Raw genomic sequence first — 49089 nt, forward strand, 5'->3', positions numbered from 1 at the left:
TTTTGCTTGAATTCGAGCTCCAGACGCTCACGCTCGCCTTGCTGCATCTTGTCGCCACCCGCCATCAGACGGTCCTGAATGCCTTTGGCACTGCTTTCCAGTGTCTTGAGCTTGGTCAGCTGCGGGCCGAACTTCTTCTCGGCATCCACGGCGTATTTCTTGGCCGCGTCGGATTCCAGCAGAGCCATCTGATAGTTCAGAACGGCGATTTTCATATCGGCAAAAGCCGGACCCGCTACCAGTACGGTCGCCAGGAGAACCAATTGAGTCAACTTACGCACGATGCACTCCTACAAAATCCATTGTCGTTATCTTGGGTCAGACGCTTAGAACGTCTGGCCGAGGGAGAATTGGAACACTTGAGTTTCAGCCTGATCCGGTTTCTTGACCGGCATGGCCAACGCGAAACTCAGAGGCCCCAACGCGGTAACCCATGTCACACCCACACCGACAGAACTGGCCATGTTGCTCAGGCTGATGTCGTTGCACTTGGTATTGGACGATGAACCGTTCGCATTGGTGGTGTCTTTGCACTGCGAGTCAAATACGTTACCCACGTCCCAGAATACCGAGGTACGCAGGGAACGCTGATCCTTCACGAACGGCAGAGGGAACAGAACCTCGACACCGCCCTGGATCAGGACGTTACCACCAAACGGCAGCGGATCCTGGTCCGGGTCAAGCGCCGTACCCGGGTTGGTGCCACGACTCGGCGTACTGCGAGGACCCAGGGTGCTGTCCTTGAAGCCACGAACCGAGTTGAAACCACCAGCATAGTAGTTTTCATAGAACGGCAAGCCGTCGGTCGAACCGTAACCATCGCCATAACCGAGTTCGGTGTGCAGACGCATGGTGTAGTTTTCGCTCAGCGGCTGGAACAGCTGGCCACGGTAGTCGAGTTTGAAGAACGACAGGTCGCTGCCAGGGGTAGTGGTTTCCAGCACCAGGCTTTGGGAATGACCACGGGTCGCCAGCACGCCTTTGTTCAAGGTCGATTCGGACCAACCGGCCGACGCCTTGAAGTTCAGGTAGTTGTCGCCTTCCTTGTTAACGAAGTCGAAGATCTCGTCAACGGTGTACAGGCCAGTCTTGATCTTGTCCTGTTGTGCGGTCAGGCCGAAGGTCAGACGCGATGTTTCGCTGATCGGGTAACCGACGCTTACGCCAGCACCCAGGCTGTCCACGGCATAGCTGGCTACGTCGACGTCGAGGTCTTTGTAATCGGTGGTGCGATAGAACGCATTGTAACCCAGGCTCACACCGTCAGCGGTCCAGTAGGGGTCGACATAACCGAAGTTATAGCGGCTCTGGTATTCACTACGGGTCAAGCCGACGCTGACTTTGTTACCGGTACCCAGGAAGTTGTTCTGGGTGATCGAACCACCGAGGATCAGACCAGCGCTCTGTGCGAAGCCGACGCTGGCGGTAATCGAACCGGACGCTTGTTCTTCAACGGTGTAGTTCACGTCAACCTGGTCATCGACACCCGGAACGGCCGGGGTTTCGACGTTGACTTCCTTGAAGAAGCCCAGGCGCTCAAGACGGGTCTTGGACTGGTCGATCAGATAAGTCGAAGCCCAGCCACCTTCCATCTGACGCATTTCACGGCGCAGCACTTCGTCCTCGGACTTGGTGTTGCCGCGGAAGTTGATGCGGTTGACATAGGCACGCTTGCCCGGATCGACGGCGAAAGTGATGTCTACGGTGTGGTCTTCATCGTGAGGCTGAGGCACGCCGTTGACGTTGGCGAAGGTATAGCCCTCGTTACCCAGACGGCGGGTGATCAGTTCGGAGGTAGTGGTCATCAGCTTGCGCGAGAACACCTGACCTTTTTGCACCAACAGCAACGATTTGACCTGGTCTTCAGGGACTTTCAGGTCACCGCTGAGCTTGACGTCACGAACGGTGTATTTCTCCCCTTCGTTGACGTTGACGGTGATGTAGACGTGTTTCTTGTCCGGGGTGATGGACACCTGGGTCGACGCGATATCCATGTTGATATAGCCGCGGTCCAGGTAGTACGAACGCAGACGTTCCAGGTCACCGGACAGTTTTTCGCGAGCATACTTGTCGTCGTTCTTGAAGAACGACAACCAGTTGGTGGTCTTGAGTTCGAACAGGTCGATCAGGTCGTCATCAGGGAAGACGGTGTTACCCACCACGTTGATGTGCTGGATGGCCGCGACGGTGCCTTCATTGATGTTGACCTTGAGGCCAACGCGGTTGCGCGGCTGCGGCACCACTTCGGTATCGACGGTGGCCGAGTAGCGACCTTGGGCGACGTATTGGCGTTGCAGTTCGTTACGCACGCCTTCGAGGGTGGCGCGCTGGAAGATCTCGCCTTCGGCCAGACCGGATTGCTTGAGGCCTTTCATCAGGTCTTCAGTGGAGATCGCCTTGTTACCCTCGATCTCGATACTCGCGACTGACGGGCGTTCGACTACCGTGATGACCAGGACGTTGCCATCGCGGCCCAGCTGGATATCTTGAAAGAACCCGGTTTTGAACAGCGCACGAGTGGATTCCACCAGGCGACGATCATCCGCCTGTTCACCGACGTTCAACGGCAAGGCACCAAAGACGCTACCCGCGGAGACCCGCTGGAGGCCATTGACGCGAATATCAGAGATAGTGAAGGACTCGGCGTGAACTTCGGCGATCATCAATACGGTGAGAACCGCAGTTAGCAGCAGACGTTTCATGAAGTCCTTTCTTATTCCAACTGGCAATAAACAAACTGCCGCAAAATGCGGCAGATTCGCAATTCAGCGAAGTGTTACAGACGGCCCAAATCATTGACCAGAGCAAGCAACATCACCCCGACCACCAAACTGATGCCGATCTGTATCCCCCAACCCTGCACCCGATCTGACAAGGGACGACCACGCGCCCACTCGATCAGATAAAACAACAAATGCCCCCCATCCAGTACAGGAATGGGCAACAAATTCAGAACCCCCAGGCTAATACTCAGATAAGCAAGGAAATTCAGGAAATCAGCGACGCCCGACTGGGCAGAAGCGCCCGCCACTTTAGCAATGGTTATCGGTCCACTCAAGTTTTTTACCGAGAGCTCGCCGAACAACATTTTCTTGAGCGAATCGAGGGTCAGTACGCTCATGGTCCAGGTGCGTCGCGCCCCTTCGCCAATCGCTGCCAAAGGCCCGTAACTGACCTCGCGAACCATCTCGGGCGGCCAGTCGATCGGCTTCACCCCGGCGCCCAGATAACCACTGGGTGCCTTGCTTTCGCCGCGAGCGGCCAGGGTCACAGGGACGTCGATTTGAGCACCATCGCGCTCGACCCGCAGCAGAATTTTGGTATCCGGATGCATACGAACACTGTCGACGACCTGTTGCCAGTCATCGACCGCCTTGCCATCCAGCGCCAGCAAGCGGTCGCCAGTCTTCAGGCCGGCAGCCTGTGCCGGGCCTTTCGGATCGAGTTCAGCCAGGACCGGGGGCAATGCCGGACGCCATGGGCGAATACCCAGCGAACGGATCGGATCCGGCTCGTCGGCCCCCTTGAGCCATTTGTCCAGTACCAGCTCACGGGGCGAATCCGCCGCGGAACCTTGCTCACGGACCAGCACCTGAAGTGAACCGCTCTCACCGAGACGACGCACCAGCTGCAGATTCACCGCCCCCCAACCCGACGTCGGCTCGCCATCGATGGCGACAATTTCCTGGCCCGGGCTCAAACCGGCCTGCGCCGCGATGCTGCCGGATTCAACGGCACCAATGACCGGGCGCACCTGCTCGCTGCCGAGCATCGCGAGCACCCAGAAAAAAATCATCGCCAGTAAGAAGTTGGCAATCGGCCCAGCCGACACAATGGCAATGCGCTGGCGGACGGACTTGCGGTTGAACGACTGATCGAGCTGATCGACTGGAACTTCGCCTTCGCGCTCGTCGAGCATCTTCACGTAGCCGCCCAGGGGGATCGCGGCGACGACGAACTCAGTGCCTTTCTTGTCGTGCCAGCGCAGCAATGGCATGCCGAAGCCCACGGAGAAACGCAGCACTTTGACCCCACAGCGACGCGCGACCCAGAAATGGCCGAACTCGTGGAAGGTGACCAGCACGCCCAGGGCTACCAGGGTGCCGACAATCATATAGAGCGCGCTCATCTATTTTCTCCGCAATCCTATCCAGTGCTGCATGGGTCAACGTGTTTCAGCACTTACCGCCCGTGACGACTCAGCCATTGTTCGACCAGGACTCGCGCTTTCGCGTCAGCCGTGAACACCGCTTCGAGATCATCCACCGCAACCACAGGCTCGAGATTCAATACCTCTTCGATGATACTCGCGATTTCCAGATAGCGAACCCGCCCGTCGAGAAAGGCCGCGACCGCCACTTCATTCGCGGCATTCAGCATGGCTGGCGCACTGTTACCGGCCTCAGCGGCCTGACGCGCCAGGCGCAGGCACGGAAAACGCTCTTCATCGGGAGCCTGAAAATCCAGGCGGGCGATGGCGAACAGGTCCAGCGGTGCCACACCCGAATCGATGCGCTCAGGCCAGGCCAGGGCATTGGCGATCGGCGTGCGCATGTCGGGGTTGCCCAGTTGGGCCAGTACCGAACCGTCGATGTAGTCGACCAGCGAATGAATCACGCTTTGCGGGTGAATCACCACTTCAACCTGAGACGGCCTGGCATCGAACAGCCAGCAGGCCTCGATCAGTTCGAGCCCCTTGTTCATCATGCTTGCTGAATCCACCGAAATCTTGCGCCCCATGGACCAGGTCGGATGCGCACAGGCTTGATCAGGAGTCACATTGGCCAGTTCGGCCAGCGGTGTCTGTCGGAACGGACCACCAGAGGCTGTCAGCAGAATCCGACGCACCCCCACCACTCCGAGCCCACGGGAGAAATCTTGCGGCATGCACTGGAAAATCGCGTTGTGCTCGCTGTCGATCGGCAGCAAGACCGAACCGCTTTTACGCACCGCTTGCATGAACAGCGCGCCGGACATCACCAGCGCTTCTTTATTGGCCAGGAGGATTTTCTTGCCTGCCTCCACCGCCGCCAGCGTCGGACGCAAGCCCGCCGCTCCAACGATGGCCGCCATGACCGTGTCGACTTCAGGATCGGAAGCGACCTGACACAGACCATCCTCCCCGACCAGAACGCGAGTCGACAAACCGGCGGCACGCAAGTCGTCCTGCAACACTCGGGCAGCGCCCTGCTCCGGCACTACGGCGAACTTCGGCGAATAGCGGACGCAGAGCGCAAGCAACTCGCTCAAACGCGTGAAGCCGCTCAAGGCAAACACCTGATAACGCTCGGGATGACGGGCAATGACATCGAGCGTGCTCAGACCGATCGAACCGGTTGCCCCCAGAACGGTGATTTGCTGCGGGCGGCTCACGGTGCCGCCATCCACAACAGCACGGCGAATACAGGGATCGCGGCGGTCAGGCTGTCGATGCGATCCAGTACACCGCCGTGACCCGGCAGCAAATTACTGCTGTCCTTGATTCCGGACTGGCGCTTGAACATGCTTTCGGTGAGGTCGCCCACCACCGAGATGAAGACGATGATGGCCGCGCCGATCAAGCCCTTGAACAGCTCGGCAACCGTCCAGTCGCGAACCAGGCCGACGATGAGGGTGATCACGAGACTCAACGCCAGGCCGCCGTACACGCCTTCCCAGCTCTTGCCGGGACTGACCAGCGGCGCGAGCTTGCGCTTGCCGAATGCGCGACCGGAAAAATAGGCACCGATGTCAGCGCCCCAGACCAGCACCATCACCGCCATGATCAGCCAGTTGCCCAAGGGCTCCTGCTTGATCTGGACCAGACCTTGCCACGCGGGCAGCAGGATCAGCAGGCCGATCGCCAGCTTGCAGGCAGCACTGGACCAGAGTTCGCTGGAGCGCGGATAGGTCAGCACCAGGTACGTCGCCACGGCCCACCACAGCACCGAAGCGCCGAGCACCCAGGGCGCCAACCCCGGCAGGATGTACATGACGAACAACATCAACGCGACCACCGCTGCAAAGGCGACGCGAATCGATTGAGCTTCAAAACCGGCCAGTCGCGCCCATTCCCAGGCACCGAGGGTCACGACCAGCCCGATGAACAGCGCGAAGCCGGAGCCTTCGAGCAGGAAAAACCCGCACAAGGCGATCGGCAGCAGGATCAGCGCAGTGATGATTCGTTGTTTAAGCATTAAACCCGGGCTCCAGCCTCGACCTGCTCGCTCGTTTTACCGAAGCGGCGCTGGCGAGAAGCGAAATCGGCCAGCGCGGTGCGCATGGCGTCGTGTTTGAAGTCCGGCCAGAACAGGTCGGAGAAGTACAACTCGGCGTAGGCCAGTTGCCACAGCAGGAAGTTACTGATGCGGTGTTCGCCACCGGTACGAATGCACAGGTCCGGCAACGGCAGGTCGCCGGTGGCCAGACAGGTTTGCAACAGCTCCGGGGTAATGTCTTCCGGGCGCAGATGGCCGGCCTGGACTTCCCGCGCCAAACGCTGTGCGGCTTGCGCGATGTCCCACTGACCGCCGTAGTTGGCGGCGATCTGCAGGACGAAGCGATTCGCCCCCGCCGTCATTGCCTCGGCTTCACGCATGGCTGCCTGAAGCTCCGGGTGAAAGCGCGAACGATCGCCAATGATGCGCAGACTGATGTTGTTGTCGTTCAGGCGCTTGGCCTCGCGACGCAACGCCTTGAAGAAAAGGTCCATCAAGGCACTGACTTCATCGGCCGGGCGCTGCCAGTTCTCACTGGAAAAGGCAAACAGGGTCAATACCTCGACCTTGGCTTCGGCACACACTTCGATCACTGCACGAACCGCATCAACACCCGCTTTATGCCCGGCGACACCCGGCATAAAGCGTTTTTTCGCCCAGCGATTATTACCATCCATGATGATCGCGACATGGCGCGGCACCGAGGACGGCGCACCCTGCTTGGTCTTTTCCATGAAAATGCGACCCTTATACGGCCATCAGGTCTTTTTCTTTCTTCGCCAAATTCGCGTCGATTTCAGCCACGTATTTTTTGGTCAGGTCGTCAATTTCGCCGGTGGCGCGACGCTCTTCGTCTTCGCTGATTTCCTTTTCCTTGACCAGATCCTTGAGCTGGCTGTTCGCGTCACGACGAATGTTGCGCACGGCAACACGGGCGTCCTCGGCAACATCACGAGCCTGCTTGGTGAAGCCCTTGCGGGTTTCTTCGGTCAGGGCCGGCATGGAGATCAGCAGCAACTCACCCAGGTTGGTCGGGTTGAGGTTCAGACCCGCGCTACCGATGGCCTTGTCGACAGCACCGAGCATGTTGCGCTCAAAGGCAACCACTTGCAGGGTACGGGCATCTTTGACGGTGATGTTCGCCACTTGCTTGATCGGGGTGTCGGAACCGTAATACGGCACCATCACGCCTTCCAGAATGCTCGGATGCGCCTGGCCGGTACGAATGCGACCGAAGTTGTGCGCCAGGGATTCGACGGATTTCTGCATGCGCTCTTGAGCGTCTTTCTTGATTTCGTTGATCATTGTTGGCCTTCCTCGATCAGGGTCCCTTCAGCGCCGCCATGCACGATGTTCAGCAGGGCGCCGGGCTTGTTCATGTTAAATACGCGCAACGGCATCTTGTGGTCGCGGCACAGGCAAATGGCCGTCAGATCCATCACACCCAGCTTGCGATCCAGTACTTCATCGTAGGTCAGATGATCGAACTTCTCGGCATGCGGGTCCTTGAATGGATCGGCGGTGTAGACACCATCGACCTTGGTCGCTTTCAACACGACGTCGGCGTCGATTTCGATCGCACGCAAGCAGGCTGCCGAATCCGTGGTGAAGAACGGATTGCCGGTACCGGCCGCGAAGATCACGACTTCCTTGGCGTTCAGGTGGCGCATGGCTTTGCGGCGGTCGTAGTGGTCAGTCACGCCGACCATGGAAATGGCCGACATCACGATGGCCGAGATATTGGCACGTTCCAGCGCATCACGCATCGCGAGGGCGTTCATCACAGTGGCCAGCATGCCCATGTGGTCACCGGTAACCCGATCCATGCCGGCCGCGCTCAGCGCTGCACCGCGGAACAGGTTGCCGCCGCCAATCACCAGACCGACCTGGACACCGATACCGACCAACTGGCCGACTTCCAGTGCCATGCGATCCAGAACTTTCGGATCGATCCCGAACTCTTCCGAGCCCATCAGGGCCTCGCCGCTAAGCTTGAGTAGAATGCGTTTATAGCGAGCCTGATAACCACTGCCCTGCTGAGCCATTGCGAATCTCTCCTGCGGCGTATTTTAAAAATTCTTTGCGAGCTGTTTACAGCTGGCGTTCACTCTAGCTTGGCGCTGCTTCAGCGCCATCGGAACATGGCTTTGTAAGCCAGTTCCAAAGGGAAACCAATAAAAACTTGGTACCCCATCTGAAAAGAGGCTGCGCGCGTAAGCGGGCAGCCTCTTCAGGGCGACAGTTAAAAACCGTCTTATTGCTTGGCGGCAGCCAGCTGGGCAGCAACTTCTTCAGCGAAGTTGTCGACCGGCTTCTCGATGCCTTCGCCTACTTTGAAGTAGGTGAAGGAAACGATTTCAGCACCGGCTTTCTTGGCCAGTTCGCCAACCTTGATTTCAGGGTTCTTGACGAACGCCTGCTCAACCAGGCTCGCTTCAGCCAAGAACTTGCTGATACGGCCTTTGACCATGTTTTCAACAATGTTTTCTGGCTTGCCTTTGATTTTTTCTTCGTTCAGCTGCAGGAACACGGCTTTTTCGCGCTCGATCGCTTCAGCGGAAACTTCCGATGGCAGCAGGAACTCAGGGTTGCTGGCCGCTACGTGCATGGCGATGTCTTTGGCCAGCTCAACGTTGCCGCCCTTCAGAACAACCGCAACACCGATCTTGTTACCGTGCAGGTAACCACCAACCACATCACCCTCAACGCGGGTCAGGCGACGGATGTTGACGTTTTCGCCAACCTTGCCGACCAGCACCAGACGATCGGCTTCTTGAGCTTCGATCAGCGGAGCGACATCAGTCAGCTTGTCAGCGAATGCTTTTTCAACGCTGGAAGCCACGAATGCCTTGAAGTCGTCCTGAAGAGCCAGGAAGTCGGTCTGCGAGTTCACTTCCAGAAGAACGGCGGATTTACCGTCTTCCTTCAGCGCGATAGCGCCTTCAGCAGCGACGTTGCCTGCTTTCTTGGCAGCCTTGATGGCGCCCGAAGCACGCATGTCATCAATGGCTTTTTCGATGTCGCCGCCAGCCTTGGTCAAGGCCTTTTTGCAATCCATCATGCCTTCGCCAGTACGCTCGCGCAGTTCTTTGACCAACGCTGCAGTAATCTCTGCCATTTCAAAATTCCTCTTGGATAGGTTTTCAACCATTCCACCCGATCGAACGGGCGTTCAATTCTTCCCGAACCACCTTTGTTAGCCGCTGCACGTTACAGAAGCTGTAGCTGCGCTGCCGACAAATGGTTTTCGAGGTGGCAAAAAGGGGGCCAAGCCCCCTTTTTGCTTACTGAGTCAACGCCAAGGCGTCAATTACTCAGCTGCAGCTGCCGGAGCTTCTTCGACGAACTGCTCGGTGCCACCAGCAACGTGGTTGCGACCGCGGATAACAGCGTCAGCCATCGAACCCATGTACAGCTGGATAGCGCGGATTGCGTCATCGTTGCCTGGGATGATGTAGTCAACGCCTTCCGGGCTGCTGTTGGTATCGACTACGCCGATAACCGGGATGCCCAGCTTGTTGGCTTCGGTGATCGCGATGCGCTCGTGATCAACGTCGATAACGAACAGAGCGTCTGGCAGACCGCCCATGTCCTTGATACCACCCAGGGAACGATCGAGCTTCTCAAGATCGCGAGTGCGCATCAGCGCTTCTTTCTTGGTCAGCTTGGCGAAAGTACCGTCTTCAGCTTGCACTTCAAGGTCACGCAGACGCTTGATGGAAGCACGGATGGTTTTGAAGTTGGTCAGCATGCCGCCCAACCACCGGTGATCGACGTACGGCGAACCGCAACGTGCTGCTTCTTCAGCAACGATCTTGCCAGCGGAACGCTTGGTGCCGACGAACAGAATCTTGTTTTTGCCCTGGGCCAGGCGCTCTACGAAAGTCAGAGCTTCGTTGAACATTGGCAGGGTTTTTTCAAGGTTGATGATGTGGATCTTGTTACGCGCGCCGAAAATGTATTTACCCATTTTCGGGTTCCAGTAACGGGTCTGGTGACCGAAGTGCACACCGGCCTTCAGCATATCGCGCATGTTGACTTGGGACATGATAGTTCCTTAATAAGTCGGGTTTGGCCTCCACGTATCCCAATGACCAACCAGCAGCATCAGCTGAAGGCACCCAGGTCATCGTGTCGACACGTGTGTGGATTTAAGCCTTTCGGGGTATCCCCGGAAAGCGGCGCATTTTATATCACAGGGTAGGAAAAAACGGAACCCGGATTCTCGATTCCTGACGCGTGCCTTTATGTACGCCCTTGGAATCGCTCAAGAATGCACCTATCTATAGAGAGACCATAGAGAGAAGCGATGCACAGAGGCTCAGATTTGCGCTGATCGTCTGTTAGAATCGCGTTTTTCAGGGCGGCGACGAATTGATCGCAAACTGCCCATTCCGTGTTAGCAAGCGCCATCGAGCGCAAAGAGAGCCTGTATGACCGTCACCCTCAAAACCCCCGAGGACATCGCAAAAATGCGCGTCGCCGGCAAACTGGCCGCCGATGTGCTGGAAATGATTGCTGAACATGTCAAGCCGGGCATCACCACCGAAGAGCTGGACCGCATCTGTCACGACTACATCGTCAACGTGCAGCAGGCTATCCCCGCCCCGCTCAACTACAAAGGCTACCCGAAGTCGATCTGCACCTCGATCAACCACGTGGTCTGCCACGGCATTCCGAACGAGAAGCCGTTGAAGGATGGCGACACGCTGAACATCGACGTCACCGTCATTAAAGATGGCTACCACGGCGATACCAGCCGCATGTTCCACGTCGGCACCGTGCCGGTCTGGGCCGAGCGCCTGTCGCAAGTCACCCAGGAATGCATGTACAAGGCCATCGAGATCGTCAAACCCGGCTGCCGCCTGGGCGACATCGGTGAAGTGATTCAGAAGCATGCCGAAAAGAACGGTTTCTCAGTGGTCCGCGAGTTCTGCGGTCATGGCATCGGCAAGGTGTTCCACGAAGAGCCGCAGATTCTGCACTACGGCCGCGCTGGCACCGGCATGGAACTGCAGGCCGGCATGACCTTCACCATCGAGCCGATGATCAACCAGGGCAAGGCCGACACCAAGGTGTTGGGCGACGGCTGGACCGCCATCACCAAGGACCGCAAGCTGTCGGCCCAGTGGGAACACACCCTGGTGGTGACCGAGACTGGCTACGAGATTTTCACCCTGCGCAGCGATGACACCATCCCGCGCGTATCGGCCTGATCCAACCCGAGCAAATCCCAGCCTTATAGAAAGGAAAGCCAATCGATGCCGCAGGTGGATCCCGAACTCTTCGACCGTGGCCAGTTCCAGGCTGAACTGGCCCTGAAAGCCAGCCCGATCGCGGCTTTCAAGAAGGCGATCCGCCAGGCCCGCGAGGTGCTCGACGGGCGCTTTCGCAGCGGCCGGGAGATTCGCCGACTGATCGAGGATCGCGCCTGGTTCGTCGACAACATCCTGCAAAAGGCCTGGGAACAGTTCAACTGGAGTGAAGACGCCGACATCGCGCTGGTCGCGGTCGGCGGCTACGGGCGCGGCGAGTTGCACCCTTATTCCGACATCGACCTGCTGATTCTGCTGGACAGCGCCGACCACGAAGTTTTCCGCGATTCCATTGAGCGTTTTCTGACGCTGCTGTGGGACATTGGCCTGGAAGTCGGTCAGAGCGTTCGCTCCGTTGACGAATGTGCCGTGGAAGCCCGCGCCGACCTGACGGTGATCACCAACCTGATGGAAAGCCGCACCATCGCCGGCCCAGAGCGCCTGCGCCAGCGCATGCTGGACGTCACCAGCACCGCGCACATGTGGCCGAGCAAGGAGTTCTTCCTCGCCAAGCGTGCCGAGCAAAAGGCCCGCCACCACAAGTACAACGACACCGAATACAACCTGGAACCCAACGTCAAAGGCTCGCCCGGCGGACTGCGGGATATTCAGACCATTCTGTGGGTGGCCCGTCGCGAATACGGCACCCTGAACCTGCGGGCGCTGGCGGGCGAAGGTTTTCTGGTCGAAAGCGAAAACGCCTTGCTGGCCTCCTCCCAGGAATTCCTGTGGAAAGTGCGTTACGCGCTGCACATGCTTGCCGGGCGCGCCGAAGACCGCCTGCTGTTCGACCACCAGCGCTCGATCGCGGGCCTGCTGGGCTTCGAAGGCGATGACGCCAAGCAAGCCATCGAAAACTTCATGCAGCAGTATTACCGGGTGGTCATGAGCATCGCGCAGCTCAGCGACCTGATCATCCAGCACTTCGAAGAAGTGATTCTCGCGCCGGAAGATGAAGCGCCGCCGCAACCGATCAACTCGCGGTTCCAGCTGCACGACGGCTACATCGAGGCGCGCAACGACAACGTGTTCCGCCGTACGCCGTTCGCCATGCTCGAGATCTTCGTGTTGATGGCGCAGCAGCCGGAAATCAAGGGCGTGCGCGCCGATACCATTCGTCTGCTGCGGGAAAACCGTCACCTGATCGACGACGATTTCCGCAATGACATTCGCAACACCAGCCTGTTCATCGAGCTGTTCAAGTGCAAGATCGGCATCCACCGCAATCTGCGGCGGATGAACCGTTACGGCATCCTCGGGCGCTATCTGCCGGAGTTCGGTTTCATTGTCGGGCAGATGCAGCACGACCTGTTTCACATCTATACGGTCGATGCGCACACGCTGAACCTGATCAAGCACCTGCGTAAGTTGCAGTACACCCAGGTGTCGGAAAAATTCCCGCTGGCCAGCAAACTCATGGGCAAGCTGCCCAAGCCCGAACTGATCTACCTCGCCGGTCTGTACCACGACATCGGCAAGGGCCGGCACGGCGATCACTCGGAAATCGGCGCGGTGGACGCCGAGGCCTTTTGCCAGCGCCACCAACTGCCGGTATGGGACAGCCGCCTGATCGTCTGGCTGGTGCAGAACCATCTGGTGATGTCGACCACCGCCCAGCGCAAGGACTTGTCCGACCCGCAGGTGATCCACGACTTTGCGCAGATCGTCGTTGACGAAACGCGCCTCGACTACCTGTACGTGCTGACCGTCGCCGACATCAACGCGACCAACCCGACACTGTGGAATTCCTGGCGGGCCAGCCTGTTGCGTCAGCTCTACACCGAGACCAAGCGTGCCTTGCGCCGTGGCCTGGAAAACCCGGTGGACCGCGAAGAGCAGATCCGCCAGACCCAGAGCGCCGCCCTGGACATCCTGGTGCGCGGCGGCAACGATCCCGACGATGTCGAACAGCTCTGGGCGCAGTTGGGTGATGACTATTTCCTGCGTCATACCGCCGGCGACGTGGCCTGGCACACCGACGCGATCCTGCAGCAGCCCGCCGACGGCGGCCCACTGGTGCTGATCAAGGAAACCACCCAGCGCGAATTCGAGGGCGGTACGCAGATCTTCATCTATGCGCCGGACCAGCACGACTTCTTCGCCGTGACCGTGGCGGCGATGGACCAGTTGAACCTGAACATTCACGACGCCCGGGTCATCACTTCCAGCAGCCAGTTCACCCTCGACACCTACATCGTGCTGGACACTGACGGCGACTCGATCGGTGACAACCCGGCGCGGGTCAAACAGATCCGCGAAGGCCTGACGGAGGCCCTGCGCAACCCGGACGACTACCCGACGATCATCCAGCGTCGCGTGCCGCGCCAGCTCAAGCACTTTGCCTTCGCGCCCCAGGTGACGATCCACAACGACGCCCAGCGGCCGGTCACGGTACTGGAGCTCAGCGCCCCGGACCGCCCGGGCTTGCTGGCGCGGATCGGGACGATTTTCCTGGAGTTCGATTTGTCGCTGCAAAACGCCAAGATCGCGACCCTCGGCGAGCGCGTGGAAGACGTGTTCTTCATCACCGACGCCCACAACCAGCCGTTGTCCGACCCGTTGCTGTGCAGCCGCTTGCAGGATGCGATCGTCGAACAACTGAGCGTCAACCAGGAACCCGATATCAAACTGTCGCGCATCAGTATCTGAATCAACCAGCCCTCCCCCCTTGTAGGAGCGAGCTTGCTCGCGAAGGTGGCCCAGACGATACGGGTGATCTGATACCCCGCGTTATCGTTGACGACCATCGCGAGCAAGCTCGCTCCTAAAGAGGGGACACCGAACGAGATCTACCATGAACAACGCCTTGTCCCAGCTGCAGCCCTACCCGTTCGAAAAGCTCCGCGCCCTGCTCGGCAGCGTCACGCCAAACCCGGACAAACGCCCGATCGCCCTGTCCATCGGCGAGCCGAAGCACCGTTCGCCGAGCTTTGTCGCCGAAGCCCTGGCGAACAATCTGGATCAGATGGCCGTTTACCCGACCACCCTGGGTATCCCGGCCCTGCGTGAAGCCATCGCCGCCTGGTGCGAGCGCCGTTTCAACGTGCCCAATGGCTGGCTCGACCCGGCGCGCAACGTGCTCCCGGTCAACGGCACCCGCGAGGCGTTGTTCGCCTTTACCCAGACCGTGGTCAACCGCGGCGACGATGCGCTGGTGGTCAGCCCGAACCCGTTCTATCAGATCTATGAAGGCGCGGCGTTCCTTGCCGGTGCCCAGCCGCATTACCTGCCGTGCCTGGACGAGAACGGTTTCAATCCGGATTTCGATGCGGTGTCCCCGGACATCTGGAAACGCTGCCAGATTCTGTTCCTTTGCTCCCCAGGTAACCCGACCGGCGCGCTGATCCCGGTGGAAACCCTGAAGAAACTGATCGCCCTGGCCGATGAGTATGACTTCGTGATCGCGGCGGACGAGTGCTACAGCGAGCTGTACTTCGACGAACAGACGCCACCGGCCGGCCTGCTCAGTGCCTGCGTGGACCTGGGCCGCAAAGACTTCAAGCGTTGCGTGGTGTTCCACAGCCTGTCCAAGCGCTCCAATTTGCCGGGCTTGCGTTCGGGGTTTGTGGCCGGTGACGCCGACGTTCTCAAGGGCTTCCTGCTGTACCGCACTTACCACGGCTGCGCGATGCCGGTTCAGACCCAACTCGCGAGTGTCGCCGCGTGGAATGACGAAGTGCATGTACGCGCCAACCGTGCGCTGTACCGCGAGAAATACGACGCGGTGCTGGAAATCCTCAGCCCGGTGCTGGATGTGCAGCGTCCGGATGGCGGTTTCTACCTGTGGCCGAATGTTGAAGGCGATGACGAAGCGTTCTGCCGTGATCTGTTCGTTGAAGAACACGTGACCGTGGTGCCGGGTTCGTACCTGTCTCGCGAAGTCGACGGCAACAATCCCGGCGCCGGTCGAGTGCGTATGGCGCTGGTTGCGCCGCTGGCGGAATGTGTCGAAGCGGCTGAGCGGATTCGCGCCTTCATCCAGCGCCGCCAGTAAATACAATCCCCCTGTAGGAGCGAGCTTGCTCGCGATGGTCGTCAACGATCACGCAGGGCGCCTGACGCCCCGCGGTGTACCGTCGTTCACAGCGAGCAAGCTCGCTCCTACAGGTTTTATTTCACCGGGCCAAGATTGGCCTCGCTCAGATCCAGCTCCCCCAACACTTCTCGCAACACGTCATCACCAATCTGGTGATGGCGACTGAGGCTGTACAACTCCAGGCGCTGCGCCCGCAGCGCCTTCAAACGCAGACGCCGCTCCAGCAAATCCATCTGAAACGCCAGCGCCTGGGCTTCCGCCGAGTCGTTGAACACCTCCAGCTGATGCCGATATTCGGCCATGATCCGCGCCTTCAGTTCAATGGCCAGGGCGGCCTGGGCCGCGTCCTGCGGGTTGACCTCTTCGGCTTCCAGCGCATGAATCGCCGCTTCCGCGGTTTTGCGCCAGGCATCGCGCACTTCGCCGCGGCGCTTGTCGTCCGGGCTCTTTTCAATGCCGCGTAGCAACAGGGGCAACGCAATACAGGCGGCGATCAGCGACAGCAGGATGACCCCGGCCGCAATGAAAATCAGCAGGTCGCGTTCAGGAAACGCATCACCCGCCATCAACATCGGCACGGACAACACGCCCGCCAGCGTCACCGCCCCGCGCACCCCGCCGACCGTCAGCAGCCAGCACGAACGCGCGGTCGGCATCCGCACCATTTCGTCCTGACCACGCCAGCGGCGCAACAGACTCGACAAGCGCCAGATGCTCTGCACCCAGACAAACCGCAGCACCAGCAACACCAGGAAAATCGCCAGCACATCGAGGCCGCGATACAGGAGCGTCGGCCACAAGGAGGTTTCGTGGCTGGCCACCGCCTTGATGATGTCCGGCAGCTGCAGGCCCAGCAGCAGGAAGATCAGGCCGTTGAAGGCGAACTCCAACAATGACCAGACGCTGCGATTGAGCAAGCGGGTGCTGGTCTGGCGCGGCAGCAGGTCAAGCCAGCTCTGCATCATGCCCGCCGCCACCGCCGACAAGATGCCCGAGGCGCCCAGTCGTTCGGCCAGCACGTACGCGGCAAACGGCAGCAGCAACATGAACACGACGTGCGTTGCCGGGTCATCCCAGCCTCGCGCCACCATCCACGAGCGCAAGCGCCCGACCAGCCAGCTCAGGGCTACACCGACGGCGAGACCACCGACCGCGACCAACACGAAAGTCAAACTGGCGTTGGCCAGCGAAAACACGCCAGTCACCGCTGCGGCCAGGGCAAACTTGAACGTCACCAGGCCCGAGGCGTCGTTCATCAGCGCCTCGCCCTGCAGCATGTGCATCAATGGCGTCGGCAAGCGGTTCTGGGCAATCGCCGACACCGCCACGGCATCCGTCGGCGACAGCACCGCCGCCAAGGCAAAGGCCACCGGCAGCGGAATGGTCGGTATCAGCCAATGAATGAAATACCCGGCGCCGACCACGGTAAACAGCACCAAACCAACGGCGAGGGTCAGGATCGGCCCGCGCAAACGCCACAGTTCACGCTTGGGCATGCGCCAGCCGTCGGAAAACAGCAACGGCGGCAGGAACAGGAAAAGAAACAATTCCGGGTCCAGCGCCACGTGCAGGCCGAGCGTCGGCCAGGCCAGCAAGGCACCTGCCGCGATTTGCACCAACGGCAAAGGTAATGGAATCACCCGTCCGACCAGGCGCGAGACGCTGACCAGCATCAACATAATGAGGACGGTGTAGGCGGTTTGCATAAGGCGTGGTTCCCGGGCAATCGACAGCGTTGAAGTGCCATATTAGCCGCTTAGACTGCCGTATGACCGTTGCACCAATGTCGCATCACCGCAGAGCACCGCCCATTCCCTTGTGTGCGGGCTTGATCGCGAAGGCGGTGTATCAGGCACCGGCTCGCCGGGATGGCGGCTGCGTGACCATCACGCCATTGACACCACACGACACACTGTTGCCGATAACCGCGTGCACCGCTGCTCCCATTTGATACCGGACGACTACATCCCCATATTCCAAAGCATGGCCTCCATTGCGAAGCGGCGATTTACACGCGACTACTGCTGCAGGCCAATTGCCGCGGCACAACCAACTGATTGATGGACAGGGTTAAACGATAAGTGTGCTCGCCGGCACTTTAAATACGGGTTTGTTAATGGACTTTTACGAATTTACGATAATAGTCTAACGACTCATTCACCATGCTTTCATGGCAGTAATAGTTAGTGAGTGCCAAGCGCACTTTGCCGTCGGGTTGAGGCGGTTGGCCGGCATGAATTGTTGACGTATCAAAAAGTATAAGCGTCCCGGCCTTAACGGCGAATTTCTCAACTCTCCCGGGTGACAAAATATCAAACCTGTCGCCTGCGTCTTTCAGCCGGGTACAGGTTACGCCACTCACAACCCTGCTGGATATCCATCGGCCGACCTGGCGAGCATCCCGAAATATATTTGATAACCGATGTGACTTTGCAAGCACAGAAAAAGGCCCGTCTGCGTTTTCTACATCGGTCAAGTACAGCATTGCCTTCATTTGTCGCCTGAAACCGTCCCGGTGCCATTCCCCACCGCTGCCATAAGAGCCTGGTCCTTTGTAAAGCACTCTATTCGCCATACAAAATAGAAGGCGCTCATCGGAACGAGCATAATCAGACGATATTCCGCTAAGAAACGGATCATGTGCAAACTCGGCGGCAGTCGAAGAAGCCCTTTCAATACCGAAAACTCTATCGTCCTCAGCGGTATGAGTTGCCGTATCGTCATTACCCAGCGCCGCGATCAACTCGGAAGCCGCCAAATTGCACCAATCACGACTTTTATAATCAGGAATAGTTACATACCCGAGCTTGCTCAACTGGGATAGCAATTTCTCTTTTTCAGGGTCAGCTTTTGTTGTTCCCAACCAAAATCTCTTAGACCGAAGATCAAATATGATTCTTTGATTTAACAGCACATAGGCACTTTCGATGTAAAACGAAACTTTGCCAGGAATATGTTTTAGCGTACGCCTAAGAAACGACTTAACCACGTAGAACTCCCTTTCAGTTCGTTTTTAAATAATCGTACTGATAGCTACAGCATAGCTCGTCTTTTTTTGTGCATAACCAACGGCGGCGAGTGTTCATGCGGGGTCGGCCGCGCCATGCCGACCAGAGCGCGCAGCATCCCCGAACTTGATTTCTATTCCACTGACCGCGTCGGTAACGTGACCGGTGGTACTCGCTTCAAGAGTCATCACGCCAGAGTTCATATAGGCGTGGATGGAGAAAAGCGTCCCAGGCGTGAGTCCGGTCGCGGCACGTGAGACGTCAGCACCTGGAATGGCCTGAGCGAAGTCGTAGATAAAAAGCTGATTACCATTGAAAGGCGTTAGGACAACATTCCCTCCAACCTTTTTCAGGTGGCACTGACCCACCGGTGACCTGGCTCAAGTAGTCAAGCAATGCCGCGATAGCGTTCTGTCACAACACCTGGTGCATCATTGCCCGGGCGGCGGGGCAGACTAAAGCTGGCCAGCCGGTGGTGCTGGGCACCCCGAGCTCGGCTTTTTGCCGAGGCTCGGGACAAGGCCGGCACGAAGTTGGGGATAATTTTCGACCAGCAGCCTCCGTTCTTTCACGAATAGCGCTCGCTTGCCGCACATCTGCACGAGCTCGAAGGCCGCGATGCCCAGAAACTGCTCGCTCACCTTTCGGCCACAATGACCGATCTGTACCGCGACAGTCGAGGCGCTGAGTGGATCGACGTGGCATAATTGGCGGCTGAATTTTCGGGCGATATTGGGAAAGTTTTAGGGAGGAATTTATGCCCAATGAAATCAAGCATCTACAGCTCTTCGGCATCAAAGCCTGCGACACCATGAAAAAGGCGCGCACCTGGCTCGATGAACACGCTGTCAGCTATGACTTTCATGATTACAAGACGGCCGGAATCGACCGTGAACACCTGAGCCAGTGGTGCGACGAGCACGGCTGGCAAGTGGTGTTGAACCGTGCAGGCACGACCTTTCGCAAGCTCGACGACGAACGCAAAGCCGATCTCGACCAGTCGAAAGCCATCGAGCTGATGCTCGCCCAACCCTCGATGATCAAGCGCCCGGTGCTCGATCTCGGTGACCGAACCCTGATTGGCTTCAAGCCAGATATCTACGCGGCGGCGCTCAAGTAAGCCTGCCCGTTCAATTTTGTTAGAGGTATTTACATGTCCACTACCCCATTCAGCCTGGCCTTTGGTGTCGGCACCCAGAACCGTCAAGGCGCCTGGCTCGAAGTGTTTTACGCACTGCCATTGCTCACCCCGTCGGCGGACCTGATCGCGGCCATCGCGCCGGTCCTGGGTTACACCGAAGGCAATCAGGCCATCGCGTTCACCACCGCCCAGGCTTCGCAACTGGCTGAAGCGATCAAAGGCGTCGACGCCGCACAGGCTGCCCTGCTGACTCGTCTGGCCGAGAGCCACAAGCCGCTGGTCGCGACCATCCTGGCTGAAGACGCGCAGCTGACTTCCACGCCTGAGGCGTATCTCAAGCTGCACCTGCTGTCCCACCGTCTGGTCAAGCCACACGGCCTGAACCTGGCCGGTGTGTTCCCGCTGCTGCCGAACGTGGCATGGACCAGCCAGGGCGCGATCGACCTCGCCGAACTGGCTGAACACCAACTGGAAGCCCGCCTGCGCGGCGAGCTGCTGGAAGTGTTCTCGGTGGACAAGTTCCCGAAAATGACCGACTACGTAGTACCGGCCGGCGTTCGTATCGCTGATGCGGCACGTCTGCGCCTGGGTGCCTACGTGGGCGAAGGCACCACCGTGATGCACGAAGGTTTCATCAACTTCAACGCCGGCACCGAAGGCCCAGGCATGATCGAAGGCCGCGTTTCCGCAGGCGTGTTCGTCGGCAAGGGTTCGGACCTGGGCGGCGGCTGCTCGACCATGGGCACCCTGTCGGGCGGCGGCAACATCGTGATCAAGGTCGGCGAAGGCTGCCTGATCGGCGCCAACGCCGGTATCGGCATCCCGCTGGGTGACCGCAACACCGTTGAATCGGGCCTGTACGTGACCGCTGGCACCAAAGTGGCGCTGCTGGACGAGCACAACACACTGGTCAAAGTGGTCAAGGCTCGTGAACTGGCCGGTCAGCCTGATCTGCTGTTCCGTCGCAATTCGGAAACCGGTGCCGTGGAATGCAAAACCCACAAATCGGCGATCGAACTGAACGAAGCGCTGCACGCTCACAACTAAGCGTCAGTCGACACCTGTAGGAGCGAGCTTGCTCGCGAAAAACGCAAAGGCAACGCGGTTATTCAAGTGGCACGCGTTATCGTTGACGTCCATCGCGAGCAAGCTCGCTCCTACAGGGTCAGGCGTACAGGCGAACTAGATGATGATTCCCTCCCCCTGGCGCGCCGATTTTCCGGCCATCGCCGCCCTGCAACGGCAAGACCAGACCTACCTGGACAACGCCGCCACCACGCAAAAACCCCAAGCCCTGCTGGATGCCCTGGCGCATTACTACGCCAACGGCGCGGCTAACGTGCATCGGGCGCAACACCTGCCTGGCGCACATGCCACCCAGGCGTTCGAGGACAGCCGCAGCAAAGTCGCCCACTGGCTGAATGCCGGTGACTGCGGGCACATCGTCTTTACCCATGGCGCAACCTCTGCGCTGAACCTCCTGGCCTATGGCCTGGAGCACGTATTCAACCCCGGCGACGAAATTGTCATCAGCGCCCTGGAGCATCACGCCAACCTGCTGCCCTGGCAGCAACTGGCCCACCGTCGCGATTTGAAACTGGTGATCCTGCCGCTAAACGCCGATGGCTTGATCGACCTGGAGGCCGCCGCCACATTGATCGGTCCACAGACCCGTCTACTGGCGGTCAGTCAGCTGTCCAACGTGCTCGGTGCCTGGCAGCCGCTGCCGGCCCTGCTGGCGATGGCCCAGGCCCATGGCGCGCTAACCGTGATCGATGGCGCCCAAGGGGTGGTGCACGGCCGACATGACGTGCAGGCGCTGGGTTGCGACTTCTATGTGTTTTCCAGTCACAAGCTCTACGGCCCCGACGGTCTGGGCGTGCTGTTCGGGCGCCACGAATCGCTGAAGCAGCTGCGCCACTGGCAGTTCGGCGGTGAAATGGTGCTCGATGCGGATTACCAGCACGCACGCTTTCGCCCGGCGCCGCTGGGATTCGAGGCAGGGACACCGCCGATTTCCAGTGTGATCGGTCTCGGCGCGACGCTGGATTACCTCGCCGGTCTTGACCAAGACGCCGTCTCGGCCCATGAAGCCGCGCTGCATGACTATCTGTTGAAAGGCCTTGAGGCGCGCAACGGCATTCGGCTGTTGGGCAAGCCGCAACTGGCCCTGGCAAGTTTCGTCGTCGAGGGTGTGCACAACGCTGACCTGGCGCATTTGCTGACGGAACAGGGCATCGCGGTACGCGCCGGTCATCATTGCGCCATGCCGCTGCTCAAACGCTTCGAACTGGCCGGGGCCATTCGCGTGTCGTTGGCGCTGTACAACGATTCCGAAGACCTTGAGCGATTCTTTGAGGCGCTGGATCAAGCGCTGGAGCTGTTGCGATGAGCCTGCCAGCGGCGGCCGTCGCGGCGCTCGACACTTTTCAGGCTGCAGCGGGCTGGGAACAACGGGCGCGCTTGCTGATGCAATGGGGCGACGGCCTGCCGGCGTTGAGCGATGTGGATAAGGTCGACGCCAACCGCGTGCACGGCTGTGAAAGCCAGGTGTGGTTGGTGGGCTCGCTGGAGGACGGTCACTGGCAATTTGCCGCGAGCAGCGACGCGCGGATGATCCGGGGGTTGGTGGCGTTGCTGCTGGCGCGGGTCAACGGATTATCCGCTGCAGAATTGCAGCAGGTGGATTTGCCCGACTGGTTCAATCAGCTTGGATTGAGCCGGCAACTGTCGCCATCGCGCAGCAATGGCCTGAATGCCGTGCTTCAGCGGATGAATGAGTTGGCGGGCTAACCGCTAACGGTAGGAGCGAGCATGCTCCTACAGGAAACAATCAGGCAGGCTTGACCCGATCTGCCGGCCGCCGCACACCCGCGACAATCTTATCCACAGCCTTGGTCGCCGCGACCATGCCGAACGTCGCCGTCACCATCATCACCGCGCCAAACCCGCCAGCGCAGTCCAGCTTCACGCCATCGCCGACAAAACTCTTCTGCAAACAAATGCTGCCATCCGGTTTCGGGTAGCGCAGTTGTTCGGTGGAAAACACACACGGCACGCTGTAATGACGGGTCACGGTGCGGGAGAAGTTGTAGTCGCGACGCAAGGTCGAGCGCACTTTCGAGGCCAGCGGGTCGTTGAACGTACGGTTCAGGTCGCAGACCTGGATCAGCGTCGGGTCAATCTGCCCGCCCGCCCCGCCGGTGGTGATGATCTGGATCTTGCGGCGTTTGCACCAGGCGATCAGCGCCGCCTTGGCGTTGACGCTGTCGATGCAGTCGATCACGCAATCGATGTTCGGCGTGATGTATTCGGACATGGTCTCGCGGGTGACGAAATCCGCCACCGCGTGGACGGTGCAGTCCGGGTTGATCCCGCGAAGGCGTTCTGCCATCACCTCGACCTTGGGTTTGCCGACGGTGCTGTCCAGCGCATGCAACTGGCGGTTGGCGTTGCTGACGCAGACATCGTCGAGGTCGAATAGCGAAATCTCGCCCACGCCACAACGGGCGATGGCTTCCGCCGCCCAGGAGCCGACGCCGCCAACGCCGACGATTGCCACGTGGGCCGCGCGCAGGCGCTCCAGGCCCTCGATGCCATACAAACGGGCGATGCCTGCAAACCGCGGATCTTCTGTGCTCATGACCATTACCCCAAAAACCGGCGCGCATTATAGGGCTACGTTGCAACAAGATCTAAGCGACAAGCGACAAGTGTAAGAACTTATGTGAAACGGAATTGCCCAACGTCAGGCTTTTCCCTGCCCGCTGTACGGTCAAGGAAAGCACGGTGTAGGATGCGCGCCCTTGGCACACCGCCGACCGTTCCTTCGTTCCACAGCCTTTGGAACCCGAAATAGCTATGTCATCGCGTAAATTTGGACTCAACCTGGTCGTGGTGCTCGCCATCGCCGCCTTGTTTACCGGCTTCTGGGCGCTGATCAATCGCCCGGTCACCGCTCCCAACTGGCCTGAACAGATCTCCGGGTTTTCCTACTCGCCGTTCCAGCAAGGCCAGTACCCGCAGAAAGAGCAGTACCCGACCGACGACCAGATGCGTCGCGATCTGGAGATCATGAGCAAGCTGACGGACAACATCCGTACTTACTCGGTCGATGGCACCCTGGAAGACATCCCCAAGCTCGCCGAAGAATTCGGCCTGCGGGTGACCCTGGGCATCTGGATCAGTCCGGACCAGGAACGCAACGAGCGGGAAATCACCCGCGCCATCGAAATCGCCAACACCTCACGCAGTGTGGTCCGCGTGGTTGTAGGCAACGAGGCGATCTTCCGTAAGGAAATTACCGCTGCGGAACTCAGCGTGATCCTCGATCGCGTGCGCGCTGCGGTGAAGGTACCGGTCACCACATCCGAGCAATGGCACGTCTGGGAAGAACACCCGGAATTGGCCAAGCACGTCGACCTGATTGCCGCGCACGTGCTGCCGTACTGGGAATTCATCCCGGTGGACAAGGCCGGTCAGTTCGTCCTCGACCGCGCCCGCGATCTGAAAAAGATGTTCCCGAAAAAACCGCTGCTGCTGTCCGAAGTTGGCTGGCCGAGCAACGGCCGTATGCGTGGCGGCACCGACGCCAGCCCGGCGGATCAGGCGATCTACCTGCGCACGCTGGTGAACAAGCTGAACCGCCAGGGCTTCAACTACTTCGTGATCGAGGCGTTTGACCAGCCGTGGAAGGCCAGCGACGAAGGTTCGGTGGGCGCGTACTGGGGCGTGTTCAACGCCGCGCGTCAGCAGAAATTCAACTTCGAAGGGCCGGTGGTCGCGATCCCGCAATGGCGCGTGCTGGCCATCGGTTCGGCAGTACTGGCCCTGCTGTCCCTGACCTTGCTGATGATTGACGGCTCAGCGCTGCGTCAACGTGGCCGCACCTTCCTGACCTTCATCGCGTTCCTTTGCGGTTCGGTGCTGGTGTGGATCGGCTATGACTACAGTCAGCAATACAGCACGTGGTTCAGCCTGACGGTCGGCTTCCTGCTGGCGCTTGGCGCACTCGGGGTGTTTATCGTCCTGCTGACCGAGGCCCATGAACTGGCCGAAGCGGTCTGGACCCACAAGCGTCGGCGTGAATTCCTGCCCGTGGTGGGCGATTCGGACTACAGACCGAAAGTCTCGATCCACGTGCCTTGCTACAACGAGCCCCCGGAGATGGTCAAACAGACCCTCAACGCCCTGGCCAACCTCGACTATCCGGACTTCGAAGTCCTGATCATCGACAACAACACCAAGGACCCGGCGGTCTGGGAACCGGTGCGCGATTATTGCGCAACCCTGGGCCCACGCTTCAAGTTCTTCCACGTCGCGCCACTGGCCGGCTTCAAGGGTGGCGCGCTGAATTACCTGATTCCGCACACGGCCAAGGACGCTGAAGTGATTGCGGTGATCGACTCGGACTACTGCGTCGACCCTAACTGGCTCAAGCACATGGTGCCGCACTTCGCCGATCCGAAAATCGCCGTGGTGCAGTCGCCGCAGGATTACCGCGACCAGAACGAAAGCACCTTCAAGAAGCTTTGCTACGCGGAATATAAAGGCTTCTTCCACATCGGCATGGTCACCCGCAACGACCGTGACGCGATCATCCAGCACGGCACCATGACCATGACCCGGCGCTCGGTGCTCGAGGAACTGGGCTGGGCCGACTGGTGCATCTGTGAAGACGCCGAACTGGGCCTGCGCGTGTTCGAGAAAGGCCTGTCAGCGGCGTACTACCACACCAGCTACGGCAAAGGCCTGATGCCCGATACGTTTATCGACTTCAAGAAACAGCGTTTCCGCTGGGCCTACGGGGCGATTCAGATCATCAAGCGTCACACCGCCAGCCTGCTGCGCGGCAAAGACACCGAGTTGACCCGTGGCCAGCGCTACCACTTCCTCGCGGGCTGGTTGCCGTGGGTCGCGGACGGCATGAACATCTTCTTCACCGTGGGCGCGCTGTTGTGGTCGGCGGCGATGATCATCGTGCCGCAACGGGTCGATCCGCCGTTGCTGATTTTCGCAATCCCGCCATTGGCACTGTTCGTGTTCAAGGTCGGCAAGATCATCTTCCTTTACCGTCGCGCCGTCGGCGTGAACCTCAAGGATGCGTTCTGTGCTGCGCTGGCCGGCCTGGCGCTGTCGCACACCATCGCCAAGGCGGTGCTGTACGGCTTCTTCACCAGCAGCATTCCGTTCTTCCGTACGCCGAAAAACGCTGATAACCATGGCTTCTGGGTGGCGATTTCGGAGGCCCGTGAAGAGGTGTTCATCATGCTGCTGTTGTGGGGCGCGGCGCTGGGAATCTTCCTGGTCAACGGCCTGCCGAGCAACGACATGCGTTTCTGGGTGGTCATGTTGCTGGTGCAGTCGCTGCCGTACCTGGCGGCGTTGATCATGGCGTTCCTGTCTTCGCTGCCGAAACCGGTGGTCGCAGCGGAAACGGCACCGGCAGTCTAAATCTTTGCCGATGCACTAAACGGCGGCCAATGGCCGCCGTTTTGCTTTAAGATAACCGCCATTTTGCAGGGCGTGGCGTGATATCCATCCCTGTGGGAGCCAGCCTGCTGGCGATGGCAATGTAACAATCACCGCTTATGTTGACGGCTACACCGCCTTCGCCAGCAGGCTGGCTCCCACAGTGAGTTCGCGCCCACATTCATGATCTCCGGAGTTTTCCATGACGGCCCACGCCGACCTTTCGCCGACCCTTCAACTCGCCATCGACCTGATCCGCCGTCCGTCCGTGACGCCGATCGACGCCGATTGCCAGAAGCAGATGATGCAGCGCCTGGGCGATGCCGGCTTCCAGCTGGAACCGATGCGCATCCAAGATGTGGATAACTTCTGGGCAACCCACGGCAAACACGACGGCCCGGTACTGTGCTTCGCCGGCCACACCGACGTGGTCCCCACCGGCCCGGTCACTGCCTGGCAGATCGACCCGTTCAACGCGCTGATCGACGAACACGGCATGCTCTGCGGCCGTGGCGCGGCGGACATGAAAGGCAGCCTCGCGTCCATGACCGTGGCCGCCGAACGCTTCGTCGCCGACTACCCGGATCACAAAGGCAAGGTCGCGTTCCTGATCACCAGCGACGAAGAAGGCCCGGCGCATCACGGCACCAAAGCCGTCGTTGAACGTCTTACCGCGCGCAAGGAACGCCTGGACTGGTGCATCGTCGGCGAACCGTCGAGCACCACGCTGGTGGGCGATGTGGTCAAGAATGGCCGTCGCGGTTCCCTCGGCGCCAAATTGACCGTGCACGGTGTGCAAGGTCACGTGGCCTATCCGCACCTGGCCAGGAACCCGATCCACCTCGCCGCCCCGGCCCTGGCCGAACTGGCCGCCGAGCATTGGGACCATGGCAACGATTTCTTCCCGCCGACCAGCTTCCAGATTTCCAACGTGAATTCCGGCACCGGCGCGACCAACGTGATCCCGGGTGACCTGGTGGCGGTGTTCAACTTCCGTTTCTCCACCGAATCCACCGTCGAAGGCCTGCAGAAGCGCGTCGCCGACATCCTCGACAAACACGGCCTGGACTGGCACATCGACTGGGCGCTGTCCGGCCTGCCGTTCCTCACCGAGCCGGGCGCCCTGCTGGATGCAGTTGCATCGAGCATCAAGGACATCACCGGTCGCGACACCAAGGCGTCCACCAGCGGTGGCACCTCCGACGGGCGCTTCATCGCGACCATGGGCACGCAGGTGGTCGAGCTGGGTCCGGTCAACGCGACGATCCACCAGGTCAACGAACGTGTACTGGCCGCCGACCTCGACGTGCTGACCGAAATCTACTACCAGACCCTGATCAAGTTGCTCGCCTGATGCTCGCCTGCCCGATCTGCAGCGAACCGCTGAACGCGGTGGACAACGGCGTGGCCTGCCCCGCCGGGCATCGTTTCGACCGCGCGCGCCAGGGATACCTGAACCTGTTGCCGGTGCAGCACAAAAACAGCCGCGACCCTGGGGATAACCTGGCGATGGTCGAAGCCCGTCGCGACTTTCTGAACGCCGGCCATTACGCGCCGGTGGCCAAACGCCTCGCGGAACTGGCAGCTGGCTACGCGCCGCAGCGCTGGCTCGACATCGGTTGCGGCGAGGGTTACTACACCGCGCAAATCGCCGAGGCCCTGCCCCATGCCGACGGTTACGCCCTGGACATCTCCCGGGAAGCGGTCAAACGCGCCTGCAAACGCAACCCGCAGCTGACGTGGTTGATCGCCAGCATGGCGCGGGTGCCGCTGGCCTCGGGCAGTTGCCAGTTTCTCGCCAGCGTCTTCAGCCCGTTGGACTGGGAGGAAGCCAAACGCCTGCTCAGTCCGGGGGGCGGCCTGATGAAAGTCGGGCCGACCAGCGGCCATCTGATGGAGTTGCGCGAGCGCCTGTACGACGAAGTGCGTGAGTACACCGACGACAAGCATCTGGCGTTGGTGCCGGCGGGCATGGCGCTGCAACACAGTGAAACCCTCGAGTTCAAACTGATGCTGGCCAGTGGTCAGGATCGCGCCAACCTGCTGGCCATGACGCCCCACGGTTGGCGCGCCAGTGCCGAACGCCGGGCGGCGGTCATCGAACAGGCTGAACCGTTCGAGGTCACTGTGTCGATGCGATACGATTACTTCGTACTTCAATAATTTTTGGTCTTGAGCAACGGCTCGAGGCCGGCTAAATCCGCGAATGGATTTTTCAGACCCGCAGTGAGGACATCCATGCGCCAACCGGATATCGAGATTTACCTGAAAGACGCCGACGTCGACTACAAGGCCATTGCGACCTGGCTCGGCGAAGCGCTGGGCCCGTGCACCGACTGGGTTCAGAAAGGCCAGACCTACAAGTGCAAGGCCGGCAACGTGCCGGTGACCTGGCTGCCGAAAGCCGTAGGAAAGTGGAACAGCCTGTACCTCGAAAGTGACCAGACCCCGTGGGAAGACGACATCGCCTGCGCCCGCGCCGCGTTTGCCGCACTGAACGTCGAAGTGCGTTGCGCGCCGGGGAGTTGGGTCGAGGAAGAAGGTGAGGAGACCGCGGATCGCTGGATGCGCATCAGCGCGGACGGTGAAGAAGAAATCACCTGGAAAACCGCGTAGCCGTAGCAACACCCACCACATGTGGGAGCGGGCTTGCTCGCGAATGCGGTGGATCAGTCGACGTTATATCGACTGATCCACCACATTCGCGAGCAAGCCCGCTCCCACACTGGTTTTGGGTGATCTGGAGAAATGGATTTACAGCCCCACCACGTCCTCAGCCTGCAACCCTTTCTCGCCGGTCACCACGGCGTATTCCACCTGCTGACCTTCAGTCAGCGAACGATGCCCTTCTCCGCGAATTGCGCGGTAGTGCACGAACACGTCCACCCCGTCCTCGCGTTGAATGAAGCCGTAGCCCTTGGCGTCGTTGAACCACTTCACATTGCCGGTCTCGCGCGTTGCCATCTGTTCATACTCCTTTTTTATTATTGATCGGGCTTTTCGCAGGAAAGCCTCGGGAACATTGCTTGCACTGAGTGTGCCACTGTCTGGCCAGTGCGGGCTCGCCGAGTATATGTCAGGCGGCAAAACTCTCAACTCAACTTTACTTAGCCGCTTTTTTGCCGATTTTCGACGAATCCGGCACACTAACCGCCGCCCGAGCACATGCTCGGTTTTATTCACTCACGCAGAAGCCGTATGACCCGCTCCCCGTTCCGCCGTCTTGTGTTTGGCACCCTGCGCCGACTGCTCTATCTCTGGGTTCGCTCGGAGACGATCAATCAGTCGTCGTTCACCCTCAACCTCGACCGCAGTCGTCCGGTGTTCTACGTCCTGCAAAACCCTTCGCTGACCGACCTCGCTGTGCTCGACACCGAGTGCACCAAGGCCGGCCTGCCGCGTCCGGTGCTGCCGGTGTCGGTGGGCAACCTGCTCGAACCCGCCGCGTTCTTTTACCTGACGCCGGACCCCGACTGGCTCGGCCGCCAGGACAAACGCGGCGCGCCGCCGACCCTGACCCGCCTGGTCAGCGCCCTGAGCCAGAACGCCGCCGAGGATGCGCAGATCATTCCGGTCAGCGTGTTCTGGGGCCAGTCGCCGGACAGCGAGTCGAGCCCGTGGAAACTGCTGTTCGCCGACAGCTGGGCCGTCACCGGTCGCCTGCGCCGCCTGCTCAGCATCATCGTGCTCGGGCGCAAGACCCGCGTGCAGTTCTCCGCGCCGATCCACTTGCGCGAGCTGATCGAGCACAACAAGGGCCACGAGCGCACCGTGCGCATGGCCCAGCGCATCCTGCGGGTGCACTTTCGCAACCTCAAGGCCGCGGTGATCGGCCCGGACATCTCCCACCGCCGCAACCTGGTCAAGGGCCTGATCAATCAGCCGCTGGTCAGGCAAGCGATCCTCGACGAAGCCGAGCGCGAGAACATCTCTGCGGAAAAAGCCAAGGCCCAGGCCCTGCGCTACGGCAACGAGATTGCCTCGGACTACACCTACACCGCGATCCGCTTTCTGGAAGTGGTACTGAGCTGGTTCTGGAACAAGATCTACGACGGGATCAAGGTCAACCACATCGAAGGCGTGCAGAATGTTGCCCAGGGTCACGAAGTGATCTATGTGCCGTGTCATCGCAGCCACATCGACTACCTGCTGCTCTCGTACCTGCTGTTCCGCAACGGCCTGACCCCACCGCACATCGCCGCCGGCATCAACCTCAACATGCCGGTGATCGGCAGCCTGCTGCGCCGTGGCGGTGCGTTCTTCATGCGCCGCACCTTCAAGGGCAATCCGCTGTACACCTCGGTGTTCAACGAATACCTGCACACCCTGTTCACCAAAGGCTTCCCGGTCGAGTACTTCGTCGAGGGCGGCCGTTCGCGCACCGGGCGCATGCTGCAACCGAAAACCGGAATGCTGGCGATCACCCTGCGCAGCTTTCTGCGTTCGTCGCGCATGCCGATCGTTTTCATCCCGGTGTACATCGGCTACGAACGCGTGCTCGAAGGCCGGACCTACCTCGGCGAGTTGCGCGGCGCGAGCAAGAAGAAAGAATCGATCTTCGACATTTTCAAAGTCATCGGCGCGCTCAAGCAGCGCTTCGGCCAGGTCGCGGTGAACTTCGGTGAGCCGATCAAACTCGCGGAATTCCTCGACAACGAACAGCCGGACTGGCGAGAGCAGGAACTCGGCCCGCAGTTCAAACCGGCCTGGCTCAACGAAACCACTAATCGCCTCGGCGAGAAAGTCGCGCAGCATTTGAACGAAGCGGCGGCGATCAACCCGGTCAACCTGGTGGCGCTGGCCCTGCTGTCCACCAGCCGACTGGCCCTGGACGACCGCGCCATGGCGCGAGTGCTGGACCTGTATCTGGCGCTGCTGCGCAAAGTCCCGTATTCGCCGCACACCACGCTGCCGGACGGTGACGGACGCGCGCTGATCGAACACGTGAAGGACATGGACCTGCTGTCCGAACAGAGCGATGCCCTCGGCAAGATTCTGTACCTGGACGAGCAAAACGCCGTCCTGATGACCTATTACCGCAACAACGTGCTGCACATTTTCGCATTGCCGTCCTTGCTCGCCAGCTTCTTCCAAAGTGCCTCGCGCATGAGCCGCGAGCAGATCCTGCGCTACACCCGCGCGCTGTATCCGTACTTGCAATCGGAGTTGTTCATTCGCTGGTCGATGGATGACCTGGAGGCGGTGATCGATCAATGGCTCGAAGCGTTCGTCGAGCAAGGCCTGCTGCGTTTCGAGAACGACGTTTACCTGCGCCCGGCGCCTAGCTCGCGGCATTTCGTGTTGCTGACGCTGTTGTCGAAGAGCATCGCCCAGACCTTGCAGCGCTTCTACATGACCGTTTCCCTGCTGCTCAACAGCGGCCAGAACAGCATCAGCGCCGAAGAACTGGAAGACTTGTGCACCGTAATGGCCCAGCGCTTGTCGATCCTGCATGGCCTGAACGCTCCGGAGTTTTTCGACAAGAGTCTGTTCCGCCACTTCATCCAGACCCTGCTTGACCTCGACGTGCTCAAGCGTGATGAAGCGGGCAAGCTGAGCTATCACGAACTGCTCGGCGAACTGGCCGAGGGCGCGGCCAAACGGGTGCTGCCGGCAGAGATACGTTTGTCGATCCGCCAGGTTGCGTTGCATCGCAGTGAAGATGCGGCGGACCTGGCTGCCACCCGTACCGAGGCCTGACGCAATCCCTGTGGGAGCGGGCTTGCTCGCGAAGGCGGTCTACCATTCAGCACATCAGCTGTCTGACACAACGCTTTCGCCGGCAAGCCGGCCTCGCTCGCACAATGTTCAAACGGAGATTTTCCATGAAAAAACTTACTCTATTGGCCATGACCGCTTTGCTCGGCGCCTGCCAGTCAATGTCCCCCGCCACCAAAACCAGCCTCGACGGCGAAGTCTTCTACCTGCAACGCATCGCCCTGCCGCCGACCGCAACCCTGAGCGTCAGCTTGCAGGACGTGTCCCTGGCCGACGCCCCTGCCGTGGTGCTCGACGAACAGAAAGGTCCGGTCAAGGGCCAGGTGCCGCTGCCGTTCCATCTGAGTTACGATCCGGCGCAGGTCAAACCCGGCCATCGATACGCCGTCAGCGCGCGCATTGAAGTGGACGGCCAACTGATGTTCATCACCACCGAACATCACGCGGTGAAACTCGATGGCAGCGATCCGCAGCCGCTGAAGATCCGCGTCGATGCGGCCCGCTGATTTATTTTTCGAACACTTTTTATGAACAAGGAAGCCGCCATGTTCCGCCCTACCCTTCGCTTCGCCGGCCTGTGTGCAGGCCTGATGATTTCCGCCAGCGCGATGGCGTTGTCGCTCAGTGACCTGTCGCAAAAAGACGCCACCGGCGGCCTCAAGGACGCGCTGACCCAAGGCGCGCAACTGGCCGTGAAACAACTCGGCACGCCGGGCGGTTTCAGCAACAACCCGGAGGTGAAGATCGAACTGCCGGGCAAACTGGGCAAGGTCGCCAGCAAGATGAAGGCCTTCGGCATGGGTGCCCAGGTCGATGAGCTGGAAACCAGCATGAACAAAGCGGCTGAAACCGCCGTGACCCAGGCCCAGCCGATCCTGGTGGATGCCGTGAAGAAAATGAGCGTGGAAGACGCCAAAGGCATTCTCAGCGGCGGTAACGACTCGGCCACCCAGTACCTGAACAAATCCAGCCGCGAACAGATCCGCGCCAAGTTCCTGCCGATCGTCAAGCAAGCCACCGACCAGGTGGGCCTGGCCAAGCAATACAACTCGTTCGCCGGACAAGCCGCTACCATGGGCGTGGTCGATGCGAAGAGCGCCAACATCGAAAGCTACGTCACCGAGCAAGCGCTGAACGGCCTGTTCGAGATGATCGGCAAACAGGAAGCCACCATCCGCCAAAACCCTGCCGCCGCGGCGACGAGCCTGGCGAAGAAAGTGTTCGGCACGCTCTGAGTTTTAACGCGGATCCTGTGGAAGCGAGCCTGCTCGCTTCCACAAACGATCAGGTCGCCAATCCCGATCGCAGGAAGAACACCCATTCCCGCCCGATCTTCCTTTTCTCGAACACCTCCAACTCGACCAACCTGTTCAGGATCCCCGACGCAGTGTTGTAAGAGCAGTCCAGATTTTGCTTCACGTTGACTGCCGTAAACTCCTTGGCCATCCCGCTCTTGGCCACCTGGAATATGACACGCTGTTTCTCGGTCAATCGGTGAAAAAAACCGGACGCCACTAACCAGCGGTCAAAGCTGTCGGCGTATGCCAGGCTTTTCCGGTAGGCCATGGAAAATCCGCTGACAGCCCGCAAAATGACCTCGCACTGAAAGTCGATGAAATACGTCAGATCAAGATCATCCACTTCCGTGTTCAGGTAAGAGCGTCCGTATTTCACCGGCGCGTTGCGCAGCAAAATGCTGATGGCAATGTAGCGAAACGCGGAAAAATCATTCTTGAACATGGACCAGTAAAATAGCGCTCGCGCGACACGGCCGTTGCCATCGCGGAAAGGATGCTCGTAGCCCAGCGCAAAATGCAGGGCGATGCCTTTGATCAAAGGATGCAGGTAATCATTTTGCTCGGGATCGTGATGGGACTGGTTGAACCACGTCGACAACACTTGCAGTCTGGACACCAGTCCAGCGGTGGGCGGCGGTGTATGCACGGTATTACCCTCGCCGTCCTGTACCACCACGTCATCGTTCTTCCTGAAACACCCCGGCGAATACAACGTGTCATCAATGCCCTCGACGCCTATCCGGTGCATGGCTGATATCAGCTCGGGACTCAGCGGTACATGGCGCTTTTCCCAGGCGAAATTCATCATTTTGTAGTTACCGATCACCATGCGCTCGTCCGGCGTGCGTGGCAGGCGCTTGCGCTTGAGCATGTCCTTGGCCACCCGCGTGGTCGTCGCCGCACCTTCGAGCTGACTGCTGCTGATGGCTTCGTCTTCGATCAGGTCGTTAAGCAGATAGCTGAAGTGCGCATGCTCGCCAATCTGACTGGTCATGAATTCCAGCGCGGCCGTCGTTGCTTGCCGGTCAACAGCAGAAATCGCTTTTTGCGCCAGCGGTGTGAGCATGAATTGCCCCCACCGAAGCGGCTCGCCCAGCGGCAGTAGACTTGAGTACTGCGCAACACGCGCCTTCTTCACCAGCGCCCAGCACAGATTTGAATCCAGCCCCGGCGCCCAGCGGTAGCGCAATTCATTGAAAGGTCGATAGCGCCATTGATCATCCAGCGGCCTCAGCAGGGCGAGGTATTCCGAGAGACGTTCTTTGTGGGGAGACTTCCCCAGCAGGTCGAATACCGGATCGGTCCGGCCTTCCAGCATCGGTGGCTTTTTCATTGATTGCTGTCTCAGAACCTCATGAAACTGAGGCTCGAGTACAGCATTCGGGCTCCTCTGACTCAATATCAGAGGTTTCTGAAATACCTGTAGGAGCGAGCAGGCTCGCGCCTAGAGGTGTCAGGCAGGCTCTTCTTTCTTGATGCGGAACCACGCTGCATACAGCGCCGGCAGGAACAGCAACGTCAGCGCCGTCGCCACGATCAGGCCGCCCATGATCGCCACCGCCATCGGCCCGAAGAACACGCTGCGGGACAAAGGAATCATTGCCAGTACCGCGGCGAGCGCGGTCAAGACAATCGGCCGGAAACGCCGCACCGTGGCTTCGATGATCGCCTGCCAGGGCTTGAGGCCGGCGGCGATGTCCTGCTCGATCTGGTCCACCAGGATCACCGAGTTACGCATGATCATCCCGGACAGGGCGATGGTCCCGAGCATGGCGACGAAGCCGAACGGCTGACGGAACACCATCAGGAACAGGGTCACGCCGATCAGTCCCAAGGGTGCCGTCAGAAACACCATCGCCGTGCGTGAGAAACTTCGCAGCTGCAGCATCAGCAACGTCAGCACCACCACGATGAACAACGGCACGCCGGCCTTCACCGAGTTCTGCCCGCGGGCGGAGTCTTCCACCGTGCCGCCGACATCCAGGAGGTAGCCGTCGGGCAGTTCAGCGCGGATTGGGTCGAGCGTCGGCATGATTTGCTGCACCAGCGTCGCTGGCTGTTCCTTGCCGTAGATGTCGGCACGGACGGTCACGTTCGGCAAGCGGTTGCGGTGCCAGATGATGCCCTCTTCGAAGCCGTATTCCAGGGTCGCGATCTGCGACAGCGCCACGCTACGACCGTTGTCGGTCGGCACCGCCAGGCTTGGCAGCAGCGACAGTTCGGTGCGTTCATGCAAGGTGCCGCGCAGGAGGATTTCGATCAACTCGTTGTCTTCGCGGTACTGGCTGACGCTGGAGCCGGTCAGCGAGCTTTGCAGAAACTTCGACAGGTTCGCGGTGCTCACGCCGAGTGCACGGGCGCGGTCCTGGTCGACGTTGAGGTACACCACTTTGCTCGGTTCTTCCCAATCCAGGTGGACGTTCACCACATGGGGGTTCTCGCGAACCTTGGCCGCCACCTTGCGGGCCAGGGCGCGGACTTCCTCGATGTGCTCGCCGGTGACGCGGAACTGCACCGGGTAGCCGACCGGCGGACCGTTTTCCAGGCGCGTCACCCGCGAGCGCAAGGCCGGGAATTGTTCGTTGAGGGTTTCGATCAGCCAGGTGCGCAGGGTTTCGCGGTCCTCGATGGTCTTGGCCAAGACGACGAACTGAGCGAAGCTCGCCGCCGGCAATTGCTGATCCAACGGCAGGTAAAAGCGCGGCGAACCGGTGCCGACGTAAGCCACGTAATTGTCGATGCCGGCATGATCCTTCAGCAGACCTTCAAGGCGCTTGACCTCGTCGGCGGTGTTGCTCAGCGACGCGCCCTCGGCCAGTTTCAGATCGACCATCAACTCCAGCCGGCCTGAAGCCGGAAAGAATTGTTGCGGCACAAACCGGAACAGCACGATGGAGCCGATGAACAACACCACCGTCAGCGTGATCACCGTTTTGCGCCAGCGCACGCACCACTCCACCAGACGACGGACGCGCTGATAGAACGGCGTGGCGTACGGATCCGGCTGAGCAGCGCCGTGTTTGGCTGCGTGAATCTTCGCCAGATCCGGCAGGAGTTTTTCCCCCAGATACGGCACGAACACCACGGCGGCGATCCATGACGCGAGCAGCGCAATCGTGACCACCTGGAAAATCGAACGGGTGTATTCGCCGGTCCCCGATTGCGCGGTGGCAATCGGCAGGAACCCGGCAGCGGTGATCAGCGTGCCGGTGAGCATCGGGAACGCGGTGCTGGTCCAGGCGTAGCTGGCAGCCTTGATCCGGTCGAAGCCCTGCTCCATTTTGATCGCCATCATTTCCACGGCGATGATCGCGTCGTCCACCAGCAAGCCCAGCGCCAGGACCAGCGCGCCGAGGGAAATCTTGTGCAGGCCGATGCCGAAGTAATACATGCAGGCGAAGGTCATCGCCAACACCAGCGGAATCGCCAGGGCCACGACCATGCCGGTGCGCACGCCGAGGGAAAAGAAGCTCACCAGCAGGACGATGGCCAAGGCTTCGACCAATACCTGGACAAACTCGCCGACCCCGGTTTTCACCGCGGCGGGCTGGTCCGAGACCTTACGCAACTGCATGCCGGCCGGGAGGTTTTTCTGGATCCGCGCAAACTCGATTTCCAGGGCCTTGCCCAGCACCAGAATGTCGCCGCCGTCCTTCATCGCCACGGCCAGACCGATGGCGTCTTCAGCCATGAAACGCATGCGCGGCGCCGGAGGATCGTTGAAACCGCGACGCACATTCGCGACATCGGCGATGCGGAACGTACGATCACCGACCCGGATCGGAAAGTTCTTGATCTCCTCGACTGTCTGAAAATTCCCCGAGACCCGTAGCTGCAGTCGCTCGCTGGTGGTTTCGAAGAAGCCCGCCGTGGACACCGCGTTTTGCTCTTCCAGGGCCTGTTGCACCGCCGCCAACGGCAGCCCCAGGGTGGCGAGTTTGACGTTGGACAGCTCGATCCAGATCTTCTCGTCCTGCAACCCGAGCAGGTCGACCTTGCCCACATCATTGACCCGTTGCAGCTGGATCTGGATGCGGTCGGCGTAGTCTTTGAGCACTGCGTAATCAAAACCGTCGCCGGTCAGCGCGTAGATATTGCCGAAGGTGGTGCCGAATTCATCGTTGAAAAAAGGCCCCTGAATGCCTGGCGGCAGGGTGTGCCGGATGTCGCTGATCTTCTTGCGGACCTGATACCAGAGCTCCGGAATCTCCACCGAGTGCATGGAGTCACGGGCCACGAACGTCACCTGGGACTCACCCGGTCGGGAGAACGAGACGATGCGCTCGTACTCGCCGGTTTCCATCAGCTTCTTTTCAATGCGTTCGCTGACCTGGCGCGACACTTCCTCGGCGGTCGCCCCCGGCCAGTTGGTGCGGATGACCATGGCCTTGAAGGTGAACGGCGGATCTTCGCTTTGGCCGAGCTTGGTGTAGGACAATGCGCCGACGATCGCCAGCAACAGCATCAGGAACAGTACGATCTGGCGATTACGCAGCGCCCATTCGGAAAGATTGAAACCCATCGGGGATTACTCCTTGTCCGCCAGATTGACCACGCGGTTGGAGCGATCCACCGGGCGCACCTGCTGCCCGTCATGCAACACATGGACACCGGCCGCCACCACCCAATCGCTGGCGTTCAGGCCTTCGAGCACCGGCACGGTTTTCTCACCGAATGCACCGACCCGGACCGGGGCTTTTTTCAGGGTGTTATTGGCGCCAAGCACCCACACGTAGGTGGCACCGTTTTCGGCGGTGAGCGCCGACAGTGGCACCGACAACGCAACCACGTCAGCGGCCTGGATAAACACCCGAGCGCTCTGGCCAAGTTCGGCCGGGACCTTGCCCGCGGTGAACGCAATGCGCGCAGCGAAAGTGCGGGATTTCGGATCGGCGGCGGGAGACAGTTCACGGATGCGCCCGGCGAAACGTTGATCAGGCTGGCTCCAGAGCTCCACCGACACCGGCTGGCCGACCTTGAAACGCCCGAAGCCCTGCTCTGGCAGGCTGATCAGCACTTCGCGCTCACCGTCGGTCGCGAGGGTGAAGACGGTCTGGCCGGCGGCGACAACCTGTCCGACTTCCACCGCGCGCTTGGCCACCACACCGTCCTGAGGCGCGCGCAACACTGCGTAGCTGGCCTGGTTGGTGGAGACGTTGAATTCGGCCTTGATCTGCTTCAGGCGCGCTTCACCGGATCTGTAGAGGTTTTCAGAATTGTCGTACTGCGAACGGCTGACCATCTGACGGTCCATCAGGGTCTTGTAGCGATCACGCTCGGCACGCACCAGGTTCAGGTTGGCTTCGGCCGCGGCCACTTGGGCGCGGGTGGCTTCCAGTTGCAGGCGCACGTCCTGGGGATCGAGCTCCGCCAGCGGCTGATCGGCCTTGACCCGCTGCCCTTCCTCGACCAGTCGTCGGCTGACTTTGCCGCCAATGCGGAAGGCCAGGTCCGGCTCGTAGCGCGCACGGACTTCACCGGGATAACTCTCCATCGCCTGGGCCGAAGGCTCTGGCTGCACCACCATGGCCGGGCGAACGCTGACTTGCGGCGCCTCCTCATGCCCACACGCAGACAATAAAAACGCCAGACTGACTGGCAATGCGAGGGGCAAGGCATAGCGGAACATGGTGAAGGACCTTTCGCTAATGGAGCTTGGAATAATTATACTGGCGAGTATGTTATTAATAGCAAACTCACCAGTCCAGTAATAAAGCGAAGAATGTCGAACAATCTTTCAGCACCCAATGGTCCGGGTCGCCCCAAGGATCTCGCCAAGCGCCAGGCGATCCTCGATGCGGCGAAAACCCTGTTTCTGAGCAACGGTTACGCGAACACCAGCATGGACGCCGTGGCGGCTGAAGCGGGCGTGTCGAAGCTGACCGTCTACAGCCATTTCAACGACAAGGAGACGTTGTTCTCCGCTGCTGTGGTCGCCAAGTGCGAAGAGCAACTGCCTACACTGTTTTTCGAATTGCCCGACGGTATTGGCGTCGATTCGGTGCTACTGAACATCGCCCGCGGTTTCCATCACCTGATCAACAGCGATGAATCGGTCAACCTGCACCGGTTGATGATGACCTTGGGCAGCCAGGACCCGAAGCTGGCGCAGATCTTCTTCGAAGCCGGCCCGGAACGCATGCTGCATGGCATGGAACGGTTGCTGAGCAAGGTGGATCAGAGCGGCGCGTTGAGCATCGACAAGCCTCGCAACGCGGCGGAGCATTTCTTTTGCCTGTTGAAGGGGGCGGGGAATTTTCGCTTGCTGTATGGCTGTGGCGAGCCGCTGACCGGGGAAGCGGCGGAGGAGCATGTGCGGGAAGTGGTGGGGTTGTTCATGCGGGCTTATCGGCCTGGGACAGCCTGATCGATGGGTGGTGTCTGGCCTGGCGTCTTCGCGATCAAGCCCGCTCCCACAGGATTGGCGCAGTTCCTGTGGGAGCGGGCTTGCTCGCGAAGGGGGCGACACGGTCTCAGGGCTTGAGCGCCTTCTTCGGATAAATGTCATACCGGCTGGATTTCCCGTCCAGCGCATGACTCGGCTTCGGCCCGGCAATGCATGGCGCCTTGCGCGGGCGCTTGACCACCACCCGGTGACTGGCCAGTGCCAACGCCGCTTCGAGCAACGCCGGCGCGTCCGGGTCATCGCCGACCAGCGGCCGGAACAGGCGCATCTCCTTCTTCACCAGCGCGGTTTTCTCACGGTGCGGGAACATCGGGTCGAGGTAGATCACCTGCGGCGGCTCGCCTTCCCAGTTGCGCATGACCTCGATCGAGTTGCCCTTGAGCAGATGCATGCGCGCCACAATCGAGGCCACGTCGAAATCTTCGGCGCCGCGCGCCAGGCCGTCTTCAAGCAGCGCGCCGATCAACGGCTGACGTTCGATCAGGCTCATCTCGCAGCCCAGGCTGGCGAGCACGAACGCATCCTTGCCCAACCCGGCCGTCGCATCCAGTACCCGCGGGCGCACGCCCTGGGCGATGCCGACAGCTTTGGCGATCATCTGCCCGGTGCCACCGCCAAACAAACGTCGATGGGCAGCGCCACCCTCGACGAAGTCCACCCGCACGGGCCCCGGCGCGTCCGGCCCCAGCTGTTGCAGCTGCAAGCCCTGCTCGCCGATTTGCAAGGCAAACTCACCGTCAGTCACCTGCAACGGCAGGCCCAGGCGCTCGGCCCACTGCTCGGCCTGTGACTGAAAAGCCGTGCCCAGGGCCTCGACGTGGATGCGGCAAGCTGCCGGTTGTTCAATCATGGGAAAAAACGCTCAAAAAATTAATGATCGGCAAAAACGGCCGATAACAAAACTAACGAGCATTTTGCCAGAGCTGAGCGTCGACCGAGAGAAATGTCAGACATTCAACCCACATCGATAGGTTACATCTCGCCCTACGGCGATTTTGGCCTGCGAAACTCTCAAGCACTGAGCGGCGTCAGTCACCTGTGGCAGGATTTTTTTGCCCAGGCCCTGGCCGACCAGTCGAGCGATGGGCTGACGGCTGCTCTGGATTTCCCCCCGGTCGACCTCGAAAGCCCGGTTGAACCTACAATCGGCAGCGAGCTGCTGGCGCACATCGTTTCCCAGCGCGAATGCGATGTGAAGGAAACCCAGGTCAAGCCGCCTGAACCGCTGTTCCTGCCGATTGCCGAATTCGAAATGGACCTGGCGGACAAACCGTTCCCACCGTTCCCGCCTGAGGAAATCGTCGCTCAACAGAAACAACAGGATTTCGAAAGCGGCTGGGTTCGTCCGATCGTGCTGACTAACGGCCAACCGCTGCCAACGCCTGGCGCGGCACCGCAACCGCGTCCATTGCACTTGCCGATCGCCGAGTTCGAACTGGACCTGCTGGATAAACCGTTCCCGCCATTCCCGCCTGAAGAACTCGCGGAACAACAGAAAAACTTTGATTTCGACATCGGCTGGGCGCGCCCGATCGTGCTGCAGAACCTGCGCATCGCCGCCTGACCTTCCCTGACAAGCCTTCAACGGCACACCCACCACGGCCCGACATCGAGATGAAAGTGATTGCGATGGGCGGCGTTGTAGTCCGGGCTCAGCACCACACTGAACACGTCGCAGGAACCGTCGCGAACCTGACGCAAGAACCGTGCGTCCTGATTATCCTTCGGCCAGTCCTTGAGCACGCTGATCGTTCGGCCGTCGGCAAGGCGAAAGCCCGCGATATCCAGCGCATTGGCCGACGCGTGCTGACTAAGCCTGCCATTCTCGCGTCCGTAGACGTTACGGCAGGCAAAGCTGCCCAGGTGATCGACGCGCGTCACCGCCTGCCCATAAACCGCCTGCGCGGCCGGTTGTAGCGCGTGGTGTTCGAACAGGGCAAATGACACCGCCAGGCGGCAACTGGCGAGGAAACTGCTGCTCAAGACCACGTCGCCGCCCTGCACGCGCAAGGCGTCGGTCAGCGGGCACTTCGCGTCAGGGCTGTCGGCCTGACGGGCCACGCGCAAGCCGGAGCTGCTCAAGGCTTGCTCGCACAGCTGCGGATCATCGCTCAGGCGCATCAGCTTATAGCGGGTCAGCAGATTCGGTTCGGCCCTGACGTCCAGCGGCGCCCACGGGTTCCACTGCGGCGGCAGCGAGATCCAGCCGCGCCAGGCGCTCACGCCGGCTAAACCGACCATCAGCAACAACACCAACAGCACCCGCGAAAACCGCATCGTCAGCCTTTGAACAGTTGATTGGCCTGCGCGTACGGCATCGACCGCGAGGTAAAGCTGAAGGTGCCCGAGGTCTTGATCTCTTCGGCTGCCCGGTAGAACTCGCCCAACGCCGCCAAGGCCAGCGCCGAACCGACACTGATGCGTTTGACGCCCATCTCGCTCAACTGCTCGACCGTCAGTTTCAGCCCGCCGGACATCAACACGTTGACCGGTTTCGGCGCCACGGCGCGCACCACCGCCAACACGTCTTCAGCGCTGCGTAAACCCGGCGCATACAGCACATCGGCGCCGGCTTCGGCGAAAGCCTTCAAGCGGCGGATGGTGTCGTCCAGATCGGGATTGCCGTGCAGGAAGTTTTCCGCCCGGGCCGTCAGCGTAAACGGGAACGGCAAACGGCGGGCAGCGGCGACGGCGGCTTCGATCCGCGCCACCGCGTGTTCGAAGCAATAGATCGGCGCGTCTGCGCGTCCGGTGGCATCCTCGATCGAACCACCGACGGCCCCCGCTTCGGCGGCCCGCAAAATGCTTTGAGCGCATTCGGCCGGGTCATCGGCAAAACCGTTTTCCAGGTCCACCGCCACCGGCAGATCAGTGGCCGCGACAATCGCCCGAACGTTCGCCAAGGTCTCGTCCAGCGACAACCCGCCATCGTGACGCCCCTGGGAAAAGGCGTAACCGGCACTGGTGGTCGCCAGGGCCTCGAAGCCCAGGCTGGCGAGCATTTTCGCCGAGCCGGCGTCCCACGGGTTGGGAATGACAAAGGCGCCGTCGCGTTCGTGAAGGGCTTTGAACGCCTGGGCTCGTAGGGTTTGCGCATCCATTTGGCAGGCTCCTGAAAAAGGCAGGGAATCCGCCTCAGAGCAGGCCAAGTTGCTCGGCGGCGGGCTCTCTGTATAGCTCAGGCAGCGGCGGCAGGCCAGGCAAACGCAGCATCAGTCTGGCGTGGAAACGTTGCGCGAGTTTCGCCGCCAGCAGGTTGTCAGCGGTGTGCAGGAAGATATAAGGCGTGCGGCCCTCTTCGATCCAGTAGGCAATTTTCTCGACCCAAGGCACCAGGAACGGGTCATTGGCTTCCAGTTGCGGATGGCCGATGAAGCGCACCTGTGGAAATGGGGTGAGCGCCGCCGGACGGGGGGGAACCCGGGGTTTCTTGGATTGCGCGTGGAGGACCGATGGATCGGTCGAGGTGCAACTGAACAGTGCGCGCGGATCGAGGCAGATGCGCTCGACGCCGCGATCCAGCAACAAGCGATTGAGCGAGCGCTCGGCATCGCCCTTGGCGAAGAAAGCGTCATGCCGCACTTCGACGGCCAATGGCCGGTCCACCGCATCGATAAACCCCGCCAATTCGTGCAAACGCTGCGGCGTGAAGCTTTTCGACAACTGCAACCACAGCGGCGACACGCGCTCACCCAACGGGCTAAGCAATTGCAGGAAGGTTTCGGTGGCGCTCAACTGTTCGCGCAGATCACCACCGTGGCTGATGTCGCCGGGGAACTTGGCGGTGAAGCGAAAGTGTTCAGGCATGATCTCGGCCCAGCGCTGCACGGTACTGGCAGCCGGGCTCGCGTAGAAGGTCGTGTTGCCTTCCACGGCATTGAATACTTGGGAATAGAGATTGAGAAAATCGGAGGATTTGGCGTCCTGCGGATAGAGGTAATCACGCCAGGCGTTTTCACTCCAGGACGGGCAGCCGAGGTAGTAAGGCAAGCGCATCAGATGTACAGGTCGAGGCCCAACACATCCGCATCCCAATCGACAAAACCGGCGGTGCTGAGGTAGCTGGCCAGGGCCATTGCGACGCTTTTGCTCATGGCACGGTGGTAAATCATGTCTTGCTGGCGTGCCGGAAGATTGCTCAGGCGTTGCGCGGAGGCTTTGGCAGCGCGGGCGGCCATTTGCTCTTCGGAGGGGAATTCCAGCTCGCCATCGATATCGACGGACTCGTCCTCAACCACAGGCCCTTTGCGAGGCTTGCGCTTGATGGGGTAGGACTGAGAGGAAAGGCCGTCTATGCGCATAAAGTCATGCTCGGTATCAATGATGGCAGTCTAGTGGCACTTCGCACACTTCGCAAACCGCCGAGTGATAACTAGAACACAGAAAAACGAAAAGGTTTAAAAGCCGAGGGAATGAAACGACGATTGGTTACATCTGTTTAATCGCTTTCGCTGGCAAGTCGGCTCTCACAGGGTCTGCGTCGATCACTCCTCTTGCTCCCTACACGAACACTGTGGGCGCTGGCTTGCCAGCGATGGCGGCCGGTCTGTCAACTGATGGGGCGAATGTCATGCCGTCTTCGCGAGCAAGCCCGCTCCCACACGTACCGGGCGGATTAACGCGCCTTCGGCGTCGCCACTTTATCGCGCAGATAAACCGGCTGAGCCTCATCCGCCACAATTGCCTCACCCCGCGCCCAGGCAAATTGCGCCAGCGTCAGCAGGTCTTCGGCGTGAGGCAACAGGGCGGCGTCCTGGCCGCTCAGGTTGACGGCGATGCGCTCGGCATAACCCCAACCGGTGCCAGCACCGAACCATTCACCACTGGCATCAACTGGCAATGCCGCGGCTTCCGGCGGCAACACCGCTTCGTTACCCACCAGCCGCATCTCCCCCGCCGTTTCGCGGTAGCAGCCCCAATACACTTCATCCATCCGCGCATCGATGGCCGCCGCGACCTGGCTCACGCCATGCTCGCGATAAGCGCGTTGTGCCAGCACCGCCAGGTTCGACACCGGCAACACCGGGCGATCCAGCGCAAACGCCAGACCCTGCACCACGCCGATGGCGATCCGCACGCCGGTGAATGCGCCCGGTCCACGGCCAAACGCAATGGCATCGACCGCTTGCAGCGTGGTCCCGGCGTCGGCGAGCAACTGCTGGATCATCGGCAACAGCTTTTGCGCATGCAGGCGCGGGATCACCTCGTAATGGCTCGTGACCTTGCCGTCATGCAGCAAGGCAACGGAGCAAGCTTCAGTCGCGGTGTCCAGGGCCAGCAAGGTGCTCATCGATGTATCCGTCAGAGAGTCATAAAAAAGTGCGCCAGTATAAACAACTACGGCCCGCAAGCGGGCCGTAGAAGATGAAGCGTTTTTTCAGCGCAGCGCTTCAAGCACCTTGCCGGTGATCGCTTCTACCGAGCCAACACCTTCGATGTGGCTGTACTTCGGCTTGCCCTGAGCCGCGGACAACTCCTGGTAGAACTTCACCAGTGGCTCGGTCTGAGCGTGGTAGACCGAGAGACGATGACGCACGGTTTCTTCGGTGTCGTCCTTGCGCTGCACCAGCTCTTCACCGGTGATGTCGTCTTTGCCAGCGATTTTCGGCGGGTTGTAGACGATGTGGTACACGCGACCGCTGGCCTCGTGAACGCGACGACCGGCGATACGCTGAACGATGTCTTCGTCCTTGACGTCGATTTCCACCACGTGATCCAGCTCAACGCCGGCCTTCACCAGGGCTTCAGCCTGAGGAATGGTGCGCGGGAAACCGTCGAACAGGAACCCGTTGGCGCAATCCGCCTGGCTGATGCGTTCCTTGACCAGATTGATGATCAGGTCATCGGATACCAGGCCACCGCTGTCCATGATGCTCTTGGCAATCAGGCCCAGCTCGGTGCCGGCCTTGACCGCGGCACGCAGCATGTCGCCGGTGGAGATTTGCGGGATGCCGAACTTTTCGGTGATGAACTTGGCCTGAGTACCTTTACCGGCCCCGGGAGCTCCCAGCAGAATGACGCGCATCGATGTGCTCCTCAATTTTTATATAGATAACAACGGATTCGCCTCGTGGGGCCAATCTCAAAACAGGGTCGTGACCGCCCAAACGGCCAAAGGCTGATCAAGATACACAGCAGGCCCGGACCACACAAGCCGCCGAAAGTCGGAGAAACCCGAGCCTCGCGTGACCCTGCGACGGGGTACCCCAAGTCGCAACCCCATCATTAACTGTCGCTTGGCAGCACTTTCCTGCCCTGCGCGAATGGGCACTCAAGGCCTGTGTCGAGTGCCCGAACCCACGACGAAAACATTAGCCGGTATTTCGCAAACCGGCGGCAATCCCCGCCACAGACACCAGCAACGCCTGCTCCACCGGGCTGCCCTGTGCCACCTCTTGCGCTCGCGAACGCGCCAGCAACTCGGCCTGCAATAGATGAAGCGGGTCGAGGTAGGTGTTGCGCAAACGGATGAATTCAAGGGTGTCTGGGCTATGTGCCAGTAGCTGCGACTGACCGGTCAGACCCAAGACCACCGCGCAGGCCTGCGACAATAGGTCGCGTAAGTGCGCACCTAAAGGCAACAGATCCGGCTCGACCAGCCGCTCATCGTAGGACCGGGCGATGTCGGCGTCAGCCTTGGCCAGGACCATTTCCAGCATGTCGATGCGCGTGCGAAAGAACGGCCACTGCTCGCGCATCTGCCCCAGCAACTCGCCTTCGCCGCGCTCCAGGGCCTTGCTCAACGCCGCCTCCCAGCCGAGCCAGGCCGGCAGCATCAAGCGTGTCTGGGTCCAACCGAAGATCCACGGAATCGCCCGCAGGCTTTCGATCCCGCCAGCACGACGCTTGGCCGGACGGCTGCCCAATGGCAGGCGACCCAACTCCTGCTCCGGTGTGGATTGACGGAAATACTCGACGAACTGCGGATTTTCCCGCACCACGGCGCGGTAAGCGCTGACACCGTCTGCCGCCAATTCGTCCATCAAATGGCGCCAGGCGGGTTCCGGTGGTGGCGGTGGCAGCAAGGTCGCTTCCAGCACGGCCGCGAGATACAGGTTGAGGTTTTGTTCGGCGATATCCGGCAGGCCGAATTTGAAACGAATCATTTCCCCCTGCTCGGTGGTACGGAAACGCCCCGCCACCGACCCCGGCGGCTGCGACAGAATCGCCGCGTGCGCCGGGCCGCCCCCACGACCCACGGTGCCACCGCGACCGTGGAACAACAGCAACTCGACTTGCTGCTCGCGGCAGATATCGACCAGGCGCTCCTGCGCTCGGTACTGCGCCCAGGCCGCTGCCGTGGTGCCGGCGTCCTTGGCCGAGTCGGAGTAGCCGATCATCACTTCCTGCGGACCTTGCAGGCGCGCGCGATAACCCGGCAGCAGCAACAGCGTTTCGATCACCGGGCCGGCGTTGTCCAGGTCCGCGAGGGTTTCAAACAGCGGCACCACCCGCATCGGCCGCAACACGCCGGCCTCTTTGAGCAGCAGTTGCACGGCCAGCACATCGGAAGCGGCGCCGGCCATGGAGATCACGTAGGAACCCAGCGAAGCCCCCGGCGCGGCAGCGATTTCCCGGCACGTGGCGAGCACTTCGGCGGTGTCGGCGGACGGTTTGAAGTACGCCGGCAGCAACGGCCGACGGTTGTTCAGCTCGCGCATCAGGAAGGCGATGCGCTCCTCCTCGCTCCAGTCTTCATAGCGACCGAGACCAAGGTAATCAGTGATTTCAGTCATCGCCGCCGAATGACGCGATGAATCCTGGCGCACGTCGAGACGCACCAGGAACAAGCCGAAGGTCACCGCCCGACGCAGGCAGTCGAGCAGCGGCCCATCGGCGATCACACCCATTCCGCACTCATGCAGCGACTGGTAGCACAGCTCCAGCGGGTCGAGCAGGTCACGGTTGTTTTGCAGCACACCGGCGGGCGCCGGCGTCGCGGTGGTCAACGCGGCATGCGCCCAGTTTCGCGTGGCACGCAGGCGCTCGCGCAGTTGCTTGAGCACCGCGCGATACGGTTCGGCGCTGTCCCCGGCCTTGGCTTTCAGCGCGTCGCTGGCCTGCTGCATCGACAGTTCGGCCGCCAGGTGATCGACATCGCGCAGGTACAGATCGGCCGCCATCCAGCGCGCCAGCAGCAACACTTCACGGGTCACGGCGGCGGTGACGTTGGGGTTGCCGTCGCGATCGCCGCCCATCCACGACGCGAAACGAATCGGCGCGCCCTCCAGCGGCAGATGCAGGCCGGTGGCGTCATGCAGGGCTTTATCGGCCTTGCGCAAATAATTCGGGATCGCCTGCCACAGCGAGTGCTCGATCACCGCAAAGCCCCATTTGGCCTCGTCGACCGGCGTCGGGCGGGTGCGGCGGATTTCTTCGGTGTGCCAGGCTTCGGCGATCAGGCGCTGCAGTTTGGCCTGGATCTGCTCGCGCTCGGCGCTGGTCAGGTCGCGGTGGTCCTGGGCGGCGAGTTGCGCGGCGATGGCGTCATATTTCTGGATCAGGGTGCGGCGCGCGACTTCCGTCGGGTGTGCGGTCAACACCAGCTCGATTTCCAGTCGCCCCAGCTGCCGGGCGAGGGACTCGGCGTCGTGGCCTTCTTTGAGCAGTCGCGCGAGCAATTCGGGCAATACGCGGGATTCGAAGGGCGCGGGCTGCGATTCTTCGCGGCGATGAATCAGCTGATATTGCTCAGCGATATTCGCCAGGTTGAGAAACTGGTTGAACGCCCGCGCGACCGGCAGCAACTCGTCTTCGCTGAGCTGGTTGAGACTGGCGCTGAGTTCGGCGTCCATCGAACCGCGACGGTCGGCCTTGGCGCCCTTGCGGATCTGCTCGATCTTGTCGAGAAAACCGTCGCCGTACTGCTCACGAATGGTGTTGCCCAACAGCTCACCCAACAGGTGAACGTCCTCGCGCAAGCGTGCATCAATATCGGTCATCAGCCAGTCTCCAGCGAAAAATCCGGGGGTGCTTTTGTAAAGAGAGTGCCGCCGCGAAGCGCTTCTTACAAGCAGACGACGAAGGGACTTTAAACCTTGTGCGCAGAAGCTAGTCTCAATAGTAAGCCGTACAACGGCTTTCGCCGGCCATGGCCGGACATTCACCAGCCTGCCACGAGCAGGCGCGCCATGAGGTTTTTATGAAAATCCGCGAGCTTGCCCATCATTGGGAAGAAAACGCCAAGGGTCGTCTGACCGACACCGGCTACGCGATTCATCTGGATGTAGAGGCTGCCGCACGACTGGCGGCGATCATCGAGATGTACCCCAAGCGGCACCCCGAAGAACTGCTCGGCGAACTGATCGGCGCCGCGCTCGAGGAGCTGGAAAAAAGCTTCCCGTACGTCAAGGGTTCAACCGTTGTCGCCACTGATGAGGAGGGCGATCCGCTGTACGAAGACGTCGGTCCGACTCCGCGTTTTCTCGCGCTGTCCCGTCGGCATCTGCATGATTTGTCGTCCACGGATGACAAGCAGAAACACTGATTTTACCTAGGA

General features: G+C 60.4%; 42 protein-coding genes (1 of these 42 cut by a window edge). 17 read left to right on the forward strand and 25 right to left on the reverse strand.

Going from position 1 to position 49089, the window contains the following annotated elements:
* From NTD84_RS12695 to rpsB, 10 genes are all read right to left on the reverse strand, one after another.
* Positions 1-281, reverse strand: partial view of an OmpH family outer membrane protein gene (locus tag NTD84_RS12695; RefSeq protein WP_008028980.1) — the 5' portion only. It extends 223 nt beyond the left edge of the window; the window shows 281 of its 504 coding nt (coding positions 1-281); the start codon lies at positions 279-281; the stop codon falls past the left edge of the window.
* A gap of 45 nt (positions 282-326) precedes the next feature.
* Positions 327-2702 (reverse strand): outer membrane protein assembly factor BamA, encoded by a 2376-nt coding sequence (gene bamA, locus NTD84_RS12700; RefSeq protein WP_262165813.1) that lies wholly within the window; start codon positions 2700-2702, stop codon positions 327-329.
* A gap of 74 nt (positions 2703-2776) precedes the next feature.
* On the reverse strand, positions 2777-4129 hold the full coding sequence (gene rseP, locus NTD84_RS12705; protein ID WP_262165814.1) for a sigma E protease regulator RseP: 1353 nt from the start codon (positions 4127-4129) through the stop codon (positions 2777-2779).
* Positions 4130-4182: 53 nt separating this feature from the next.
* The gene (gene ispC, locus NTD84_RS12710; RefSeq protein WP_262165815.1) at positions 4183-5373 is read right to left on the reverse strand and encodes a 1-deoxy-D-xylulose-5-phosphate reductoisomerase; all 1191 of its coding nucleotides are present in this window, start codon (positions 5371-5373) and stop codon (positions 4183-4185) included.
* Positions 5370-6176, reverse strand: coding sequence for a phosphatidate cytidylyltransferase (locus NTD84_RS12715; RefSeq protein WP_262165816.1), 807 nt, complete (start codon positions 6174-6176; stop codon positions 5370-5372). The genes ispC and NTD84_RS12715 overlap by 4 nt, the downstream gene beginning before the upstream one ends.
* Positions 6176-6931, reverse strand: coding sequence for a polyprenyl diphosphate synthase (gene uppS, locus NTD84_RS12720; protein ID WP_262165817.1), 756 nt, complete (start codon positions 6929-6931; stop codon positions 6176-6178). The genes NTD84_RS12715 and uppS overlap by 1 nt, the downstream gene beginning before the upstream one ends.
* A gap of 13 nt (positions 6932-6944) precedes the next feature.
* Entirely contained in the window at positions 6945-7502 is a 558-nt protein-coding gene (frr, locus tag NTD84_RS12725) for a ribosome recycling factor (RefSeq protein WP_262165818.1), read from the reverse strand.
* Positions 7499-8242 carry a UMP kinase gene (gene pyrH, locus NTD84_RS12730; protein ID WP_003172271.1) on the reverse strand — a complete coding sequence of 248 codons (744 nt, stop codon included), beginning with the start codon at positions 8240-8242 and terminating at the stop codon, positions 7499-7501. The genes frr and pyrH overlap by 4 nt, the downstream gene beginning before the upstream one ends.
* A gap of 209 nt (positions 8243-8451) precedes the next feature.
* The gene (tsf, locus tag NTD84_RS12735; RefSeq protein ID WP_262165819.1) at positions 8452-9315 is read right to left on the reverse strand and encodes a translation elongation factor Ts; all 864 of its coding nucleotides are present in this window, start codon (positions 9313-9315) and stop codon (positions 8452-8454) included.
* Between the two features lie 192 nt (positions 9316-9507).
* Positions 9508-10245 carry a 30S ribosomal protein S2 gene (rpsB, locus tag NTD84_RS12740; RefSeq protein WP_007907989.1) on the reverse strand — a complete coding sequence of 246 codons (738 nt, stop codon included), beginning with the start codon at positions 10243-10245 and terminating at the stop codon, positions 9508-9510.
* Between the two features lie 385 nt (positions 10246-10630).
* Between rpsB and map the strand changes: the two genes are divergently transcribed.
* From map to dapC, 3 genes are all read left to right on the forward strand, one after another.
* A complete protein-coding gene (map, locus tag NTD84_RS12745) occupies positions 10631-11413 on the forward strand; it encodes a type I methionyl aminopeptidase (RefSeq protein ID WP_262165820.1) in 783 nt (260 codons plus the stop codon).
* Positions 11414-11458: 45 nt separating this feature from the next.
* A complete protein-coding gene (locus NTD84_RS12750; RefSeq protein WP_262165821.1) occupies positions 11459-14161 on the forward strand; it encodes a [protein-PII] uridylyltransferase in 2703 nt (900 codons plus the stop codon).
* A 145-nt stretch (positions 14162-14306) separates the two neighbouring features.
* Positions 14307-15506, forward strand: coding sequence for a succinyldiaminopimelate transaminase (gene dapC, locus NTD84_RS12755; protein WP_262165822.1), 1200 nt, complete (start codon positions 14307-14309; stop codon positions 15504-15506).
* A gap of 116 nt (positions 15507-15622) precedes the next feature.
* Here the strand turns inward: dapC and NTD84_RS12760 are convergent, their stop codons facing one another.
* Together NTD84_RS12760 and NTD84_RS12765 are read right to left on the reverse strand one after the other, a co-directional pair.
* On the reverse strand, positions 15623-17254 hold the full coding sequence (locus tag NTD84_RS12760; protein WP_262165823.1) for a Na+/H+ antiporter: 1632 nt from the start codon (positions 17252-17254) through the stop codon (positions 15623-15625).
* A 407-nt stretch (positions 17255-17661) separates the two neighbouring features.
* Complete coding sequence (locus tag NTD84_RS12765) at positions 17662-18537, reverse strand: phytanoyl-CoA dioxygenase family protein (protein WP_262165824.1); 876 nt, start codon at positions 18535-18537, stop codon at positions 17662-17664.
* Between the two features lie 776 nt (positions 18538-19313).
* On the opposite strand from NTD84_RS12765, the gene NTD84_RS12770 reads away from it, so the two are divergent.
* From NTD84_RS12770 to NTD84_RS12785, 4 genes are all read left to right on the forward strand, one after another.
* The gene (locus NTD84_RS12770; RefSeq protein ID WP_262165826.1) at positions 19314-19676 is read left to right on the forward strand and encodes an ArsC family reductase; all 363 of its coding nucleotides are present in this window, start codon (positions 19314-19316) and stop codon (positions 19674-19676) included.
* A 33-nt stretch (positions 19677-19709) separates the two neighbouring features.
* Entirely contained in the window at positions 19710-20744 is a 1035-nt protein-coding gene (dapD, locus tag NTD84_RS12775; protein ID WP_262165829.1) for a 2,3,4,5-tetrahydropyridine-2,6-dicarboxylate N-succinyltransferase, read from the forward strand.
* Positions 20745-20883: 139 nt separating this feature from the next.
* A complete protein-coding gene (locus NTD84_RS12780; protein ID WP_262165832.1) occupies positions 20884-22089 on the forward strand; it encodes an aminotransferase class V-fold PLP-dependent enzyme in 1206 nt (401 codons plus the stop codon).
* Positions 22086-22490 (forward strand): SufE family protein, encoded by a 405-nt coding sequence (locus tag NTD84_RS12785; protein ID WP_262165834.1) that lies wholly within the window; start codon positions 22086-22088, stop codon positions 22488-22490. Before NTD84_RS12780 ends, NTD84_RS12785 begins: the two co-directional genes overlap by 4 nt.
* Positions 22491-22530: 40 nt before the next feature.
* Here the strand turns inward: NTD84_RS12785 and tcdA are convergent, their stop codons facing one another.
* On the reverse strand, positions 22531-23340 hold the full coding sequence (gene tcdA, locus NTD84_RS12790) for a tRNA cyclic N6-threonylcarbamoyladenosine(37) synthase TcdA (RefSeq protein ID WP_262165837.1): 810 nt from the start codon (positions 23338-23340) through the stop codon (positions 22531-22533).
* 218 nt (positions 23341-23558) lie between these two features.
* Between tcdA and NTD84_RS12795 the strand changes: the two genes are divergently transcribed.
* The 4 genes from NTD84_RS12795 (at position 23559) to NTD84_RS12810 (ending at position 28784) form a co-directional block, all read left to right on the forward strand.
* On the forward strand, positions 23559-26150 hold the full coding sequence (locus NTD84_RS12795) for a glycosyltransferase (RefSeq protein ID WP_262165840.1): 2592 nt from the start codon (positions 23559-23561) through the stop codon (positions 26148-26150).
* A 220-nt stretch (positions 26151-26370) separates the two neighbouring features.
* Positions 26371-27522 (forward strand): succinyl-diaminopimelate desuccinylase, encoded by a 1152-nt coding sequence (gene dapE, locus NTD84_RS12800; protein WP_262165843.1) that lies wholly within the window; start codon positions 26371-26373, stop codon positions 27520-27522.
* Positions 27522-28331, forward strand: coding sequence for a putative RNA methyltransferase (locus NTD84_RS12805; RefSeq protein ID WP_262165846.1), 810 nt, complete (start codon positions 27522-27524; stop codon positions 28329-28331). The genes dapE and NTD84_RS12805 overlap by 1 nt, the downstream gene beginning before the upstream one ends.
* A gap of 75 nt (positions 28332-28406) precedes the next feature.
* On the forward strand, positions 28407-28784 hold the full coding sequence (locus NTD84_RS12810; protein ID WP_262165848.1) for a hypothetical protein: 378 nt from the start codon (positions 28407-28409) through the stop codon (positions 28782-28784).
* Between the two features lie 138 nt (positions 28785-28922).
* Here NTD84_RS12810 and NTD84_RS12815 read toward each other — a convergent pair whose 3' ends face one another.
* Positions 28923-29132 carry a cold-shock protein gene (locus tag NTD84_RS12815; RefSeq protein WP_007964248.1) on the reverse strand — a complete coding sequence of 70 codons (210 nt, stop codon included), beginning with the start codon at positions 29130-29132 and terminating at the stop codon, positions 28923-28925.
* A 234-nt stretch (positions 29133-29366) separates the two neighbouring features.
* On the opposite strand from NTD84_RS12815, the gene plsB reads away from it, so the two are divergent.
* The 3 genes from plsB (at position 29367) to NTD84_RS12830 (ending at position 33121) form a co-directional block, all read left to right on the forward strand.
* Complete coding sequence (gene plsB, locus NTD84_RS12820; RefSeq protein WP_262165851.1) at positions 29367-31868, forward strand: glycerol-3-phosphate 1-O-acyltransferase PlsB; 2502 nt, start codon at positions 29367-29369, stop codon at positions 31866-31868.
* A 125-nt stretch (positions 31869-31993) separates the two neighbouring features.
* Entirely contained in the window at positions 31994-32392 is a 399-nt protein-coding gene (locus tag NTD84_RS12825; protein ID WP_262165853.1) for a YbaY family lipoprotein, read from the forward strand.
* Positions 32393-32431: 39 nt separating this feature from the next.
* Positions 32432-33121, forward strand: a complete 690-nt coding sequence (locus NTD84_RS12830) for a DUF4197 domain-containing protein (RefSeq protein ID WP_262165855.1) — start codon at positions 32432-32434, stop codon at positions 33119-33121.
* Positions 33122-33170: 49 nt separating this feature from the next.
* Here NTD84_RS12830 and NTD84_RS12835 read toward each other — a convergent pair whose 3' ends face one another.
* The 3 genes from NTD84_RS12835 to NTD84_RS12845 all read right to left on the reverse strand — a co-directional run bounded on the left by NTD84_RS12835 (position 33171) and on the right by NTD84_RS12845 (position 38813).
* Positions 33171-34517 carry a Fic family protein gene (locus tag NTD84_RS12835; RefSeq protein WP_262165857.1) on the reverse strand — a complete coding sequence of 449 codons (1347 nt, stop codon included), beginning with the start codon at positions 34515-34517 and terminating at the stop codon, positions 33171-33173.
* 120 nt (positions 34518-34637) lie between these two features.
* Positions 34638-37706, reverse strand: a complete 3069-nt coding sequence (locus tag NTD84_RS12840) for an efflux RND transporter permease subunit (protein WP_262165859.1) — start codon at positions 37704-37706, stop codon at positions 34638-34640.
* Positions 37707-37712: 6 nt separating this feature from the next.
* Positions 37713-38813, reverse strand: coding sequence for an efflux RND transporter periplasmic adaptor subunit (locus NTD84_RS12845; protein WP_262165862.1), 1101 nt, complete (start codon positions 38811-38813; stop codon positions 37713-37715).
* A 93-nt stretch (positions 38814-38906) separates the two neighbouring features.
* On the opposite strand from NTD84_RS12845, the gene NTD84_RS12850 reads away from it, so the two are divergent.
* The gene (locus NTD84_RS12850; RefSeq protein ID WP_262165864.1) at positions 38907-39551 is read left to right on the forward strand and encodes a TetR/AcrR family transcriptional regulator; all 645 of its coding nucleotides are present in this window, start codon (positions 38907-38909) and stop codon (positions 39549-39551) included.
* A 106-nt stretch (positions 39552-39657) separates the two neighbouring features.
* On the opposite strand, the gene NTD84_RS12855 is transcribed toward NTD84_RS12850, so the two are convergent.
* Positions 39658-40440: a class I SAM-dependent methyltransferase gene (locus NTD84_RS12855; protein ID WP_262165866.1), complete on the reverse strand. Its 783-nt coding sequence runs from the start codon at positions 40438-40440 to the stop codon at positions 39658-39660.
* A gap of 93 nt (positions 40441-40533) precedes the next feature.
* Between NTD84_RS12855 and NTD84_RS12860 the strand changes: the two genes are divergently transcribed.
* Complete coding sequence (locus tag NTD84_RS12860) at positions 40534-41154, forward strand: energy transducer TonB (RefSeq protein ID WP_262165868.1); 621 nt, start codon at positions 40534-40536, stop codon at positions 41152-41154.
* Between the two features lie 17 nt (positions 41155-41171).
* Here the strand turns inward: NTD84_RS12860 and NTD84_RS12865 are convergent, their stop codons facing one another.
* The 7 genes from NTD84_RS12865 to ppc all read right to left on the reverse strand — a co-directional run bounded on the left by NTD84_RS12865 (position 41172) and on the right by ppc (position 48532).
* Positions 41172-41867, reverse strand: a complete 696-nt coding sequence (locus NTD84_RS12865; protein ID WP_262165871.1) for an extensin family protein — start codon at positions 41865-41867, stop codon at positions 41172-41174.
* Between the two features lie 2 nt (positions 41868-41869).
* Positions 41870-42691, reverse strand: a complete 822-nt coding sequence (locus tag NTD84_RS12870; protein ID WP_262165873.1) for an oxaloacetate decarboxylase — start codon at positions 42689-42691, stop codon at positions 41870-41872.
* Positions 42692-42725: 34 nt separating this feature from the next.
* Positions 42726-43586 carry a DUF72 domain-containing protein gene (locus NTD84_RS12875; protein WP_262165875.1) on the reverse strand — a complete coding sequence of 287 codons (861 nt, stop codon included), beginning with the start codon at positions 43584-43586 and terminating at the stop codon, positions 42726-42728.
* Entirely contained in the window at positions 43586-43891 is a 306-nt protein-coding gene (locus NTD84_RS12880) for a hypothetical protein (RefSeq protein WP_262165878.1), read from the reverse strand. Before NTD84_RS12880 ends, NTD84_RS12875 begins: the two co-directional genes overlap by 1 nt.
* Before the next feature lie 314 nt (positions 43892-44205).
* Complete coding sequence (tsaB, locus tag NTD84_RS12885) at positions 44206-44880, reverse strand: tRNA (adenosine(37)-N6)-threonylcarbamoyltransferase complex dimerization subunit type 1 TsaB (RefSeq protein ID WP_262165880.1); 675 nt, start codon at positions 44878-44880, stop codon at positions 44206-44208.
* Positions 44881-44967: 87 nt separating this feature from the next.
* The gene (gene adk, locus NTD84_RS12890; RefSeq protein WP_262165883.1) at positions 44968-45615 is read right to left on the reverse strand and encodes an adenylate kinase; all 648 of its coding nucleotides are present in this window, start codon (positions 45613-45615) and stop codon (positions 44968-44970) included.
* 286 nt (positions 45616-45901) lie between these two features.
* A complete protein-coding gene (gene ppc, locus NTD84_RS12895) occupies positions 45902-48532 on the reverse strand; it encodes a phosphoenolpyruvate carboxylase (RefSeq protein ID WP_262165885.1) in 2631 nt (876 codons plus the stop codon).
* A 200-nt stretch (positions 48533-48732) separates the two neighbouring features.
* On the opposite strand from ppc, the gene NTD84_RS12900 reads away from it, so the two are divergent.
* A complete protein-coding gene (locus NTD84_RS12900) occupies positions 48733-49077 on the forward strand; it encodes a pilin assembly protein (RefSeq protein WP_262165888.1) in 345 nt (114 codons plus the stop codon).
* Positions 49078-49089: the final 12 nt, after the last annotated feature.

This window comes from Pseudomonas sp. 14P_8.1_Bac3 (assembly GCF_025466085.1).
In the GTDB taxonomy this organism is placed as follows: Bacteria; Pseudomonadota; Gammaproteobacteria; order Pseudomonadales; family Pseudomonadaceae; genus Aquipseudomonas.

Coding starts and splice junctions, on each gene's coding strand:
- adk (WP_262165883.1), bottom strand. CDS start 45,615: ATGCGCGTCATTCTGCTGGGAGCTCCCGGGGCCGGTAAAGGTACTCAG.
- NTD84_RS12715 (WP_262165816.1), bottom strand. CDS start 6,176: ATGCTTAAACAACGAATCATCACTGCGCTGATCCTGCTGCCGATCGCC.
- map (WP_262165820.1), top strand. CDS start 10,631: ATGACCGTCACCCTCAAAACCCCCGAGGACATCGCAAAAATGCGCGTC.
- ppc (WP_262165885.1), bottom strand. CDS start 48,532: ATGACCGATATTGATGCACGCTTGCGCGAGGACGTTCACCTGTTGGGT.
- rseP (WP_262165814.1), bottom strand. CDS start 4,129: ATGAGCGCGCTCTATATGATTGTCGGCACCCTGGTAGCCCTGGGCGTG.
- NTD84_RS12815 (WP_007964248.1), bottom strand. CDS start 29,132: ATGGCAACGCGCGAGACCGGCAATGTGAAGTGGTTCAACGACGCCAAG.
- uppS (WP_262165817.1), bottom strand. CDS start 6,931: ATGGAAAAGACCAAGCAGGGTGCGCCGTCCTCGGTGCCGCGCCATGTC.
- NTD84_RS12900 (WP_262165888.1), top strand. CDS start 48,733: ATGAAAATCCGCGAGCTTGCCCATCATTGGGAAGAAAACGCCAAGGGT.
- pyrH (WP_003172271.1), bottom strand. CDS start 8,242: ATGGCTCAGCAGGGCAGTGGTTATCAGGCTCGCTATAAACGCATTCTA.
- frr (WP_262165818.1), bottom strand. CDS start 7,502: ATGATCAACGAAATCAAGAAAGACGCTCAAGAGCGCATGCAGAAATCC.
- NTD84_RS12855 (WP_262165866.1), bottom strand. CDS start 40,440: ATGATTGAACAACCGGCAGCTTGCCGCATCCACGTCGAGGCCCTGGGC.
- tsaB (WP_262165880.1), bottom strand. CDS start 44,880: ATGAGCACCTTGCTGGCCCTGGACACCGCGACTGAAGCTTGCTCCGTT.
- dapD (WP_262165829.1), top strand. CDS start 19,710: ATGTCCACTACCCCATTCAGCCTGGCCTTTGGTGTCGGCACCCAGAAC.
- tsf (WP_262165819.1), bottom strand. CDS start 9,315: ATGGCAGAGATTACTGCAGCGTTGGTCAAAGAACTGCGCGAGCGTACT.
- rpsB (WP_007907989.1), bottom strand. CDS start 10,245: ATGTCCCAAGTCAACATGCGCGATATGCTGAAGGCCGGTGTGCACTTC.
- dapE (WP_262165843.1), top strand. CDS start 26,371: ATGACGGCCCACGCCGACCTTTCGCCGACCCTTCAACTCGCCATCGAC.
- NTD84_RS12750 (WP_262165821.1), top strand. CDS start 11,459: ATGCCGCAGGTGGATCCCGAACTCTTCGACCGTGGCCAGTTCCAGGCT.
- NTD84_RS12770 (WP_262165826.1), top strand. CDS start 19,314: ATGCCCAATGAAATCAAGCATCTACAGCTCTTCGGCATCAAAGCCTGC.
- NTD84_RS12845 (WP_262165862.1), bottom strand. CDS start 38,813: ATGTTCCGCTATGCCTTGCCCCTCGCATTGCCAGTCAGTCTGGCGTTT.
- NTD84_RS12760 (WP_262165823.1), bottom strand. CDS start 17,254: ATGCAAACCGCCTACACCGTCCTCATTATGTTGATGCTGGTCAGCGTC.
- NTD84_RS12805 (WP_262165846.1), top strand. CDS start 27,522: ATGCTCGCCTGCCCGATCTGCAGCGAACCGCTGAACGCGGTGGACAAC.
- NTD84_RS12780 (WP_262165832.1), top strand. CDS start 20,884: ATGATGATTCCCTCCCCCTGGCGCGCCGATTTTCCGGCCATCGCCGCC.
- NTD84_RS12795 (WP_262165840.1), top strand. CDS start 23,559: ATGTCATCGCGTAAATTTGGACTCAACCTGGTCGTGGTGCTCGCCATC.
- NTD84_RS12810 (WP_262165848.1), top strand. CDS start 28,407: ATGCGCCAACCGGATATCGAGATTTACCTGAAAGACGCCGACGTCGAC.
- NTD84_RS12865 (WP_262165871.1), bottom strand. CDS start 41,867: ATGCGGTTTTCGCGGGTGCTGTTGGTGTTGTTGCTGATGGTCGGTTTA.
- NTD84_RS12830 (WP_262165855.1), top strand. CDS start 32,432: ATGTTCCGCCCTACCCTTCGCTTCGCCGGCCTGTGTGCAGGCCTGATG.
- tcdA (WP_262165837.1), bottom strand. CDS start 23,340: ATGAGCACAGAAGATCCGCGGTTTGCAGGCATCGCCCGTTTGTATGGC.
- NTD84_RS12880 (WP_262165878.1), bottom strand. CDS start 43,891: ATGCGCATAGACGGCCTTTCCTCTCAGTCCTACCCCATCAAGCGCAAG.
- NTD84_RS12785 (WP_262165834.1), top strand. CDS start 22,086: ATGAGCCTGCCAGCGGCGGCCGTCGCGGCGCTCGACACTTTTCAGGCT.
- NTD84_RS12870 (WP_262165873.1), bottom strand. CDS start 42,691: ATGGATGCGCAAACCCTACGAGCCCAGGCGTTCAAAGCCCTTCACGAA.
- bamA (WP_262165813.1), bottom strand. CDS start 2,702: ATGAAACGTCTGCTGCTAACTGCGGTTCTCACCGTATTGATGATCGCC.
- NTD84_RS12850 (WP_262165864.1), top strand. CDS start 38,907: ATGTCGAACAATCTTTCAGCACCCAATGGTCCGGGTCGCCCCAAGGAT.
- plsB (WP_262165851.1), top strand. CDS start 29,367: ATGACCCGCTCCCCGTTCCGCCGTCTTGTGTTTGGCACCCTGCGCCGA.
- NTD84_RS12825 (WP_262165853.1), top strand. CDS start 31,994: ATGAAAAAACTTACTCTATTGGCCATGACCGCTTTGCTCGGCGCCTGC.
- dapC (WP_262165822.1), top strand. CDS start 14,307: ATGAACAACGCCTTGTCCCAGCTGCAGCCCTACCCGTTCGAAAAGCTC.
- NTD84_RS12860 (WP_262165868.1), top strand. CDS start 40,534: ATGTCAGACATTCAACCCACATCGATAGGTTACATCTCGCCCTACGGC.
- NTD84_RS12875 (WP_262165875.1), bottom strand. CDS start 43,586: ATGCGCTTGCCTTACTACCTCGGCTGCCCGTCCTGGAGTGAAAACGCC.
- NTD84_RS12840 (WP_262165859.1), bottom strand. CDS start 37,706: ATGGGTTTCAATCTTTCCGAATGGGCGCTGCGTAATCGCCAGATCGTA.
- NTD84_RS12835 (WP_262165857.1), bottom strand. CDS start 34,517: ATGAAAAAGCCACCGATGCTGGAAGGCCGGACCGATCCGGTATTCGAC.